Consider the following 57,671-nt stretch of genomic DNA (forward strand, 5'->3'; position numbering starts at 1 on the left):
CATGTCCTTCCCTCCCAACCAAGGGAGGCAAGAACCTTGGCGCGGGGTGGAGCAGCCCGGTAGCTCGTCAGGCTCATAACCTGAAGGTCACAGGTTCAAATCCTGTCCCCGCAACCAACGTCAAACCTATCTCGCCTGAACGGCGCCAGAACCCTCACATCACCAACCAACCACAACCCGCAAAGCAACAGCTTCGCGGGCCGCAACGCGTTCGCACAACACACCCGCACCCCACGCAAAATGTCAGCGAACCGCATGACATTTTGCGCCACAGCGCTCGATCCAAAAACACCAACACCTACGGCTAGAACATCCTCACTCGGGCGTCCGCTCCTGAGGCGACAGCAGCACGATGGCAGGCCGCAGAAAATCTACCTCGCGCGCACCGCCGAAAGCGGCAAATCTGAGCCAGCTATGAAGCGGCCGTACAGCCGCGCTCGGGGGGCGCCCAGCAGGGCGGCCTGCTGGTCGGAGAGAGCGTCGATGATGGTCGAAATCAATCCGCTCTATTCGGTCGCGGGTGTCGCGGTTGGATTTCTGGTCGGCCTCACTGGCGTCGGTGGCGGGTCGCTGATGACACCGCTGCTGGTCCTCGCCTTCGGCTTCCATCCGGTCACTGCGGTCGGCACCGATCTGCTCTACGCCTCCGCCACCAAGACCGTCGGGACCGCCGTCCACGGGTTCAGCGGAACGGTCGATTGGAAGGTGGTCCGCAGGCTCGCCCTGGGCAGCGTGCCAGCAACGCTCCTGACGCTGCTGGCACTCGCTTATGCCGGCACGAAGTTCGAGGGGACCGAACACGTCATCACGGTGATGCTGGGGGTTGCCCTCATCGCAACCGCCATCGCGATGGCGTTCCGTCGGCAGATTCTCGCTCATTATGCGGGCGCGCTGGAAACGACCTCCGATCGACAGATTGTGCGCCTGACCGTCATGCTCGGTGTCGCGCTCGGGGTCCTGGTATCGCTGTCGTCGGTTGGCGCGGGCGCGCTCGGCATGACCGCGCTTTTGATCCTTTACCCAAAGCTGCCGACCAATCGCCTGGTCGGGTCCGATATCGCACACGCCGTGCCGCTGACCCTGATCGCCGGTATGGGGCATTGGGCGATGGGATCAGTCGACTTTTCGCTGCTCGTATCCCTGCTGATAGGGTCGGTACCGGGCATCATCGCCGGCAGCCTGATTTCCGCCCGCATTCCCGATGGAGTGACGCGCGTGATTCTGGCCGGCACGCTGGCGATCGTCGGCGGCAAGCTGATCTTCTAGGGTCCAGACCGATCCGGTGTGGACGAGACGTCGCAGATCCGGGCGCCAGCTCAGAATGTCAGTGAACTGCATGACATTTTGCGCTCGCTCGATTCAAAACATCAACAACCGCGACTAGGGCCGACACTTCGACGATCACAATCGCGGGCGCTCTTTCTCAACGGTAAATCATCTCCGGTTGCTTGTGCGAGGCTATCGGTGCGACAGTTTTACGATCCGCACCACCGGTCCGGTGCGCAAACCGGGTTGGGGCCGGATGATCGCCAGCTGGCTGCCGCCGCGCAGCAATTGCGCATAGCGGGCCAGCTCGTCGGGGAAATGCGCGGGATCGGCGCGATAGCCGTCATAATGGGAAAGGATCGCGAAATCCGCATGGCAACCGGGCATCATCGCCTTGTCGACATGGGCGAGATCGACCACGGCACGCCCCGATCGCAGCTTCTCCACGCGGGAATAGCGGATCTGGCCGGTGAGGATGCCGCGCGCGTCGAGGCAGCCCGCCGAGCCCAACGGGAACAGGAAACGCCAGGGGCCGCGCAGCAGGTCGAAACCGGCATGCTCCATCACGATGCTGCTGCCGGGTGGGATATGGGCGCTTACCCAGGCGGTCGCGACCTGGCGCGTATCGAGCGCGCGTTCGGCCGCACCGGCCCGCGCTGCTTGCAGCATCGGAAGCGCCAGCAACAGCACCGCCACCGCTTCGATGAAGGGGAGGGGGCGGTGCAGGCGTTCGCGCAGGCGATCGGCCAGCCAGCAGATGGAAGCTGCCGCCGCGAGCGCCGCGAAGGGCAATAGCGGCACGATCCAGCGCTCCCACAGCAGCGCCTGCGCGCCGATGACGACCAGGAAGGCCAAGGCTCCAGGCAGGATCGCGACTGCGATGCGGGGGCGGGACAGCGCGCCCAGGGTGCTGGCCACGACCAGGGCTAGGCCAGCCGCGCCGAACGATGCCAGCAGCGGGTGCCCGGCATACCAGCCGAGATTGGCGAGAAAGCCGCCGCCGGTAGCGCCAGGATGGGCCGTACGCGCCTCTCCGGCCAGGTTCCGCATCACCGCGGGATAATCGAGCAGCAGATAGGGGGAAGCGATCAGCAGCACAGCGAGCGCGACCGCGGGCAGCAACGCCAGGCGGCGCCATTCGCTGCGGTCGATCGAGACCCGGTACAGGCCTGCGCAAAGCGGGTTGAGCACGATGATCGCCGCCGGCCATTTGGTTGCGCAGGCAAGGCCCGCCCAGATGCCAGCCATCACATAGTCACGCGGTCGGCCCTTGCGGGCGATCGCCACCGCCGACTGAGTGCAGAGCAGCATGAAGATCGTGGCGTGCACGTCCGTGCGGATGATCTGCGAATACTGGATATGGACGGCATTCACCGCGAGGAACGCCGCGGCGATCAGGCCGAGGCGCGGTCCGCCCAGCTTCCTGCCGAGCGACCAGATGAGCCACACACAGGCGATACCGCACGCCACGATGAACAGCCGCCCCGGCAGGAACAGGATTCCGGGATCGGCATAAGCCGCCGCCGTCAGCGCCGGGCCGTCGGCGAACCGGCCCGTGGCGATACCGATGCCGCCCACCGCCAGGCTGATCAAGGCGAGGCAATACAGCGTGGTCGTGCCGGGATGGCCGAACCAGCCCGGATTGAGGCTGTGGTTCCGCAGCATCTCGAGCGCGGTCATGATGAACAGCGGCTCGTCCGGGTCGTTGAGCGAGGGCAGGCCGAAGCCGACGCCGTGGATCCGCAAGCCCGTCGCCACCGCGAGAATCAGCAGCAGGCTACTCCATTCGGCCCATCCATGGGGTCGCCCGTTACGGGCCGGGGCGATCGGTTTCGTCATGCTATCGAAGACATGACGTGGAGCGACGATGCGAACCGTAATCCTGGCTGGCGGATTGGGCACCCGGCTCGGCGAAGAAACCAATGTGCGGCCGAAACCGATGGTCGAGATCGGCGGCATGCCGATCCTCTGGCACATCATGAAGATCTATTCTGCAGCCGGATTCAATGACTTCGTCATTTGTCTCGGGTACAAGGGCTATCTGATCAAGGAATATTTCGCGAATTATTTCCTGCACACGTCGGACGTCACGATCGATCTGCGCGGCGGCAACGGCATGGAGGTGCATTTCGCCCGCAGCGAGCCGTGGCGCATCACCCTGGTCGATACCGGCGCGGATACCATGACCGGCGGCCGGCTCGCGGCGATCCGCCATCATCTCGATCCCGACGAGCCTTTCTGCCTGACCTATGGCGACGGCGTGGCCGATATCGATGTCGGCGAACTGGTGCGCTTCCACAACGCACATGGCCACCGCGCGACGATCACCTCGGTCACGCCGCCGGGCCGGTTCGGCGCGCTCGAGTTCGACGGCGACCTGGTCACCGATTTCCGCGAAAAGCCGGCCGGCGACGGCGGCCGGATCAATGGCGGTTTCTTCGTCGCCGACCCCTCGGTGCTCGATCTGGTCGACGGGCCGGAGACGGTGTGGGAATCCGGGCCGCTCGAGCAGCTGGCGCGGCGCGGGGAGCTGATGAGCTATCGGCATGACGGCTTCTGGCAGCCCATGGATACGCTGCGCGACAAGATGCATCTCGACGAATTGTGGAGAGCCGGTAACGCGCCTTGGAAGCGCTGGTGAGCAGCGTCTGGACCGGCCGCCGGGTGCTCGTCACGGGGCATACCGGCTTCAAGGGCAGCTGGCTCAGCCTGTGGCTGAACGCGATGGGTGCCGACGTCACCGGCTTCGCGCTGGCGCCGCCGACCGAGCCGAGCCTGTTCGAGGCAGCGCGGATCGCGGGGCTGGTGCGGCATGTCGAAGGCGATGTGCGCGATCTCGCCGCCGTCCGCGCGGTGGTCGAGGCGACCCGGCCCGAGGTCATCTTCCACCTCGCCGCGCAGCCGCTGGTCCGGCTGTCCTATGCCGAGCCGGTCGAGACCTATGCGACCAATGTGATGGGCAGTGTCCACCTGCTCGAAGCGGCGCGGCGCGCGACGGGCGTGAAGGCGATCGTCTGCGTCACCAGCGACAAATGCTATGAGAACCGCGAATGGATCTGGCCCTATCGCGAGAGCGACCCGATGGGCGGGCACGATCCCTATAGCAGCAGCAAGGGCGCGGCCGAGCTGGTCGTGTCGGCCTGGCGCCGGTCCTTCTTCGAAGCTGGCGGGCCGCTGCTCGCCTCGGTGCGCGCGGGCAATGTCATCGGCGGCGGCGACTGGGCGGTCGATCGCCTGCTGCCCGATCTGGTCCGCGCCTTCGAAGCGGGCGTCGCGCCAATGATCCGCGCGCCGGATGCGGTGCGGCCATGGCAGCATGTGCTCGAAGCGCTGGGCGGCTATCTGATGATCGCCGAGCGGCTGCTCGCCGGCGAACGGCACTTCGCCGATGCCTGGAATTTCGGCCCGTCGGACGAGGATGCGCGGCCCGTGTCCTGGATCGTCGAGCGGATGCGCGCGGCCTGGGGCGGCGGCGCAGCGGATGCGCTGCCCGATACCGGCCCGCGCCCGCATGAGGCTGGGCTGCTGCGGCTCGATTGCTCGAAGGCACGCGCGGCGCTCGGCTGGCGCCCGGCCCTTGCGCTGGACGAGGCGCTCGACTGGATCGTGACCTGGCACAAGGCCGTCGCGGGCGGTGCCGATGCGCGCGCCGTCACCCGCGCGCAGATCGCCGACTATCAAGCCGCCACCGGCCGTCTCGACACGCGCTCGGCTGCCTGAACCGGCGCAGCGGCGAGCGTCAGCATATTGCCCAGCCGTAGTTCGATCGAGACCGAGGGCAGCGGCACGCGGTTCAGCTTCACGCCGACCGCCCACGCCACCTGGCGCGCGAGGAAGTCGATCGGGAAATGGTTGCGGCTGCGCTCGACCACGACCGCGCCATAACCGGCGCGGGTGAGCAGGTTCCACATCGTCGTGGGGTTGTAGAGTTCGGGATGCTGCAGGCAGAAGGGCGGCCAGCGTACGCCCATCACCCGGCGGAGCAGCGACCGCTCGTCATGAGTCACGATCATCAGCGTGCCGCCCGGCCGCAGCTTGGTCCGGATCTGCGCGAGCGTGGCGAGCGGGTCGAGCAGATGGTCGAGCACATGAACCATCACCGCGAGACCCACCGAGCCGTCCGGCACGGCCGACAGGTCGTCCATGTCGGGCAGCAGCGTCGCGGGAGCCTTGCCGGCGGCATCGCGCAGCCGGTCGTGGATCGCGCGATTGGGCTCGAACAGCCAGAAATGATCGAAGCTGCCCCGGCGCGCGGCTTCAGCGACGATGTAGCCGATGTCGGGGCCGATCTCGAGATAGCCGCCATCGAGGGGCGCACAAGCCGCGACGGTGTCGAAATAGCCGCGTTGGGTGGCAGCGATCGCGTCGCTCGCGACGAGATCCATGTTGGGCGCCATGCTCGAATAGAGCTCGGCGAGTTGCGGGCCGTCGAAGAAGGTCGGCGTGTAGAGCAGCCCGCACGCGGCGCAGCGATGATAGGAGAAGAACCTCTTTTCCTTGAACAGCCCCGACCAGAAGGGGCGGAGTCCTTCGAGCGTCATGTCCTCGGCGCGCTGCCGGCTATGGACCTCGGCATGGGCGTCGTCGCTGCCGCAAAGTGGACAGGGGCGTTGCAGGAAGGCCTGTCCGGTCATGTCTGATCTCTCGTGCGGCGGAAGGTGATGTGATTGTGCCAGAACCAGCTGCCGACGATCAGCACCGCGGTGAAGCCGAGCTGCGCCAGCACCGGCGGCAGGCCGGCGAGCTCGACCAGCAGCGGCAAAGCTGCCCAGTTGGCGGCATAGTTGAACAGGTAGAAGCTGGAAAAGCTGCCGAATTCGCGCGCGATGTTGCCCCGCGTCTTGAAGACGCCGAGCTTGTAGGTCGCAAAGGCGAAGCACAGGCTGATTGCCTGGGCGATACCAAGTGCAAGCAGATAGTGGCGGTGGAGCGCGTCGGAACTCCATAGCAGCAGGGGATAGATGGCGAGACCGAACGCCGTGTTCGCGGCGCCCGCCACCAGGAAGCGCAGCGGGCGCCGCGCACTGGCGGCGATCATGATTCCTCCCATAGCGGAATCCGCATATTCTCGCGCAGCACCTCGCGCGGCAGGAAGGGTGAGAGATCCTCCAACGCGGGAGAGGTGATCCGCCCGTCGGGATGCGCCTTGGCGCCAAGCTTGGGCGCGAAGGAGACATGCTCGTCGACGAACAGCTCGCACAGCACCGGTCCCTCAGTGGCCAGCGCCGCGGCGATCGCGCCGGGCAGTGCGTTGTGGGTATCGGCGCGGAAATAGGTGAAGCCGAAGGCGCCGGCGACCTTGGAGAAATCGGGGAAGGTCACGTTGCTCTTGGGCCCGCCCCCCACTTCGACGCCGTTGAAGAAATTGCGGTGAGTCTGGAAGATCGAGACATAGCCGCTGTTGTTGATCAGGAAGATCTTCACCGGCAGGCCGTAGCCGGCGATGGTCTGCAGCTCCTGCAGGTTCATCATGATGCTGCCGTCGCCGGCAATGGCGATCACGCGCTGCTTGCCGCCGGTCGCCGCGCACACGCCGATCGCGGCAGGCAGCTCATAGCCCATCGTCGCGCAGCCCGAATTGGTCCAGAGCCGCTGGCCGCGCTTGATCTCGGCCGCCTGGAAGCTGATCACGCAGGCGCTGCCATTGCCGGTGACGACCATGTCGTCCTCGCCGAGCTGCCGGAACAGCGCGTCCATCGCGACATAGGGATGCATCAGCGGCCCATGGTCGTGATATTCGGGCAGCACGACCGGGAAGCGTCTGACCCGCTCGCGCGCCCAGTCCATCCATTCGAGATGATCGTCATTGGGCCCGGCATAGGGATGGTCGAGCAGCGCCGGGATCAGCTCGGCAAGGTCGGCCACCACCGGCATGTCAGGCACGACATTGGGCTTGCGCAGCTCGACCGGATCGATGTCGACCCAGATCTTGAACGCTTCGCGCGCGAAGCTCTGCCAGTTGTAGCTGACCTGGCGGATGTTGAGCCGGCTACCGAGCACCAGCAGCAGATCGGCGCTCTGCGTGACCATATTGCCTGCGCGGTCGCCGACGGTGCCGGGGCGCCCGGCGTAGAGCGGATGATCGTTCCACAGCACGTCATGCGCATTCCAGCCAGTGACGACGGGAACGCCGAGTTTGTCGATCAGCTTCAGGAAATCGTCATAGGCGCCGGACAGGCGCACGCCGCCGCCGGCGAACACCACCGGCCGTTCCGCGCCGCGGATCAGGTCGAGGATCGTGCCGGCGGTGGCCGCAAGGTCGGTCACGGTCCAGGGCTCGTCCAGCTCCGCGGGGTCGAACCCGGGCAGCGTCTCGGGATCGATCTTCGATGCCTGGACATCGAGCGGGATGTCGAGCCAGACCGGCCCGGGACGCCCGCTGGTCGCGAGATAAATGGCCTTTTCGAGATGGTAGCGGATCGTCTGCGGATCGTTGACCATCGTCGCATATTTGGTGATCGGGCGGATCAGCTCCTCGATGTCGAGCTCCTGGTCGCCATATTGGCGCAAGGGCAGGCCAGTCGCACGCACGGTGGTCTCGCGCTTCACCTGGCCCGACAGCACCAGCATGCCGATCGAATCGACATAAGCGCCATAGACGCCGGTGATGGCGTTGGTGCCGCCCGGTCCGGACGTCACGTTCACCACGGCAAGCTTGTTGGTCAGCCGGTAATAGGCCTCCGCCGCCATCGACAGCGCCTGCTCGTGATGCGTGAAGGTCGTGCCGAGGCGCGGATGCGTGCCGAGCGAGTGGTTGAGGTGCATTGCCCCGCCGCCGGTGAGCATGAAGACATGCTCGATGCCGTGCCGGACGAGCCGTTCGGCCACCCAGTCGGAGAGTTTCATCAGGGTCATGCTGTCCATCCGTTCGAAAGCGCGGTGCGCCTGATCGCCTCGTCGAGGCCGATCGTTGGGGAGAGGCCGAGCGTCCAGCGGATCGCCTCGGTCGAGGGCACGTAGCGGCCGGGGTTCCAGCCCGGATCGGGCCGGCCCAGAATCTCGACGCAGGGCCCGCCGAGCAGAGCGGCGGTGCGGTGCGCCAGATCGGCGATCGAAACCGCTTCCTCCGACCCGACATTGAACACTGCGCCGTTGTCGGCGCGGATCAGCAATGTCCAGAGCCAGACGGTCAGATCGGCGGCATAGAGGTAGGAACGCACCGCCGTTCCGGCGCCGTCCACCCGGATGGTCCGCCCGGCAATGGCGTCGCGGATGAAGTTGCCCGCGGCGAAATGCACATCGAGCGAGAGGAGCGGTCCGAGCAACGCAAAGATGCGCGCATTGACCACATCCAGCCCGAACTGTTTGCCGTAGATGGCGCAGAGCATCTCGGCGGCGCGCTTGCCCTCGCCATAGGCCGAGCGCGGATCGCGCGGGTCGGGGCCGCCCATCCAGTCCTCGGTCACATGGCCGACCTCCCAGGGCTGGGCGCCATAGACCGCGCCCGAGCTGAGAAAGAAGAAGCGTTCGGCGCCGCGATCGACCGCGAAGTCGAGCGCGCGGCGGGTGCCGGTGACGATCGTGTCGAACATGCGGCGCGGATCATTGGCGTTGAGCGCCGCGCTGGCGTCGGTCGCGGCGTGGATCACATGCGTGAAACCGCCGCCGGGCGGGGCGAAGCCGGTGACGTCGCCTTCGATCAGCTGGAAGCGCCGGGCGAGATGCGGGACCTTCGCGGCGAAGGCGGCCGGATCGCGGCTCAGGATCGTGACCTCGATATCGATATCGGCGCGGGCCAGTGCCTCGAGCATCCAGCGCCCGATGAAACCGGTGCCGCCGGTCATGAACAAGCGCGCGCCCGATAGCCGCCACCAGAGCGGCGCGAGCGCGGCCTGTACCGCATAGAGGTCCTGTTCCAGGATCATGCCGGCATCAGCCCGAGCGATGGGCGATGGGCCGCATGGGCGCGCACCACCCGCGCGACGCTGTCGAGCGCAAGTGACCACAGGATCAGCGCGACCAGGCCCGGCCGGACGAAATGCCCGATGGCGAGGCCGAAGCTCGGGCTGACCGGTCGGCCGCCGAGCCAGCTTTCGAGCGACAGGTCGAGCACAGTCGAGAGTGGCCAGTCGGCGACCAGACACAGCAGATAAGCGCAGACGATCGCGGTGATCGGCCCGACGCCGCGCCACGGCTCGAGCAACACGAGGAACAGCAGGAAGGCCTGGGTATAGCCCCCCGGCGACTGGGTCACGAGGAACACGCCGAGCAGGATCGTTGCGATGCGGTGCGGCGGCAGCGCGCGCGGTTGCAACCAGGCAGCGACCAGCGCCAGCACGGCAACGCCCTGGCTGGCGCGGATCAGCAGCGGCACGATCCACTCGATCGTCTCGACGGTGCGCGACGGTACGAAGTCGAGCACCGGGATCTGCGCATTGCGTACCTGAAGCAGCGGCGCGTAGCTGGTCGCATAATGAATCTCGTTCCACACCTGCCCGCCCTGGAAGGTGACCCAGTTCGCGGTGTTCGCCGCGATCTCGCCCGGCGTACCGCTGCCGATGAGCGCCAGGGTGACGAGATAGAGCGCGATGGTGGCGAGCCCGGCCAGTTCGAGTCCGCGCCAGTCGCGCTTCACGGCCTGGGCCAGCACCGGGAGCAGCAGATAGGGCTTGAAGTTGATCGTCGCCGCGGCGGCCAGCGCGCGCCACGCGCTGGACCGGACGAGTGGCCCGTGCGCGATGATGAAGCAGGGCAGGGCGACGAGGATCAGATTGCCGCGCTCGAGCGTGAAGAGCAACGGCAGGCCGAGCCCGAAGGCGATCGCGCGCATCGACGCGGTGCGCGGGTCGTTGCGGTGGAAGCTCCACCAGACCAGCACGACGTCGAGCAGATAGAAGCCAATGATCGTCGAGCGGGCGAACCAGTCGCAGTCGCGCGCATAGAAGGGCGACTGGAGATAACAGCCCGGCAGGCTGAACAGGTCGAGAAACGCGAAGGACAGAGGCGGATAGACCGTCCGCCAGACCGAAAAGGCGCCTGGATGGTTCGCCCAATAGGCGGTGTTGAACCAGTCCATGAAGGTGTCGTTGGTGTCGAACACGAAGGGTTGGGGCAGAAACCCCGTCTCGTGGAAACGCATTGCCGTCCACGCGACGCTTGCCACCACGGCGAACGCGAGCACGATCTCGGGCAGCAGAGCAAGCCGCGTGCGCGTGCTCACGGCTGGCGGACCATGGTCCGGGCAGCGGGCCGAGCACGACCGGCCGGGAAGTTCAGCCGCTCCTGCTCGATCACGAGCGGCACGTTGCGGCTGCGCTCGGCGAGCATGCGTATCTGCTCGCCGATCAGGCCGAGGAACAGCAATATGACCGCGAACATCGCGGTGGCGATCGTCAGGCCGAACAATGGCCAGGCGCTGCCGCCCGTGATCGCCGCCGCCGCCGTTCCCGCCGCCAGCGGCACGACCGCTGCAGCTGCCAGAAAGGCGAGCGGGATCGGCAAACGCAGCAGCGACTTGGCCGATCCGGCAAGGCCGGACAGTGCGAAAGAATAAAGTGCGGCGAGATTGTTCTTGGTCTCGCCCGCCGCGCGCTCCGGCCGGTCGAACGGCAGGATCGCCATGCGGTAGCCGCTCTCGACCAGCATGCCGCGGAAGAAAGGCTCGGGTTCGTTCCACGTCGCAAGCGTGTCGACCACTTCGCGCGCATACAGGCCGAAACCGGTCGCGCCGGGGATCACCGGATAGTCGCCATACCGGTTGAGCAGGCCATAGCCCAGCCACCGGGCGGCCGTAAGCAGCGGCGCCGTCCGTTCGGATCGCCGCTGCGCCAGCACGATCTGCGCGCCGGCGCGCCATTGCTTGACGAAGGCGCCGATCATCTCGGGCGGATCCTGGAAATCGGCGCACATGCCGATCACCGCCGCGCCTTCGGCCTGGTAGATGCCATAGGTCGGCGAGCGCATCTGGCCGTAATTGCGGTTGTTGAAGATCGCCCGGATGCGTGGATCCTCGGCGCAAAGATGCCGCATCAGCAGGCGCGTGCGGTCAGTCGAATCATTGTCGATCAGGATGATCTCGTGCGATCGTACATGGCGTTCGGCCTCCGCCGTGACAGCAGCGCAGATCGCCCGGACATTCTCCTCCTCATTGTAGCAGGGGATGACGATCGACAGCTCGATCGCCCTTTCGGCACCCGCACTGCCGGCTGAGGTCATCGCGCACCGTCCTCGCGGCGCTTCAGGCCCAGGTCGATGCCGGTCGCCGGCGCATAGATCTCGGTGAACAACGCCGCCAGCACCGTCAGGATGAGCAGCGCGACCGCGGAGATATTGTATTTGCGATCGGCATCGAGCCGCGGCGCCTCGATCACCTGCACGTCCGACGCGGTTTCCGAGGCGAGCGTCTCGACCGCCACTTCCTCGGACGACCGGGCATAGACTTCGTACAGTGCCTGGGCGAAACGATAGTCGCGATAGAGGTTGAGATATTCGCCCGAGACCTGCGACAGGCCGGCGACGTTCGGCCCGGTGACGCCGACCTTCGCTTCGGCGGTGCGCGCGATCTGCGCGCGGATCGAGGCGACTTCCGACTGGACTGACTGGAGCTGCGGATTGTCCGGCCCCTGGAAGCGCTGCAGCGTCTCCAGCTCGACCAGCTTGGCCTGAAGCTGCGCTTCCAGACCCGCGCGCAACGACAGCGCCGACCCGAGCTGCGCTTCGGGCTCGGCCAGGTTGTTGCGCCGGCGGAAGCTGTTGAGCGCCGCTTCGGCGGTGGTCACGCGGGTGGCGGCTTCCTTGAAGCGGTCCTGCACCACATCGCGCTTGCGGCGGACCCGGTCGCGGCCCAGCGCGATGATCCGGTCGCTGATCGCCTGGACGTAAGCGCTGGTTAGTGCCTGCGCCTTGGCCGGGTCGTGCATGCGGACTTCGACCTCGACAATGCCGCCGGTCAGCGAATGCACGTCGACCTTGTGCGCGAGTGCGAGCCGCGCCGCATCGGCGCTGGCATAGCCCTGCGGCCCGACCAGCTTGAGCCGCCGGATCACGTCGTCGGTCACTTCGGTGCCGCGCGAGATCGCCAGATACATGTCGATCGGCTGCTTGGCGCCGCCGAGCAGCGCGGCGAAGCCCTGGAGCTGCCCGCCCAGCGCATTCATCATCGATCCCAGCCCGACACTGTTGCTGTCCTGCGGGACCATCTTCGCCCGGGCGACATAGGGACGCGGAAAGACGCACAGCGCGGCCAGCAGCAAGGCCAGCACGGCATAGGCAAAGCGACGCACGCGCGGTTCGCGCACCGCGTCGGTCAGGCGCGTGACGATGGTCAATCTGCCAGTCCCTTGATCGATGCAGCGCCGACCAGGCCGCCGAACAGGCTGCCAGTGATGTCGCGCAGCCGCGCCCAGAACTCGCCGCGATTGGCGTCGATCGGCACATAGACCAGGTCGCCCGGCAATGCCGGCGCCCGCAATATCTTCTTGCCGTTCGCCAGCACGGTGCCGTTGGCGCGCACGACGAAGATCTCGCTCTTGTCGCCGAGCTGCTGCACGCCGCCCGCCGACCGGATGAAGTCGCCGACCGAGCTGCCTTCGCGATAGGCGAAGGATGCCGGGCTCGGCACCGCGCCGAACACGCCCACGGTCACCGGACGCGGCGGCACATAGATGGTGTCGTTATTCTCGACGATCACGTCGCTCGGCAGCGCTGGCGCCGTGACCGGCAGGTCGAACACCAGCCGTCCGCTCGGCTCGCGCGTGCGGAGCTGTTCGACGATCGAATGGACCAGCGCGAGATTGCCCGGCTGGGCGAGCTGCGCGCGATTGGCCGAGACCACCGGCTGGGCGGTCAGCTGGAACTCCATGTCCTTGATCGCGCGGTCGAAGCTCAGCTTCTGCTGTGCCTTGACGCTCTCGCGCGTGATCACGCTGGCATAGGGAAAGGCCTGGGGAGTGAGGCCCCCCGCCTGAGTCACCACATCCTCGAGCTTCGTGCCCGGGCGGAAATAATAACGGCCCGGCCGCGCCACCTCGCCGCTGATCGTCACCAGCACGGATTGCTGGTCGATCGGGCGCGCAATGCCGACATCGGAAAGCACCCGCACGATGTCGCCGCGCCGCGCCTTGCGGGTCCGCGCCTCGGCGGCGGTGACTTGTTGCCAGCCCGACGCCGACTTGCCGAGGGAATCGAGCACCATCAGCCGGCTGTCATCGGCCACCGTGTTGACGCCGCCGGCATAGACGACCGCGTCGTTGAGCGTCTCATTGGGGGCGATCTCGAAGATGGCCTCGCGATTGACGCTGCCGATCACGGCGACCTGCTCGCCAGCGGGCGCGACATAGATGACATCGCCATTCTGCAGCGCCGCGTCGCCAGTCTTGTCGCCCTTGAGCAGCAGGTCGTAGAGATCGAAATCCGAGACCAGCTTGCCGTCCCGGCGCAGCTGGATCGAACGGAAGCTGCCGCCCGAGGAGGGCCCGCCCGCCGCCAGCACTGCGTTGACCAGGGTCGACAGGCTGCTGACGGTGTAGGACCCCGGCGTCGCCGCGAAGCCGGTCACATAAACGGTGATGCCGTGCAGCCGCCCGGCCGATACCTGCAGGTCGAAGCCGCGATATTGGCGCGAGACCTGGCGGGCGATCACGTCACGCACATCGCCATAGCGCATGCCACCGACCGTGATCGCGCCGACACGTGGCACGAAGATCCGGCCTTCCTGGTCGATCGTCAGCCGCAGATCGGCGGCCTGCACCGATCCGGTCAGGCCGAGCAGCAACTCGTCCCCTGGGTTGAGGCGGTAATCCGGCGGCACGGTGGTGGTGGGCGCGACCGTGAAGTCGCGTGCGCCGGGCACGAGCAGCTCGGCGCCGAAACGGCGCAGCGGCTTGCCCGCGGCTTCGGAGACGAACGTCTCGAACTCGTTCGCCGCCGGCGGGCCCGGCTGCTTCTTTGTCACGGCATCGGCGGCGCTATCGGCCTGCGGCGCATTGGGCCGGCTGTCGATCACGGTGGGTTGGTACGGCCGGACCTCCGCCTGCGGCACCGCAACCTGCCCCGCGGCCGCGCCGCGCGAGATCGCATCGGCGCCGCCCTGCTGCCCGGTCGGCGACACCGGTGGGGAAAGCTGCGCCCCGGCCGGCACCGGAATCAGCGGCAGCGCGAATACGCAGCCGAGGAGCAGTCGCTTCCAGGACATCATCATGTGGTGCAATCTTCTCGTTCGATCAGGCCGGCCGCCGGCCCGAGCAGTATTTCGGCGCCGGCCGCCCAGAGCCGCTCGTCCGCGGCGGCGAGGATCCCGCGCCCGCCACCGACCCGGTACGGCAAGCCGTTCCAGTCAGTGACGAAGCCGCCCGCCTCGGTCAGGAACAGGGCGCCTGCGGCATGGTCCCAGGGCAAGGTGCGCTGGAACAGGACCAGGTCGTTCTGGCCGAGCGCCAGCCGCGGATAGCTTTCGGCCGCGCAGCGCGGGACCGGCACCAGCGCAAATCGTTCGCTCGCAAGGTCATGGATGCGCGCGCGACGCTCAGGCGTCATGAAATGCGTGCCCAGCGCCGCGATCGGCATGGCGTCCCGGGTCGGCCGGCTGCGCACGGGGACGCCGTCACAGGTGGCGCCGTCCCCCTTTTCGGCATGGCACATCCGCCCGCTGACCGGATCGAGGATCCAGCCGGCGAGCGGCACGCCGTCCTCGACCAGCGCCACCATCATGCCGAAGGGCGCACGGCCCGCGGCGAAATTGGCGGTGCCGTCGAGCGGGTCGATCAGCCAGACCAGACCCTCGCCGATACCGTCGAGCAGCTCGGGCTGGTGCTCCGCCGCTTCCTCGCCGACGATGCGCGCGGGGATACCGATCAGCTCCAGCCCTTCGTGCAGCAGACGCTCGGCCTCGCGGTCGACACTGGTGACGATCTCGCCCGGGCTTTTCTCCGCGATCTCGCTGGCGGCAAGCGTGCGGAAACGCGGCGTCACCGCTGTCGCGGCGACGCCTCGCATCAATGCCGTGACTTCGTCCTTCAGCGACATTTTCGGATCAGGCAGCGACGCTGGCCAGCCGTCCGCGGGCATTGGCGGCCATGCGATCCTGGATCATCCGGATGCGCGACAGGTCCTCGTCGGCGATGGTGCGGTAATAATCGCGCTTGTTCTCCAGCCAGGCGAGTTCGAACGCGACCGCGTTGCTGATCGCCGCCTCGAAGCCCGGCATGTCGGCCGCGCTGCCGTCGAAGATCACCTTGCGCGTCTCGAACCGGTCGAGGCGGATGCGGCGCATCTCGCGCAGCGCCGGCCCGGATTCGACCGCGACCGACCCACCGACTACCAGCTCCAGACCATGCTCGGCGCAGGATTTGGCGGCGGCGAGCACCGCGTCAGTGATCCCGCGATCGTTGATCGCGCCGCGCGGCAGCCCGCGCGACAAGGTGAAATCGACCCGGCCGAAGACAATGCCGTCGAGCGACGCCTTGGCGAGCGGCAGCATCGCATCGAGGTTGCGCAGCGTCGTCTCGGTCTCGAGGTTGAACAGGAACTGCGTGTCGCTGTCGTCGCCATACACCTTGGCCTTGGCCTCGACGAACTTCGACAGCGCGTAAGGCGTCTCGACCATCGGCGCGATGATGTAATTGGCGCCGTAAAGCTTCGAGGCGAGCAGGTCCGACACCGCTTCGCAGCCGCCGATCTTGAGCGCGACCTTCAGGTCGGCACGATAGGCGAGCTCGAGCAGGCGCAGCAGCTCGTCGGGACGCGTGCCTTCCGCTTCGAATTCCGCCTTCACCGCGACGACGCCGAAGCGGTCGCGGCCTTTCTTGAGCATGTCGAGCATGCGGCGTTCGGTCGAATTCACCCTTCGTCTCCTGAGTGCAGCCGTTGTTGGTGAACTGAAGGACGGAGCGCGGAAGGCATTCCCGCAGCCGAAACGGGCCTGCAAAAAATAATTGAATCGGGCTTACGGGACTGGCTGCATGTCTCCGTCCTTCAGACATAATGCCACTGCTTCCCGCCCTTCCGTTGACCGGCGCCATGTGGCTTCTGGGCAGCTTCGGGGTAGCGGCGGCCGACAACGACAGGCTACCCGGCGGCCATGATGCCGTCTTGCGCGAGCCTGTGACTGAATCCGCGGCATTGCCAAAAATGCCGGTCGCGGTGCCAAAGACATCGGCGCCGATCGACCTGCCGCGCCTTTCCTCCGGCTTTGGCTGGCGTGTCGATCCGATCCTGGGCAGACCCGCCCTGCACAGCGGCATCGACATACCGGGGCCGCTCCGTTCCCCGGTGCTGGCCGCCGCGGGCGGCGTGGTGCATTTCGCCGGCAGGGCCGGGGGCTATGGCAACATGATCGAGGTCGATCATGGCGGCGGTCTCGTGACGCGCTATGCGCATCTCTCCCGATTCCTGGTGCGCTCCGGCGCGCGGGTCGAACGCGGCGAGGAGATCGCGATGATGGGCTCGACCGGCCGCTCGACCGGCAGCCATCTCCATTTCGAGGTACGTCTGAACGGCCAGGCGACCGGCCCGCTTCCCTGGCTCACGGGTGGACCTTTGGCGGTGCGGGTTTCGCCAGGGCCGACCGAACCCCATATCTCTGCTTTTGCCCGCGCCCGCGCGGAGACGGAGTCGGTGGTTGGAGCAGGTCTCTGATGGTTGTGGGGGATCCGGTCGCGCAGCAGCGGCAGGTTACCCCTGCCGCGCGGCGACCCGGCTTGGCAAGCCGGTCGCCGGATGCTTTGCGTCGCGCCATGGAGGGTGAGTCGATCGACGGCCTGCAGCGCGTCATCCTGAACGAGCGTGCGCGGCTGCTCCGTTTCCTCGCCGCGCGCGGCGCGGGCGACGAAGCGGAGGACGTGCTGCACGATCTGTGGCAGCGCGTTTCCGTCGCGCCCGCGCAGCCCGTGGCCGATCCGGTCGCGTATCTGTTCCGCGCCGCGGAGAATCTGATGCGCGATCGCCGCCGGTCGACGGTCAGCCGCGAGCGCCGCCAGATGGATTGGCACGAGGCCGGCCCAACCCCGGAGGAAGCGCCGCTGGGTGAGCGCGTGCTGATCGCGCGTGAACGTGTGCGTCAGGCCGAGGTGATGCTCGCGGGGCTTGGCCCGCGCGTCGACCAGGTGTTCCGCCGCTATCGCCTCGACGGCGTGGGGCAGGCGGCGATTGCCCGCGATCTTGGCGTCAGCCTCAGCTCGGTCGAGAAGGATCTCCAAAAGGCCTATCGCGCCCTCGCCGAACTCAAGGTGCAGTTCGATGCGGAATAGCGAGAGCGGCTCCGTCATGTCAGTGAGATGGGCATGATGGAACAAGGGTCCGGTATGATTGGAGAGGCAGCGCGGCTCTGGGCGATCCGTGCCCATGACGCGTCCTTCGCCGATTGGGACGGGCTGACCGCATGGCTGGAGAGCGATCCCCGGCACCTGACCGCTTATGAAGCGGCCCTGGAAAACGATTCCTGGGCGGCCCAACTCTTCGCCGCGCACCCTCCTGTTGCGGCGTCGACAGCGCCCGCGCACTCCCCCCTGCGCGGGCGCTGGTTTGCCGCGGGCGGTGCGATGGCGGCGGCATTGGTGGCGGTCGTCGGCTCGACGGTGCTGCTGCGCGATGCGCCCGTGCGCGAGGTCGCGACGGCGCGGGGCGAGCACCGCACGGTCGATCTCGCCGATGGCTCGCGCGTCATGCTGAACGGCGACACGCGCGTGTCGTTCGATCCCGATGCGCCGCGCCAGGTCACCCTGGCTCAGGGCGAGGCGCTGTTCGATGTGAAGCATGATGCGAAGGAACCGTTCGTCGTGGTCGCCGATGGCACGCGGCTCGTTGATATCGGTACCGTCTTCAACGTGGTGCGCAGCGGCGGCGCCCTCGACGTGGCTGTCGCCGAAGGCGCCGTCGATTATGAGGCAGGCAAGCAGCGCATCCGGCTCAACCAGGGCGATGCACTGTCCCGGGCCGACCGCGATGCCGCGCCCGCGCTGCGCAGGGCCAGCCCGGAGGGCATCGGCAGCTGGCAATCGGGCCAGCTTCACTATGACGATGCAACGCTTGATCAGGTCGCGCGCGATCTGTCCCGCAACACCGGGCGCTCGATTCGGGTCGCAAACGGGGCAGCGCGCCTTCGCTTCACCGGTACCCTGGTGTTGCGAGGGCCTCCGCGCGAGGTGTTAGCGCGCGCCGGACCCCTGCTCGGCGTGACCTTCGCCGAGCAGGGCGATAGCTGGACGATGACCCCAGCCAATGTCCGGCGGCGCTAACACCGCTCTCTCCCTCCCCCTGATCGCCGCAGTCCTGCTGATCGGCGCGCCTGCTCATGCCCAGGAGCAGTCGGCGGATATCGACGTCCCCGCCGCCCGGCTCGACCAATCGATCCGGCTGCTCAGCAGCCAGAGCGGCACCAGCATCGGTTTTCGCGATTCCCGTCTGGCGACTCAGCGGGTCAAGGCCGTGCGCGGGAAATTCACCGCCGCCCAGGCGCTCGAGCGGATATTGCTCGGCACGCGCCTCGCCGCCCGGCGAGTCGCGCCCAACACCTTCCTCATCGAATATGTGCCGGTCGCGCCGCCGCCCGTACGTGCCGCGCGCGCCGCGCCGCGGCAATCGTCCGCCGTACCGGACGAGACCGCGACGGCGGAAATCGTGGTGACGGGCACCAAGCGTAGCGTACCACTCAGCGTCTATCCCGGCGGCGTGCAGATCATCGACGGCGACGACGTGTCGAAAGCCGATGGCGCGCACGGCACCGATGCGATCGGTGCGCGCGTGGCCAGCGTGGTTTCCACGCATCTTGGCCCGGGCCGCAACAAGCTGTTCATCCGCGGCATCGCGGATTCGAGTTTTGTCGGCCCGACTCAGGCGACCGTCGGGCAATATTGGGGCAATAGCCGGATCACCTACAGCGCGCCCGACCCCAGCCTGCGGCTTTACGATATTCGCAGCATCGAGGTACTCGAGGGGCCGCAAGGCACGCTGTATGGCGCCGGTTCGCTGGGCGGCGTCGTCCGCGTGGTGCCGCGTGCGCCCGATCTGACGACGACCGGCGGGACGATCTGGAGCGGTGCGCAACTCGTGCAGCATGGCCAGGCCGGCGTCGACGGCGGCGTCATCTTCAACGTGCCGATCGTCGATGACCGGCTCGCCTTCCGCGCGCTTGCGTTCGGCTCGATCGACGGCGGCTATATCGACGACACCGGGCGCGGCCTGAAGGACGTCAACGACGTCCGCACCATCGGCGGCCGCGCCGCCCTGCGGTTCGTGCCGGGCGATGACTGGACGGTCGATCTCAGCGGCGTCGGTCAGCGCATCAGCGGCGCGGATAGCCAATATGCCGAACGCGGCGGTGACGGCCTCACCCGCAGTAGCAGCATCGCCCAGCCCTATCGCAACGATTATTGGCTCGGCGACCTGGTCGTGCGCAAGCAATGGGGCAATCTCGAGCTGACCTCGTCGCTCGGCTATGCCCATCAATATGTCTTCGAGCAGTTCGAAGGCGCGGCGCTTGCCGACCCGCTCGACCCGGTGGTGAAGCCGGTCGCGAGCGCCGCTGCTGCCGCCTATATCCAGACCGACCGCATCTCGATGATTACCGCCGAAACCCGGCTCGCGCGCCGGGGCCCGGACGGGACGGGGTGGGTGATCGGTCTCAGCGTGCTCCACAATGAGGCACGGGTGAACCGCCTGATGGATGTCGGGCCGCTCACCGCGATGCTGACCGGCGTGCGCAACCAGGTGGATGAACAGACGCTCTATGGCGAGACCTCGGTCGAGCCGGTCGACCGGCTGACGCTGACATTCGGCGGGCGGCTCACCCATTCCCGTCTGACGGGCGATTCCGAGGATGCGCTCCGTGCCGTCGCCTTCAGGATCGATCCGGGCGCGAACAGCGGCCGATCGGAAACCCGGTTCCTGCCCTCCGCCGCGCTCGCCTGGCGTGCGACCGATCGGCTGACCCTGTTCGCCCGCTACCAGCAGGGCTTTCGCCCCGGCGGAATCGCGGTGCGGCAGGATTTCGTCCAGCGCTTCAAGGGTGACCGGGTCGCCACCACCGAAGGCGGCGCACGTTATAGCGGCCATAATTTCAGCCTGTCGCTGAATGCCTCTTGGTCGCGCTGGAACGACATCCAGGCCGATCTGATCGATGGCTTCGGCTTCCCCACCACGGCCAATGTGGGAGATGGACGTGTCCTGTCGGTCGGGCTGTCGTCACGCTGGCAACCGCTTCACGGCCTGTCGTTCGATGCGTCGATCTACCTCAACGACAGCAAGGTGACCACGCGCGATCTGAGCAGCTTCGTGATCGTCGGCGGGACGACCACCTTGCCGATCGACCTCGCCCAAACGACTTTCGACCGCCTTCCCAATGTCGCCGATGCTACCGGCCGGCTCGGCTTTGCTTATACCACGCCGCTGTCGGACAAGCTCGATTTCGAGGTGAACGGCTATGGCCGCTATGTCGGAAAATCGACGCTCGGGATCGGCGCGATCCTCGGGCAGCTCCAGGGCGATTATCTCGATACCGGCCTCGAATTCAGGGTCGGCACCGCAAAGCGCGCCGTGACGCTGTCGCTGACCAATCTGCTCGACGCCCGCGGCAACCGCTTCGCGCTCGGATCGCCGTTCCTGGTGCGGGACCGCAACCAGATAACCCCGCTTCAGCCACGCAGCGTGAGGATCGGCTTCGACGCCGCATTCTAGTCAGAGCTTGCGCCCGCTCGCGGGACGGGCGCGGAAATCCTCCACTTTGATGCCAAGCCGCGCGACCTTGTCGTAAAAGGTCTTGCGCGGAATGCCGAGCAGCGGGAGTGCCGCGGCCACGCTGCCGCCGGTCGCGCGGAGCGCTTCCTCGATCGCGTCGGCCTCGAACTGATTGACTCGCGCCGGCAGGCTCGGCCGCTCGCCCGTCGGCACTGCGGACGGCGGCTCGGCGAGGCCGAGCACCGCACCGAACGCGAAGTTGCGCAGCTCGCGGACATTGCCCGGCCAGTCGTGCGTGCGCAGGTGCCGGCGCATGCTGTCGGTCAGCAGGAAATCGGCAACGCCTGCCTGTTGTTTCGCCTCCTCGACGAAGCCCGCGAACAGCGGCGCGATGTCCTCCGCCCGCTCGCGCAGTGGCGGCACGCGCAATCGCACCAGGTTCAGCCGATAATAAAGGTCTGGGCGGAAACGGCCGCCGGCTGCGGCGCTCGCAAGGTCGGTCTTGGTCGTGGCGATCACGCGGAGGTCCACGCTGCGCGGACGGATGTCGCCGATGGGATGGACCTCGCGCTCCTCCAACACGCGGAGCAATCGCGCCTGGACGGCGGGCGCCATGCTGTCGATCTCATCGAGCAACAGGGTGCCGCCGCTCGACGCCTCGATCTGGCCGATCCGCGCGAGGCGGGTATGCGGCACGCTGTCGGCGGCATGGCCGAACAGCTCGACCTCGGCGATCGCCTCGGGCAGGGCGCCGCAATTGACCGCGATGAACGGCCGCCCGCGCCGCGCACCGAGTCGGTGCAGCAACAGCGCCGCAAGCTCTTTGCCGGTGCCGGTCTCGCCTTCCACCAGTACATCGATATCGGCGAGCGCGAGTTGGCGGATCGTGCCGCGCAACTGCACCATTGCCCCGCTGTCGCCGATCAGCGGCCCCGCCTCGTCGACCGCAGCTGCCGCGGCACGAAGCCGGCGATTGTCGAGCACCAGCAGCCTCTTCTCCAGCGCCTTGTTGGCGGCGGCGACGAGGTGATCGGTGGCGAAGGGCTTGGTTAGAAAATCGAACGCGCCATCGCGTAGCGCCCCCACCGCCATCGCGACATCGGCATGGCCGGTGATCAGGATGACCGGGATATCGGGGTCGATCGCCCGCACACGCTCGAGCAATTGCAGTCCGTCGATCCCGGGCATGCGAATGTCGGAGATGATCGCGCCGGCAAAGTCCGGCCGAATCTCGGGCAGCGCTTCCGTCGCGCTGGCAAAGGGGCGCACGTGCAACCCGGCCAGTTCGAGCGTCTGGATCGTCGCCTGGCGGAGGTGCGCATCGTCCTCGACGAAGAAGATGCCCTGCTCGGTCGGGAACAGCATCAGGCGCGCTTCAGCCTGAGCGTGAACGCCGCGCCGTCGAGCGCCGAGCTGCCGATCTCGAGCTCGCCGCCGAACTCGCGGGCGATGTCGCGCGCGATGGCGAGGCCGAGACCCAGCCCTTCCGGTTTGGCCGAGACAAAGGGGGCAAAGAGCTGATCGGCGATGGTCGGGTCGACGCCTCGGCCGTTGTCGCCCACCGTCACGGTGACATCGCCACCGGAGGCGGTAGCTGCGATCAGGATGCGCGGAGTCGCTACGCCGTCGACCGCGTCGAGTGCGTTCTGCAGCAGATTGACCAGGATCTGCTCGAGCCTGACCCGGTCGCCCGCGACCTGCGCATCGCGCATCGCGGATGGCAGGTCGACCGTCACGATCTCGCGCGCGCGCTCGCCGAGGATCAGCAGCGCCCCGTCGATCACCGATCCCAGCGCAATCGCGCCCCTTGCGGGCGTACGGCGCCGGGCGAAGTTGCGCAGCTCGGCGGTGATCGATCCGATCCGCGCGGTCAGGTCGATGATCTGCGCCAGATTGCCACGCACAGGATCGATCTGGTCGCGGTCGAGAAAGGTCCCGGCATTTTCGGCAAAGGTGCGGATGGCGGCAACCGGCTGGTTGATCTCGTGCGCCACGCCCGCAGTGATCTGGCCGAGCGAACCGAGCCGGTTGGCCTGGGCCAGCTCCTCGCGCGCGGCGCGGAAGCGCCGCTCGGCCTCGACACGCTCGCGGGATTCGATGGTGAGCTGGCGGTTGGTTTCGCTCAGCTCGGCGGTGCGCCGCACGACTTCCTGTTCGAGTGCGGCTTGTGCCTCGCGCTGGAGATGACGTTTCTCGCGCGCCCGCCATGCCAGCCCGGCGACCACGCCGAGGATGATCAGGATGCCGAGGCCCCAGAGCCGCACGCGCGTCGTCGCGGCGGCGAGCGGTGCGGCAAGCGGTTCGAGATGGACCAGCTGCGAGTCCGCAAGCGGCACCGGCAGAGATCCGACACGATATCGCGCCTCGGTGCCGCCAAGCGTGGCGGTCGCCGCCGCGCCCGACAGGGTGATCGGCGCGGCACGGGGCGGTCCGCTGCCGAACTGCAAGGTCGAGCGCGCCTGCGCCAGGGTCGCCGCATCGAGCGGATGCGTGGCGCGGAATCGCCAGGCGGGCACGCTGGTGATCAGGATCACGCCGTGCGCATCGGTGACGAAGCTCGGCCCCGGCGTGCGCGCCCAGATCGCCTCGAGCCGGTCGAACTCCACCTTCACCACCACGACACCCACTGCGCGCCCACCGACTTCGAGCCGCCGGGCGAGGAACAGGCCCGGCCGGCCACTGATCGTGCCGAGCGCGAACAGCTCGGAGGCGCCGCGCGCCATGGCACCCCGGAAATAGGGGCGGAAACTGTAATTCTGCCCGACAAAGCTGGTTGGTAACTGCCAGTTGCTCGCCGCGACGGTCAGGCCGTTGGCGTCGATGGCGTAGATCGCAGCGGCATCGGTGCGGTCGGCGAGCAGTTCGAGCGTGCGATTGAGCCGCGCGACCGCGGCCGGCGCATGAGTCTCCAGCGCGGTCGCGACATCGGGATATTCGACCAGCACCAGCGGCAGCAGCCGAAATTTCTGCAGTTCGCTGGCGAGCAGTCCGGCATGGCTCCGCGCGGTCTGGGCCGCGGCGGCATCGGCCGCCATGTCGGCCTGTGCGCGTGCCCAGCGGCTACCTGCCCAGAACAACAATGCCAGCGCCATCAGCACTGTCAGCGCCGCGACGATCAGCCGGATTCCGGACCGGTTGACGGGCCACCGCCCGCCGACGATCGCCGATCCTGTCACTGGCAAAACATTGTACAAGTTGTTGTACGACGTTCCGCCGAAATGTCAGTGACCCTACTGACATTTTCGACATGCGCGACAGTGCTCGTCCCATCTCCCGTGCGCCGGCTCGATTCAACTTGCTCATTGGCGCGGCTATCCCGCTTGATGCCATCCGCATGTCCAACCGTTTTCAGCCGAGCCATTGGAAGGCGCAGCCGGGAAGGGCCGGTGCCCGGTCGCGCCGATCTGCCAAGGCTATGTCCTTCCGTCATATGCGCGGCATATCACACAAACTGCATATGTCATGTGCGGAAATGCGCACAAAGCGGCGCGGGCCATATAGCAGGAATTCTCATGTAACTCTTATTTTCCAATATCTTGCTTCAAAGCCTCGAAACTCTCCCAAACGACGTTCTGGCGCCGTATTTTTACATCCAGCCGCTCACCAGAAAGCGGCCGACAGCGCGTGCTCGCGCGCCGAGAGGGCCTGAATGACGATCACCGTCGCCACTGCAACCGATCAACCCCGCAAGCGCGCGCCGCTGTGGCAGCATCTCTATGTGCAGGTGCTGGTCGCGATCCTGCTGGGCGTGACGCTCGGCCATTTCTGGCCGAGCTGGGGCGCGGCGATGAAACCCGTCGGCGACGGTTTCATCAATCTGGTGAAGATGGTCATCGCACCGGTGATTTTCCTTTCGGTCGTCAGCGGGATCGCCAGCGTCCGGCAATTGTCGTCGGTCGGTCGGGTAGCGGCCAAGGCCTTCGGCTATTTCCTCGCCTTTTCGACGCTGGCGCTGATCCTTGGCCTGATCGTCGCCAATGTCGTGCAGCCGGGCGTCGGCATGAATGTCGATCTCACGACGCTCGATCAGGGCGCCGTCGCCAGCTACTCGCACAAGGCGCACGAGACGACGATCACCGGGTTCCTGTTGTCGATCATCCCGACGACGATGGTCTCCGCGCTGACGGACGGTTCGATTCTGCAGACCCTGTTCGTTGCGATTCTGTTCGGGATTTCCATGTCGCTGGTCGGCAAGCCCGCCGAGCCGGTACTGGAACTGATCGAACGGCTGGCGCTGATCGTGTTCAAGCTGGTCGGTATCCTGATGCGGGCGGCGCCGATCGGCGCGTTCGGCGCAATGGCCTTCACCATCGGCAAATATGGCGTCGGTTCGTTGGTCAATCTCGGCGCGCTGGTCGCGACCTTCTATCTGACCTCTTTGTTCTTCGTGCTGGTGATCCTCGGCGCGGTCGCGCGAGCGCATGGCTTCTCGATCGTCCGGCTGATCGTCTATCTGCGCGCCGAGCTGCTGCTCGTGCTCGGCACCTCCTCGTCCGAGGCAGCTTTGCCCAGCCTGATCGGCAAGATGGAAGCGGCCGGCTGCGACAAGACCGTGGTCGGGCTGGTCGTGCCGACCGGCTATTCGTTCAACCTCGACGGCACCAATATCTACATGACGCTCGCGGCGTTGTTCATTGCCCAGGCCTGCAATGTCGACCTGTCGCTGTGGCAGCAGGTCAGCCTGTTGCTGGTTGCGATGCTGAGCTCGAAGGGCGCTGCGGGCGTCACGGGGGCTGGCTTCATCACCCTGGCATCGACCCTGTCGATCGTGCCCGATGTGCCGGTCGCCGGCATGGCGCTGATCCTGGGCGTCGACCGCTTCATGTCGGAATGCCGCAGCCTGACCAACTTCATGGGCAACGCCGTCGCGACCGTGGTGGTCGCGCGCTGGGAAGGCGCGCTCGATCGCACCCGCCTCGATGCGGCGATGGCCGGCAATCCACTGCCACTGGAACAGGTGATCGCGCCAGACATCGAGACGGCGCCCGCCGAATGACAAGACAAAAAAATGGGGAGAGAAGAAATGACTTTTGCAATCCGATCGGCGGCCCTGCTCGCCGGAACTGCCTTTGCCGCGCTCGCGACCGCCGGCGCCTGGGCGCAGGAAACGCCGGCCGCAGCCACGGTCGCGCCGCAGGATAATGGCGCGGATGCTGACGCAGCGGAACCGACCAAGGACATCGTCGTCGTCGGCTCGCAGATCAAAGGGTCGAGCGTCAGCGCCGCGCTCCCTGTCACCGTGCTCGATTCGAAGCAGATCGACGCGACCGGCGCCCTGACCGGCGACGACCTGATCCGCGCCATCCCGCAAATGGGCGACGTCACCTTCAATCCGTCGAACAACCCGCAGACCAGCAACGCGGCGCGCGGCGACGTCAATTCGATCAACCTGCGCAACCTTGGCGTCGGCAACACGCTGGTACTGCTCAACGGCCGTCGCCTCGTCTCGCATCCGGTGAGCCAGGCCGGCGAGGGCAACGTCCCCGTGCTCGGCTTCAACTCCAACTCGCTGCCGGTCGCCGGCATCGAGCGGCTCGAAGTGCTGCGCGACGGGGCGGCCGCCATCTACGGCGCCGATGCCGTGGCCGGCGTGGTCAACACCGTGACCAAGAGCGACTACAACGGCGTTTCGATCGACGGCCGCTTCGGTTTCGCCGAGGGCACGCACCGCAAGGAATATCAGATCACCGGCTTCGCCGGCACCGACTTTGCCGGGGGCCGCGGCAATGTGTCGCTCTATCTCGATTATACCAAGCGCACCGCGCAGCTTTCGGGCGACGAGGCCTATACCGCGACCAATAATCTGCGCTCTTTCTTCGAAGGCACTCCTTTCGCCTTTGCCGTCAACGCCAATTCCGACAGCCGCGCCACTCAGTCGCCCTGGGCGAACCTGGCGGTCGTCGGCGGCCCGGGCACGATCCGCCGCGGCACGACCGCCGTTACCAACTCGACGGGCGCCTTCCACACGCAGTCGGCGCTCAATCCGGGCTGCGTCATCACGATCGGTGCGGATACCTGTCTCGGCACCGGCACCCGCGCGACCGGCACCACGCTGCGCGAGGAACGCTTCGACAATGCCGCCGACACCACCGTCTCGCCGCGCATCAGCCGCTTCAACAGCTTCCTGAGCGCGCATTACGACGTCTCGGATTCCTTCACTTTCTATACCGAGATCGGTTATTATCAGGCGAAGAGCCACGCAATCCAGCCACCGACGATCAACCTGAACGCGATCGTGGTGCCGGCCACCAATTACTGGAACCCGTTCGGCCCGACCGTGTTCGCCAACGGCACGGCCAACCCCAATCGCATTCCAGGCCTCACCAACGTGCCCGCCGCCGGCCTGCCGGTGCGCCTGACGACCTACCGCTTTGTCGACACCGGGCCGCAATATGTCGACGTGACCAACTCGCAGTCGCGTTTCCTCGGCGGGGCGAGGGGCAAGATCGGCAGCTTCGATTTCGACACTGCTTTCCTCTATTCCGAAGCGATCGCGACCGACCTGTCCGACGCAGTCAACATGACCAAGCTTCAGCAGAGCCTCGCGCTCTCGACGCCCGACGCGTACAACCCGTTCAGCGGCGGCTGCTCGGCCAATCCGAGCATCGGCGATTGCTCGCCCTCCTCGCAGGCGGCGATCGACGCGATCCGCTTCAAGCTGCGCCGGCATGACAAGACCACCCTGGCGCTGGGCGATTTCAAGGTGTCCAACGGCCATCTCTTCGCGCTTCCCGGCGGCGATGTCGGCATCGCGGCGGGCATCGAGGGCCGCCGCGAGACTCAGCGCGACGATCGCGATCCGAACCTCGACGGGAGCATCCCGTTTGTCGATGCGGTGACCGGCGACATTTCGCTCAGCAATGTCGCGGCGGTCAGCCCGACCCCATCGACCAAGGGCGACCGCTTCGTGGCTTCGGCGTTCGGCGAGCTTGCGGTGCCGCTGGTCTCGCCGGACATGAACATCCCGCTGATCCACCGCCTCGATCTTCAGCTGGCCGGCCGCTACGAGCATTACAGCGATTTCGGGTCGGTCGCGAAGCCGAAGGTTGCGGCTGCCTGGGACATCGTCGACGGCCTGCGTTTGCGCGGTTCCTGGTCGCAGGGCTTCCGCGCCCCGAACCTCGAACAGACCAAGACGGTGCAATATTCGCGGCTAAGTTCAAGCAGCGTGATCAACCAGGATTTCTATCGCTGCGAAGCTGACGTGAACAAGGCGGTCATCGCCAATTTCAACACCTGCACGCGCAACGTCAGCTACACCATCCTGATCAGCGGCAACCCGGACCTGAAGCCGGAGGACAGCACCAACTGGACGGTCGGCGCGGTGATCGAGCCCAAGTTCATCCCGCGCCGTTTCGGCCGGCTGACCCTGACCGCCGATTTCTGGTCGATCCACCAGGTCGGCATCGTCGGCCAGTTCGGCGCGCAGAACGCGCTCGTCCTTGATTACCTCCTGCGCCTGCAGGGCTCGAGCAACCCCAATGTCATCCGCGCGGCGGTGACGCCGGACGATACCGCGGTGTTCGCCGGATCGGGCCTCGCGCCGGCCGGGGCGATCCTCCAGATCAAGGACCAGTTCACCAACCTGCTGCCCCAGACGGTGCAGGGCGTGGATCTCGCCTTGCTGTACCGCATCAACAATACCGGGATCGGCGATTTCGATCTCAACATCAACGCGGCGCGGCTGACCAAATATGCCCGCGAGAATCCGCCTCAGGTGCAGACCCTGTTCGATGCGCGCGCAGCCGGCACGATCGACGTGGCGACCCCGCTCATCGACGGCAGCGACCTGATCGAGGTCCGCGGCAAACCGAAATGGCGCGTCACCGGATCGCTGACCTGGACGCTCGGCCAGGTGCAGGTCGGCGGGTTCGCCAACTTCATCAGCGACGTCAACGACACCACGTTCCTCGATGCGAAGGGCAACCCCTATGTCATCCAGGGCCAGACGACCTTCAATCTCTATGCCCAATATCGCTTCAAGGGCGGTGCGCTGAACGACACGCGGATCCGGGTCGGCGCGCGCAACCTGTTCGACAAGCAGCCGCCGATCACGTCTGACGGCTATTTCGGCTCGCTCTATAATCCCTACGGCCGCTACTGGTACGTATCGATCGGCAAGAAGTTTTGAGGAAGACGCGGATGAAGATGGGCAAGGTCGGGTTCCTGTTGGCGGCGTCGCTCGTGGCGCTGTCCCCTGTAGCGGCAGTCGCGCAGGTGCAGGCGCCCGTCCCCCCGCCGGTGATCGCCACGGTGGTGCCGCCGGCCAGGACGATCCTGTTCGTCGGCAACAGCTTCACCCAGGGCGCGCATTCGGCAGTGCGTCGCTATCGCCCCGATACGGTGACCGATCTCACCAATGACGGCACCGGCGGCGTGCCCGCGATCTTCAAGCTGATGACTGAGGAGGCCGGGCTCAACTACGCCGTCAGCCTGGAGACCCAGGGCGGGAAGGGCCTGGATTTCCACTATAACACCAGGCGCGCGCTGCTCGATCGCAAATGGGACGTGGTGGTGCTGCAGGAATTCAGCACGCTCGACCGGGCGAAACCGGGCGATCCGGGATTGCTGCTGACCTATTCCAGGCTGTTCGCGGCGATGTTCCGCCAGCGCAATCCAGCAGTGCGGATCGAGTTCAGTTCGACCTGGTCGCGCGCCGACGAAACCTATGAGCCCGACGGCCATTGGTTCGGCAAGCCGATCGCCACCATGGCGCTTGATCTGCGCGCCGGGGCCAATCTTGCTTTGGCCAATCGCTCGATCGACGGGATCATCGCGGTCGGCGAGGCGTGGAACCGCGCCTTTGCCGAAGGCGTGGCAGATCCCAATCCCTATGACGGGACCGATTTCGGCAAGACCGATCTGTGGACCTATGATCAGTATCACGCGAGCACGGCCGGCTATTATCTCGAGGCGCTGATGGTCTTCGGCAAGGTGACGGGACTCGACCCGCGCTCGCTCGGCGCGAATGAAAAGGCGGCGGACGATCTGGGACTGTCGCCAAGACTGGCGGCGGCGCTGCGCGATATCGCTTTCAGGCAGCTTGAGGCCGAGAAAGCACCGCGCTGACCAGATCGGCGGGGTGGTTGAGGTTCCCGATCGGAAAGGGCTCGTCGACCGCCCGCGCGCCGGCCTCGGCGATCCAGCTTCGCACGGCGCGGTTACCCCGGGTGAGATGCTCGCTGAGCAGAGAGCGGTAGCCGATCGGCCACCAGCCGATCAGACGTTGGTGCCGCAGCACGGCGGGCGTCCGACCTTGCAGCCGCGTCACCAGGTCGCCCGGCAGGGGCAAGGCGTCCACGGGCACTGACAGAACGGCGTCGAAACCATGGGTTGCCGCATGATGCAGCGCCGCCTCCAATCCCGCCAACGGCCCGATCCGGCCTTCGCGCAGATCGGGTAGCGCGAGGAGGCCGGGCCATTCCCGGCCACAGATCGCCACCCTCTCCACCTGGGGGCGTACCGTCTCGATCACATGGGCGATCATCGGTCGGCCATCGATCATCGCCAGCGCCTTGTCGCTGCCGAAGCGGCGCGATTGCCCGCCTGCGATAATCGCGCCCAGCACCCGCATCAGAAATCCAGGATCATGGCGGTAGCGCCGGCCGGCTCGGCCGGGGCATCGCGACCGCGCCGGATCAGCACATTGGTCGACGCGAGACTGGCCTGGGACGACGCCGCCTGCCGGTCGAGCGCCCTGACGGTGATCCCATCCCAATCGCCGCATAGGAAGCTTTCGCGATTGCCCGCTTCGCCCACCGGTGCGCCAAGCGCCGCCGGCCGCCAGCCCAGCGCCGCACCGGCCTGCCTGCCGCTGAGCAGGCACAGCAACGGCGCGAGGAACAGCCGCGCCGTCACCAGCGCGGCGGTTGGATTGCCGGGCAAACCCAGCACCTGCATTCCGCCCGCCTGACCATACCAGACTGGCTTGCCCGGTTTGATCGCCACGCCCGCAAAGACCCGGTCGAGCCCGAGCGCACCCAGCGCATCCCGCGAAAAATCCCGGTCGCCGACCGAGGCGCCGCCGGTGACGATCAGTATATCGGCCTCCGCCATCGCGGCCTTGGCCCGGGCTTCAATCATATCGCTATCGTCAGGCACCAGGGCCATGCCCGTGATCGTCGCGCCCCATTCAGTCGCGAGCGCGGCGATAGCGAGCGAGGTGCTGTCAGGGATCGACAGCGCGCCGCCGCTGGCGAGGCCCGGCCGGGACAGCTCGTCGCCGGTCGCCAGGATGAAGACGCGCGGCTGGCGCCAGAGGGTCAGGGTTGCGGCATCCGCTGCCGCCGCGACCAGCATCGCCCGGGCATCGAGCCGGCGGCCGGCGGACAGCAGGGGCGCGCCTGCCGCGAAATCGGATGCGCGCGGCCGGACATGGCGGCCGCCTTTGGCGGCAGGGATGGCAACTTCGTCACCGTGCCGCATTGCCAGTTCCTGTGCGATTACCCGGTCAGCACCGTCCGGCATCGGCGCGCCAGTGAAGATCCGTACTGCCTCGCCCGGTCCGATCGCCCCCCGGAACGGGCGCGCAGGGAAGGAGGCGCCGACGATTTTCAGGCGCGCGCCCTGTGCACCACAGACGGCATAGCCATCCATTGCCGCCAGATCGGCACGCGGGGAATCAAGACGGGCCAACACCGGCCTTGCCAGGATGCGCCCCGCGGCATCGGCCAGCGCCCCCCGTTCCTGCCCGAGCGGCGCGGTCACTGTCGCCATGCGCGCGATCGCGGTGTTGAAATCGAGTGTCGCGTGGCAGGGCGCAGCGGGGCGGATGGCGAAGGCAAGGTCAGACATGCCGGCGTGCCGCATCGAGGATCGCGTTGAGGTCGGCCGGGCGGCGCGCGCGCATCGCCTCGCCGATCAGGATCAGCGCCGGCCCGCCGGTCGCGCTGCCGATCGCGATCGGCAACAGGTCGAGCCGCGTATGGACCAGCCGCTCCTCGGCGAGGCTCACATCCTTGGCGATCAGCACCGGCGTCGCGGCGGACAGGCCATGCGCGATCAGCTTGCGGTAGATCTCGGCCGCGGCGCCCCGGCCCATATAGAAAACCAGCGTGGAGTCCGGATCGGCCAGCGCCGCCCAGTCGAGATCGATCGCCTCGCCCGCCCGCGTCTGGGCCGTAACGAAGCGCACCTGCCGCGCCGATCCGCGCAGCGACAGCGACACCCCAGCGCTCGCGGCGGCAGCGCTGGCCGCGGTGATGCCGGGGCAGATGCGCGCCCGCACCCCCGCCTGCGCCAGCGCGTCCATCTCTTCCGCCGACCGGCCGAAGACCGACGGATCGCCACCCTTCAGCCGTACGACACGCTCGCCATCGAGCGCTGCCTGCACCAGCAGAGCGTTGATCGCTTCCTGAGTGCGCGAATGCCGCCCGGCGCGCTTGCCCACTGGCACGCGGCGTACATGGTCAGGGATCAGGTCGAGCACGCCCGGCCCGACCAGTGCGTCGTGAAATATCACTGAGGCAGCGGCGATCAGCCGCTCGGCCTTGCGCGTCAGCAGATCGGGGTCGCCGGGGCCGGCCCCGACCAGCCAGACTTCGCCGGGGGCGATGAGCTCAACCATAAGCGGCTTCCTTTTGACCTGGGAGCAAGGCGGCGATGGCGGGGCGGCACGATCCGCAATTGGTGCCGGCGTTGATCGCGGCGCCGACGGCCTCGACACTCACGAGGCGCTGCGCGGCAATCGCGTCGAGAACGGTGTTGAGCCCGACATCGAAGCAGACGCAGATGATCCTGCCGCGATCGGGCATCGGCGTCGCCGGGCGCCCCGCGAGCAACTCGAACGGCGCGGCATCCGCCTGGCCGAGCTGCGCGATCAGCCAGTCGCGCGGCGGCAGTCCGCCACTGCGCGAGACGAACAACGCTGCCCGCAGCATGCCGTCGGCCATCACCGCGGAGCGGATCACGCCGCGCTTGGGGTCGATCATCTCGGCCCGCTCGCCCTCGGGCAGCAGCGCGGTCAGCGGCGCGATATCGCCGTCGCCCGCCAGTTCGGTCAGCCAGCCGCTCGCGGTGCGGATCCGCGTCCAGTACGCGCAATCGGGTTTGGCCTGCAGGTCGCGCGACAGCAGGAAACCGCTCCAGCCGGGCTTGTACGGGGTGGCAGTCGCCGGCGTGTTCTTGAAGCCGGGCTGTCCCGATACCGGGTCGCGGTCCCGCGCCGGCAACAACCCGGCTCGGCCCGCGCCGCTTGTCTGGTCGGTCCAGTGGATCGGCACGAACAGCTCGCGCCGCCTTTGGTCGGGCGTGCTGGCCACCCGGAAGATGCTCGATCCTTGCGCCGTCTGCACCCGCGCCAGCCCACCATCGGTCAGGCCGAGGCGTTGGACCGTATCGGGATGTACCTCGACCAAAGGCTCGCGGCGATGCTGGGACAGCTTCGGCGACAGGCCGGTGCGCGTCATGCTGTGCCACTGGTCGCGATAGCGCCCCGTGTTGAGGCGCAGCGGAAAGGCGCGATTGCCATCGTCGCGTGGCACATGACGAACCGGCACCAGCCGCGCCTTGCCGTCGGGCGTGGCATAACCCCGCGTCGCAAAGGGCGAGGCGCCGCCCCATTGGAACGGCGCCATCGCGTCATACTCCTCGTTCGAAATATCCGTCTTGTCCGAGATGTCGAGCACCCGCGCGCCGTCATTCTCGAAGCCGGTCTGCGCGGCGAATTCGCGGAAGATGCTCGCCGCATCGGGATAGTCGAACCCGGCAAAGCCCATTCGCTTTGCCACTTCGGCGATCGCCCACCAATCCGGCTTCGCCTCGCCGGGTGGCGTCATGAAGCCACGCTGGCGCGAGACGCGGCGTTCGGAATTGGTGACCGTGCCGTCCTTCTCGCCCCAGCCGGAGGCGGGCAGCTTCACTTGGGCGTAGAAGCTGGTGTCGGTGGCCGCGATGCAATCGGAGACCACGACGAACGGGCAATTGGCCAGCGCTACCCGCGCCATCCGCGCATCGGGCAACGAGACGGCGGGGTTGGTCGCCATGATCCACACCGCCTTGATCCTGCCCTTCGCCATCGCGTCGAACATGTCGACCGCCTTCAGGCCGGGGCCGGGGCAGATCGTCGGGGACTGCCAGAAGCGCTGCGCCCGGTCGCGCTCCGCGTCGCTGAAACCCATATGCGCCGCCAGCATGGAGGCGAGCCCGCCGACCTCGCGCCCGCCCATCGCGTTGGGCTGGCCAGTGATGCTGAACGGCCCAGCGCCCGGCTTGCCGATCCGCCCGGTCGCAAGGTGCACGTTGATGATGGCATTCGCCTTGTCGGTTCCGCTGATCGACTGGTTCACCCCTTGGCTGAACAGCGTCACAGTGCGTGGATGCTCGGCGAACAGGTTGTAGAATGCCTGGAGATCGGCGGGTGCGATATCGCAGGCCTTCGCGACGTCGCTGGCAGCCAGGCCTTTCCAGAACCCCTCGGGCACCGCGACATGCTCGGCGAGATAGCGCCCGTCGAGCCGCCATACCGATCGCATCTCGGCGAGCAGCCCGGCGAACAGCGCGACGTCGCTGTCGGGCGCGATGGCGAGGTGGAGGTCGGCCCGCTCGGCGGTCTCGGTGCGGCGAGGGTCGATCACCACCAGCTTCGTCCCGCGGCTGCTGCGTGCCGCTTCGATACGTTGCCAGACGATCGGGTGGCACCAGGCAGTGTTCGATCCGACCAGGACGATCAGGTCGGCCGCGTCGAGATCGTCATAGCTGCACGGCACCACATCCTCGCCGAACGCCCGGACGTGCGCCGCCACCGCGCTTGCCATGCACAGCCGCGAATTGGTGTCGATATTGGCGGTGCCGATGAATCCCTTCATCAGCTTGTTGGCGACATAATAATCCTCGGTCAGCATCTGGCCCGAGGCGTAGAAGGCGACGCTGTCTGGGCCGTATTCGGCGATCGTCGCGGCGAAACGGCTGGCAACGAGGTCTAGCGCCTCGTGCCAGCCGGCCCTCTCCGACCCGATCATGGGGTGTAACAGGCGGCCTTCCAGCCCGATCGTCTCGCCAAGATGCGTGCCCTTGGAGCAGAGCTTGCCGCGATTGGCGGGGTGGTCGGGGTCGCCGGCGATGGTGGCGGTGCGGGCGGAGGTGAGGGTCGCGACGACGCCACAGCCCACACCGCAGTAAGGACAGGTGGTTTTGACCATCATTCCCCTCCCTGCAAGGGAGGGGCCAGGGGTGGGTCAGCTTCGAGGGGGCTCGATGCCCCCTCGAAGCTTTGTACCCTGTCGCGACGAGTCTTGATGGGCGCGCAGACGCGCGCACCCACCCCCAGCCCCTCCCTTGCAGGGAGGGGAGGGCTCACGCCGCCACCCCCTCGAGCGCAGCAGCGCGCCCGATCAGGATCCGCCCCCCATCCACCTTCACCGGAATCACTGGCACGCACCCCTTGTCCGCGCCCAGCGCCTCGCCCGTCACCAGCGAGATGCGCCAATTGTGCAGCGGGCAGGTCACCGTCGTGTCGTGGACGATGCCCTGGCTGAGCGGCCCGGCCTTGTGCGGGCATTGATTGGCCAGCGCATAGACCTGGCCATTGGCGGTATGGAAAATCGCGATCTCGCGCCCGCCCCGCACCGGCAGGGTCCGTGCGCCGAGCGCCGGAAGCTGATCGACCGGGCCGATATCGAGCCATTCGGGTTCCATCACGCGACCTCCAGCTTGCGGGCGGGAACAGGCGCGGGCGCCGGGCGGATCTCGGCAAGATGTTGGTGGAGTTTCCAGTCTTCGCCCGCCGCGCGTTTCGCCCAGGGATCGTCCTGCATGAAGCTTTGCGAATGGAGGAACCGCGCCTGCAACGCCTCGCGCCCGGCGTGGTCGTCGACGATGCGCTGCCGGATATAATCCAGCCCGACCCGCTCCACCCAGGGCGCGGTGCGGTCGAGATAGCGTGCTTCCTCGCGGTAGAGCTGGATGAAGGCAGCGCAATAATCCATCGCTTCCTGCTCGGTCGCGACCTTGCACAGGAAATCGGTGCCGCGCAGCTTGATGCCGCCATTGCCGCCGATCGACAGCTCATACCCGCTGTCGACGCAGATCACGCCGATATCCTTGATCGTTGCCTCGGCGCAGTTGCGCGGGCAGCCCGACACCGCGATCTTGAACTTGTGCGGCATGAAGCTGCCCCAGGTCATCTGCTCGATCCTGATGCCCAGCCCGGTCGAATCCTGCGTGCCGAAGCGGCACCATTCGGACCCGACACAGGTCTTCACCGTGCGCAGCGCCTTGGCATAGGCATGGCCGCTGACCATGCCCGCGGCATTGAGATCGGCCCATACCGCGGGCAGATCCTCCTTGCGGATGCCGAAGATGTCGAGCCGCTGCCCGCCCGTCACCTTCACCATGCGCGCCTGATATTTCTCGGCGACATCGGCGATCGCGCGCAGTTCCTTCGGGTTGGTCACCCCGCCCCACATGCGCGGCACGACCGAATAGGTGCCGTCCTTCTGGATGTTCGCGTGCATCCGCTCGTTGACGAATCGCGACTGGTTGTCGTCGACGAATTCGCCCGGCCAGGCGCAGAGCAGGTAATAATTGAGGGCAGGGCGGCAGGACGAACAGCCATCGGGCGTGGTCCAGTGCAGCTCCTGCATCACCTGCGGGATCGCCTTCAGCGACTTCTCGATGATCAGCCGGCGGACATCCTCATGCGTGAAGCTGGTGCATTTGCACACGGTCGGCGCCGCGCGCTCGCCGGCATAATCGTCGCCCATAGTGATCGCGAGCAGCCCTTCGACCAGCCCGGTGCACGACCCACACGACGCCGATGCCTTGGTGCAGGCGCGCACGGCGTCGAGCGTGCACGCGCCGCCCTGGATCGCCGCGACCACCTTGCCCTTGGATACGCCGTTGCAGCCGCAGATCTCGCCGTCGTCGGCCATCGCCGCGACGGCGGCATTAGGGTTTGACGATGCCCCTCCTCCCGAGGCGAAGGCCTGGCCGAAGATCAGGGCGTCGCGGATAGAGGCAACGTCTTCCTGCTTCTTCAGCAGGTCGAAATACCAGTTGCCGTCCTGCGTATCGCCATAGAGCACCGCGCCGATCAGCCGGTCGTCCTTGACCACCACCCGCTTGTAGATGCCGCGCGAGGCGTCGCGCATGACGATGTCCTCGCAGCCTTCGCCGCCCGAGAAATCGCCGGCGGAGAAGACGTCGATGCCGGAGACCTTGAGTTTGGTCGACGTGACCGATCCGCCATAGCCATTGGGCGTCGCGACCAGCCCGTCCGCGAGGCTGCGGCACATGTCCCACAGCGGCGCGACCAGGCCATAGACCTGACCCTGATGCTCGACGCATTCGCCGACTGCGAGAATGTCCGCATCCGAAGTGACGAGATGGTCGTCGACATGGATACCGCGGCCGATCGCCAGCCCCGCATCGCGCGCCAGCTTCACATTGGGGCGGATGCCGACTGCCATCACCACCAGGCTCGCCGGTATCTCGCGCCCGTCCTTCAGCAGCACGCCCTCGACCTTGCCTTGACCGATGATCTGGGCGGTGTCGGCCCCCGTCAGGATCGTCTGGCCGCGCCGTTCAAGCTCTTCCTTGAGCAGCCAGCCGGCCGCTTCGTCGAGTTGCCGCTCCATCAGGGTCGGCATCAGGTGAAGTACCGTTACCTTCATGCCGCGCAGGCACAGGCCATGTGCGGCCTCGAGCCCGAGCAGCCCGCCGCCGATCACTACCGCATCGCCCCCCGTCGACGCCGCGCGCAGCATCGCGCCGACATCGTCCATGTCGCGGAAAGTGACGACGCCCTGCAGGTCGTGCCCAGGCACCGGGATGATGAAGGGATCGGAACCCGTCGCGAGCAGCAGCTTGTCGTACCTCTCGATCCGGCCCGACCGCGCGGTGACGGTGCGCCCCACCCGGTCGATCGCCACGATCGGATCGCCAGCGACCAGGTCGATCGCATTGTCGGCGTACCAGGCGTGATCGTTGATCACGATGTCCTCGAACGACTTGTCGCCTGCCAGCAGTGGCGAGAGCATGATGCGATTATAGTTCACCCGCGGCTCGGCGCCGAAGATGGTGATGCGGTATGTCGCGGCGTCGCGCGCGAGGATTTCCTCGACCGCGCGGCACCCGGCCATGCCGTTGCCGATGACGATGAGATGCGGTTGGTCGGTCATATCGCCCACTCCAGGGACAGCCAGAATTTATGCGTGTCAGTCGCGAAGCGATCGGCGTCGTAGGACGCGTATTTGGCGAGCGCGGTGTACCGCCCGCGCTTGACGCTCGCCTGCAGGTCGATCTCGTCGCCATAATGCTGGGCGACCCGGTCGCTGTCGAAACGGTGGTAGGCGGCGGTCAGGTCGATCGAGGCGAAGGGCCCGACCTTCTTCCAGCCATAGCCCGCCGAGGCATAGGCATCGCGCAGGCCATCGGGCGGGGTGACCAGGAACTTGTCCGCCCAGCCGTTGAACTTGTGCAAGGTCGCGAGCGGCGTCTGGAAGCTGGTCAGCGCCACGCCCTGATCGGCGCCGAGCACCTCGTAACCACCGCCGACTTTGAACGCGGCCAGCTCCAGCCCCAGCTCGCCGGCATAATAGCTGGCGGCATAATGGTTCGGGTTGCGGCCGTAATCGCTCTGCCGCGCATAGCTGGCCAGATAAGTGATCTTCGCCTTCGGCCCGATCGCCCGGCCCCCGGCGAAACGCACGCCATAAGTCTGGCTGCTGTTGCGCAGCACCAGAGCCCGGTCCTGGTCTGCCAGATAGGCAAAGCCGGTCAGCGTGCCGAGCGGGGTCGTGAGGGAGAGGTTGGCAAAGACATTGTCGCCGCTCACCGACTGGTACCGCGCCGGGCCGTAGCGATTGCCGCCGTCGATCCCCCAGATGGTCCGGTCGGCCCAGGCATAGGTCACATCCGCCTTGAGGTTCTTCACGCCCGACCATTCGATCCGCGCGGCATCGAAGGTCTGCTCGTTGTCGCGCCAGCCGACCGATCCCACGAAGCGCTGGTCGTCGAGATTGATTCGCTGCCTTCCGACCGTAACGACCGTTTTGGGCAAGCCGCGATACTGGAGCTGCAACCGGTTCAGCTCGATATTCTGCGCATCGGGCACCAGCGGAAAGCCGGTCTTGCCGTTGAGCCCGCTATTATACTGCTCCGAAAGCGCCAGCACTGCCTCGCTCTCGGCGAGCAGCGCGAAGTCGCCGGCTTTGGCCTCCACGCCGCTGCGGATACGCATCGTCACGGCATCGGCATCGGGGGCCAGCGGCGCCTGGTCGACATGCTCGTAGCGCAGCCGGGCATCGATCAGCGGTTTCAGGGTGACGGGCCCGGCAAGGGCTGGTGTCGACACCAGCCCCACCAGCAGGAAGGGAAGGGCGCGCATCAGATCCGCACGCCATCGGTGGCCGCGCCCCAGGTGCTGCGCCAGCGTGCCTTGACCATGGTCAGTCCGGCCAGCGCGACCAGCGCCAGTCCGGCAAAGATCAGGAAGCCCGTCGCCGTGCTGCCGGTCAGCTGCTTGGCGAAGCCGAGCGAGGAAGCGAGGTAGAAGCCGCCGACACCGCCGCCGAACCCGACCAGCCCGGTCATCACGCCGATCTCATGGCGAAAACGCTGCGGCACGAGCTGGAACACCGCGCCATTGCCGAAGCCAAGGGTCGCCATCACCAGCAGGAACAGCGCCATGGTGCCGACCAGCGAGGCCGGCGCGGTACTGATCGCAACCAGCGTCGCCGCGGCCAGGCCATAGACGACCGTCAGCGTCTTCACGCCGCCGACCCTGTCGGCCGTCGCGCCGCCGAACGGGCGGACCAGCGATCCAATGAACACACAGGCCGCGGTGCAGTATCCCGCCATGACCGGGCTGAGCGCGAACTGGTCGGTGAAATAGATCGACAGGCTGGCGGCAAGGCCGACGAACCCGCCGAACGTCACGCCGTAGAACAGCATGAACCACCAGGCATCGGCCTGCTTGAGCACGGCCAGATAGGCGCCAAGCGTCTTCGGCGCGGGCCGGTCGGGCGCGTCCTTGGCCATCGCCATGTAGAGCACGAACACCATAGCGAGCGGGATCGCTGCCAGCCCGAACACCGCATTCCAGCCGAACGCCTTGGCGAGCAGAGGCGCGAACAGCGAGGCGAGCACGGTGCCCGAATTGCCCATGCCGGCAATGCCCATCGCCTTGCCCTGATGCTCGGCCGGGTACCAGCGCGAGGCAAGCGGCAGGGCGACCGCGAAGCTCGCCCCGGCAAAGCCGAGCACTAAGCCGACCGCAAGTGTTCCGGCGAAGCTGTGTATCCCGAATGCCCATGCCGTCAGCAGCCCGGCAATGACGATGATCTGGCCGATCGCCCCGGTGCGCTTCGGGCCGATCCGGTCGACCAGCACGCCGTTAACCAGCCGCAGCACGGCGCCGGCAAGCGTCGGCACCGCGACCATCAGCCCCTTTTGCGCGGGCGTCAGCGCCAGATCGGCGGCGATGATCGGCGCGAGCGGGCCGAGCAGCACCCACACCATGAACGCGAGATCGAAATAGAGAAAGGCGGCGATCAGCGTGGGGCGATGTCCCACCTGCCAGAAACCTTCTCCCTTGCCGGCGCCCTTGCCCGCGGTGCCGATCGTCGTGATGGGCGGCTGTGGCTGAGCGATCGGCCGGTCTTGCAGCGCCTGAGCTTGCGTCATCTGCTTCCCCTTCGAGCAAACGCAAAAAAGCCGCCGCGACGACCGTTGCGAAACGGTGCCGGACGGCGACTTTGCCAGAATTTTCGGTGGTGCCGGGTGCTACGTCGTTGCAGCGATCCAGCGGTCGGATGAAAGCTGACGCGGATCGCGATTCGATGCAAGCCCTTTTTGCATCGCAGCGTAAATCAGGGCCGATTCGACCCTAACAAATAGGCCTCAAGCGCATCGGGATCGAAACTGCGCGCATCGAAGAACCGGTCGGCGCCCAGGATCAGCCGCCCCTGCGTCGTTCCCACGCCTAAGGAATCGGCAATACCGCCTTCCAGCTTCGAACTTGCACCCGGCAACGGCACGCCGAGCGGGCGAAGCGCGGCCCGGTAGATATCGGGCCGGAAAACATGCTGCGCTGCACGGTAATCCGCGTCGTTCGCGTCGGTATGCCCCGCCAGGCACATCTGCGCGTAAAGCCACGCCGCCTGGCTGACCCAGGGGAAGTTGGCGGCTTCGCGGTGCTGGAACATGAAATCGGGCACGTGAATCGCAGGATGGCCATGCGCGAACAATATCTGGTCGGAAATGGCGCGACGGATCAGCGCCGCCGACCCGTCGAGATATTCGGGCCGCGCGAGGATGTCGGCGATCTCGTCGAGCCGCGTCGGATCGACGAACGCAATGCCTGCCCGGTACAGCGCCCGGATCAGGCGATGGGTGAGATCCGCATCCTCGTCCATGCGAGCGGTGCGCATCGCGAGCACCTTCTCGACGCCGCGCAGCCAGATTTGCGAGGTGACCGCGACGATCACCCCCACGCCGCGATCCACCGCCACACTGTTCCACGGCTCGCCGACGCAGATGCCGTCGACCTCGCCGCTCGCCAGCGCATCGGCGGCGAAAGGGGGCGCGACGGTAACGATCTCGACATCGCAGTCGGGATCGATACCGCAGCCGACCAGCCAATAGCGCAGCATGTAATCATGGCTCGAATAACGGTGCACCACGCCGAAGCGCAGGCGTTTGCCACCACTGCGCACGACCGCGGCCAGCTTCGCCCCGATCCCGGCGACATCGCCCGGCTGGCCGACGATCGTAACCTGTTCGGCCAGATCGGGCCGCAGGGTGATCGCATTGCCGTTCAGCCCAAGCACGAACGGCACCGAGATCGGCGTCGCAGGCCGGCCGAGCCCAAGCGTCGTCGCGATGGCCAGCGGCGCCAGCAGATGCGCGGCATCGCTGTGGCCGTAGAGTAGCCGGTCGTTGACCGTCGCCCAGCTCATGTCGCGGACCAGCGTCAGGTCGATCCGCTCCTCCTCGGCAAAACCGAGTTCGCGCGCCAGGATCGGCAGGGCCGCGTCGACCAGGGGCAGGAAGCCGATGCGGAACGGCGTGTTGCTCATAGGTCCCCCATCAGCCGGTCGGCGGTGACGATTGCGTCGGCGACGTCGCCGATCCGCCGGCCGCTATCCATCGCTGCCTTCCGCAGCGCGGCATAGGCGGCAGGCTCGTCGATGCCGCGCTTCTTCATCAGCAGCGCCTTGGCCTGGTCGATCGCCTTGCGTTCGGCCAGTGCGCCGCGCGCCTCGTCGAGCTCGGCACGCAGCCGCGAATAGGCACGGAAGCGCCGGATCGCGAGCTCGAGCACTGGCTTGATTCGCTCCTTCTTGAGGCCATCCACCACATAGGCGGAGACCCCGGCATCGATCGCCGCCTCGATCCCGGCGGTGTCGCTCTGGTCGACGAACATCGCAACCGGGCGCGCCATCGCGCGCGACAGCGCGAACAATTCTTCCAGCTCGTCGCGGTGTGGGTTGGCGAGGTTGATCAGCACCACATCGGGCGCGAACGCCTCGAGTCGCGCGGCGATGCCCAGGCGTTCGTTGAAGATCGCGACATCGGTCAGGCCCGCGTCCCGCAGGCCTTCCTCGATCACCGCGGCGCGCGCGGCGCTTTCGTCGACGATCGCAATCCGCACCAGGACAGCCTTTCTTGCTGCAACGCGGCATAGACGTCCCGGGGCAGGTAGTTCAACCGCCCATCGTCGTCAGCCGGCGGCGCGGGCCGCCAGCTTGCGCTGCATGGTGCGGGCAGTGCCGACCAGCCGCGACATGATCAGATCGTCGATCCCGGCATAGCCGAGCCCGAGATGATCGGGCCGTACCGCGACGGCATCGCCCAGATCGAGCTGGCCGGTGCGCAAACCAGCCCGGCCGATCCGCGCCCAGCGCCGCGCCGTCTCCCAGCGGATCAGGCTGCGGCTGTTCGAATCCGGGGTATGTGTTTCGAGGAAATCGTCCTGCAGCGCGACCAGCGCATCGCCGACCCGCTGGAAGATCGCGCGATTGGGCACCGGTCGCTGGCCCATGACATATCGGACCATCAGCTCGGCGGTCTCGCGTGCCGCCTCGCCGAACAGATCGGCATAGGCGCCGGCCAGTACGTCGGTGGCGCGATCGGTCATCGCATCGACATGGCGCTGCGAGGCGCCGCCGCTGTGCCGGCGATAGATCAGCAATTCCTCGTCGAGCCGGGCGATTGCGCCGAACCGGCCGATCCGGTGATAGAGATCATAATCCTCGGCGAAGAGCATCTCGGGCCGCTGGAACGGGTCGAGCTGCCGCGCGGCGTCGGCGCGCATCATCACCGACGACCAGACCAGGGGATTCTCGATCCTGAGCAGCCACTGGATCAGCGCGGGCGTGGTGACCGGCGCGAGCGTCCCGGGCAGCACCATGCCGTCTTCCAGGATCGAGGCAGCGGTCCCAACCAGCACGGTTCCGGGATTGGCGTCGAGATAGGCGACCTGTTTCGCGAAGCGCTCGGGATGGCAGAGATCGTCATGGTCGAGCGCGGCGATATAGCGGCCGCGCGCCTCGGCGACGCCGCGGTTGCGCGACGCGACCACGCCCTGGTTCTTCTCCGCCGCGATCAGCCGGATACGTGGATCATCGAACGCGCGCACCACCGCGATCGTGTCGTCGGTCGAGCAATCGTCGACCACGATCACCTCGAAATCGCCGAAGCTCTGCGCCTTCAGGCTCTGGAGCGTCTCCACGATCAGGCCAGCGCCGTTATAGGCGCCGATGACGACACTGATCGTTGGGCTGATCGCGGAATCGCTCATGCGACGGCCCTTTCGCTGGTGTCGAGCACCTGGTTGACGATCATCAGGCCGACATCGTTCTGCCATTGCCACAGGCCATTGGCCTGGCCGCGGAAACTCGGCTCGCCGCCAAGCGCGCCCCAGGGCACGAAGCCCGCGGCGAGCCCAATGCCGTAAAGACCGGCGATCGGCACGCCATCGGCGTCGCACACGCGGCAATGCCGGTCGACCATTGGTCCATCGCCGTGTCCGGCAAGCGCGATCGGCGCGCCGTTCGCATCGCTGACCGGCAGGGCGCGCGGGCGATAGCCCATCGCCGCGATCACCAGATCGGCCGTGGCGAGATGCTCGCGCGCCACTGCATCCTCGTCGCCCGCCACCTGGTGGATCGTGACGCGCGGATCGGGCACACGCCTGTCGACCCCGAGCATACGCAGCACCAGTTCGCGCGCTTCCAGCCGGAAGCCGCCGAGGCGATAGACGAAGCCGCTGACCGGGCAGATATCGTCAGGGCCGAAATCGGTGAAGCCTTCCGCATGCGCCGCTTCGACCGAATGATAGAAGGGCCGCAAGGGGCGACGGTGCAGCAGGGTGACGGCGCCGGCGCCGAACGGGAAGGCTGGCCGGCTCTTCAGCAGCAGCACCATCGTCGCGATCGCGCTGGTCGATCCGCCGATCACCACGATGCGCGGATCGCGCTTGCCGGAGAGCAGATCGGCGACCTTCGCCATGCCACCTTCGACCAGCACTTCGTCCGACTGGACCAGCCGGTCGCCGGCCTGCTGCACCAGCGACAGGCCCGCTACCTTCTGGGCAGCGAGCCGGTCGAGCGGCTGATAGCCGCCGGTCGCGATCACCACGGACCGGGAAAGCCGGTCAAATTCGTTGCCGTCGATCAGGCGGCGGAGGCGTGTGCGCCATAGCCCCTCGCGCGTCCGCGTGGTGCCGAGCACTTCATGCCCCGTCAGCACTGATCCGCCATTGTCGGTGACGATCCCCGCGAGCCGGTCGCCCGTCGTGCGGACCAGCCGGCCGGCCTCGACCAGCGGCACGCCCTCGGCCCCGTCGTGGCGGGCAACGGCGCGCCCGACCGGACCATCGGCGATCGCCGCGATCTCGGGGTGCACATTGTCCTTCACCGCACTCAGGAAGGTCGTGGCGGTGCTGTCCGAATTGATCGCGTAGCGCCCGAGCCAGCCGCCGCCGATCGCATGCTCGCGCTCGACCACGACCAGGCCCGATTGCGCCAGCCTTGGCAGCAATCCCTGCTTGGTCGCTGCGGTAAGCAAGGCCGTGCCCGCAGGCCCGCCGCCGACCAGGAGCATGTCGGCGATTGGCAGGTTGCGCGCCTCGGCCGGGGGTCGCGCCGTGGTGCGTACGGCGGAAAGGCGATTGAACACCTCCGCCACCGTCTTAGCATCGGCCGGCGTCATCGCGTCGGTCACCGGCAGCGACAACAGGCGGGCGGAAATCGAATCGGCGACCGGTGTCGGCTCGATCGCGGCGATCGACCGGAACAGCGGTTGCTCGCCCAGATGCGGGCTGAAATAGCGGCCGCAGCCGACCCCGGCTTCGGCCAGCCCCGCGGTGATCGTGTCGCGGCGCGCCACCATCGCTTCGGGCAGCACCACCGGCATGAACTGGCTCGCGCGGCGGCGCCCATAGACTTTCTGGAAGGTCATGCCGTCCAGCGACTCGCGATAGCTATCCTCGATCGCCGCGCGATTGTCGCAGACCGCTTCGATCTCGGCGAGCTTGGTGCGGGCCATCAGGCCCAGGATTTCGGGCAGCTTGGCGTTGATACCGGGAACGGTCGCGCTGCGCCCGCTCTCGAACCCGAAATTGATCATCGGGCGGATCGCTTCGATCAGGCGGCTGTCGCCGGAATGGATCAGGCCCCCTTCGGCGACCGAGAAGGTCTTGGTCGCATGCATCGAATAAACCACGGCGAACGGCGCGTCGGCGCCGAAGCCCAGCCCGCAATCGTCGATCGTGCCGAGCGAGGCGGCGGCATCCACCACCACGCCAACGCCGTGCTCGCGCTGCAGCCAGGCGTAGCGGTCAAGATCGATCGCATTGCCGAAGGTTGCGTAGGGAACGACCACCGCGATCCTGTCGCCATAGCGGCGCAGCAACCGTTCCTCGGCGGCAGGGCAGGCGCCCCAGTCCTCCGGGTCCACATCGCAGATCAGCGGGGTCAGCCCCGCCCAGATCGCAGCCTGCGCGGTCGCGGCGAAGGTCAGCGCGGGCATCAGCGCGAAGCGGCCCGTCGGCGCGGCCGGTCCCGCGGCCTCGCGGATCGCGACGATCAGGCCGAGCGTCGCATTGGCGACGGCCAGGCTCGCGCCGTGCCCGCCGAACAGCCGGTCGTTCGCCTCGGCTTCGAACGCGCGGACCTCGGGCCCGTTGTTGCTGAAGATGCCTGAGTCCTCGACTCGCTTCAGCGCGTCGAGATGCTCGCTGAGGCGCGGCGGGTTGGGGGCGATGAGCGGAAAGCGATGCATGGAAATGGGGCCGACCTGCGCAACTTGGGGTTCCAACCCGGCAGCTATGGCCCCGCACCGCCTAAAAAGCCGTTACACCCGCGACGCTTTCGATTGCGCCTCACGCCTCGTCGCGGCTATCTGTACCGAGCGGGCTAAAAAGGGAGACGCTGCGTGGCGACCGAATTCCTCCTCAATGGGGTCAAGACCTCGTTCGATGGCGATCCCGATACGCCGCTCCTGTGGGTGCTGCGCGATCATCTGAGACTTACCGGCACCAAATATGGCTGCGGCATCGCGCAATGCGGGGCCTGCACCGTCCATCTCGACGGCAAGAACCGCCGTTCCTGCGTCACCCCGATCGGCACCATCGCCGGGCGCAAGGTGGTCACGATCGAGGGCGCGACCGATGCGCGGTCGGAGGCAGTGAAGGCTGCCTGGGTCAAGATCGACGTGCCTCAATGCGGCTTCTGCCAGTCGGGCCAGATCATGTCGGCGATCGGCCTGCTCGCCGCCAAGCCCAGGCCGACCGATCAGGACATCGACCAGGGCATGGCGGGCAATATCTGCCGCTGCGCCACCTATGTCCGTATCCGCCAGGCGATCAAGGATGCCGCGAAGACGGTGGAGGTACCGGCATGACCGCGCTTCCCCCCGCCAGCCGCCGCGAGTTCCTCGCCTCCTCAGGCCTCGTGATCGGCCTCGCTTTGCCGATGGGCCGCGCCGCTTCCGCCGCCGCGCCCGGCGCGCCGTTCGCTCCCAACGCGTTCGTCCGCATCGCCGCCGACGACAGCGTGACGGTGGTGATCAAGCATATCGAATTCGGTCAGGGCCCCGCCACTGGCCTCAGCACGATCGTCGCCGATGAGCTCGACGCGGATTGGGGCCAGATGAGCATCGAATTCGCGCCGGCCAACGACCCGCTCTACAAGAACCTGATGTTCGGCACGATGGGCACCGGCGGCTCGACGGCGATCGCGAACAGCTGGATGCAGATGCGGAACGCCGGTGCTGCGGCCCGCGCGATGCTGGTGCAGGCCGCGGCGAAGCGCTGGAAGGTGCCTGCTGCCGAGGTGAAGGTCTCTAAGGGCGTGGTCAGCCACGGCAAGAACCAGGCGCGCTTCGGCGAGCTGGCGGCAGACGCCGCGCTGCTGCCGGTGCCGGAAAAGCCGGTGCTGAAGACGCCCGACCAGTTCACCCTGATCGGCACCGACGTGCCGAAGATCGACAGCCTCGCCAAGTCGAACGGCACCGCGATGTTCACCATGGACATCGCACGGCCCGGCATGGTCAACGCCGCAATCCTCCACCCGCCCGCATTCGGCGGCACGGTGAAGTCGGTCGACAAGGCCGCAGCGCTGGCCGTGTCCGGCGTGGTCGCGGTCGAGACGATTCCGCAGGGCGTGGTGGTCTACGCAAAGGATACGTTCGCCGCGATGAAGGGGCGTAACGCGCTTAAAGTGGAATGGGATCTGAGCAAGGCCGAGAAGCGCTCCACGGAGGATCTGGTCAAGACCTACAAGGCCGCCGCCGCGACGCCGGGCAAGCAGGTCGAGGTCAAGGGTGACGTCGCCGGCGCGCTCGCGGGCGCAGCGAAGACGATCGAGGCGACCTATGTCTTCCCCTTCCTCGCCCACGGCCCGATGGAGCCGATGGATGCAGTGATCGAACTGGGCAAGGGCCCCGATAAGAACAGGGCCGATGTCTGGATGGGCAGCCAGTTCCAGGTCGGCGACATGACCGCCATGGCCAAGGCGCTGGGCATCCCGTTCGAGGGCATGACGCTGCATGAGCAGTTCGCCGGCGGCTCGTTCGGCCGGCGCGCGACGCCCGACCAGGATTTCGCGGTGGAAGCGGCGCTCGCCGCCAAGGCCCATCCCCAGGCGCCGGTCAAATATGTCTGGAGCCGCGAGAACGATATCCGCGGGGGGCGCTACCGCCCGCTCGTCGTCCACACGGTGAAGGGCGGGATCGATGCCAAGGGCGATCTGGTCGGCTGGGATCATGTCGTCGCGTCGCAATCCTTCTTCGCCAACACGCCGATGGCGGCGATGGGGATCAAGGACGGGATCGACGGCTCGATCGTCGAAGGCGTGGCGGAAAGCAGCTATGCCTGGCCCCATTACCGGGTCGGCCTTCACATCATGGAAAATGGCGTGCCGACGCTCTGGTGGCGCTCGGTCGGCAACACGCACACCGCCTATGCGGTCGAGACCTTCCTCGACGAGCTGCTCGCGCTTGGCGGCAAGGATGCCGTGGAAGGCCGCATCGCGCTGATGAAGGAAGACCGCGCCAAGGGCGTGCTGAAGCGCGTCGCCGAGATGGCCGACTGGGGCCGCAAGCCCGCCGACGGCCATGCCTTCGGCCTCGCCATGCACAAGAGCTTCGGCAGCTATGTCGCACAGGTCGCCGAGGTGTCGAAAGGCGCTGATGGCCTGCCCAAGGTCCACAAGATCTGGGCCGCGGTGGATTGCGGTATCGCGGTCAACCCGAACGTGATCCGCGCGCAGCTCGAGGGCGGGATCGGCTACGGCCTCGGCCATGCGCTCTACAGCGAGCTGACCCTCGGTGAGGGCGGCCGTGTCGCGCAGGGCAATTTCGACACCTATCGCTCGCTGCGCATCGGCGAGATGCCCGATGTCGAGGTCGCGATCATCAAGTCGGGCGAGAACCCGACCGGGGTGGGCGAACCCGGCCTGCCGCCGCTCGCCCCCGCCGTCGCCAATGCCTGGCGCAAGCTTACCGGCAAGGCCGTCCGCCGGCTTCCCTTCGCGCATGGAGAGAATGCATGAACCCGCGCCTTCTCGCCCTTGGCGTGGCGATTATCGCCCTGCCGGTCGCCCTTGTCGCCCGCGACGCGCCGCCGGCGCTCAAGACTCCGGCCGCCTTTGCCGGCATCGCGAACAAGGATGCCCGCTCGGTCGCCCTGTTCCGCGAAATGGGCAAGGTCATCCAGAGCCCGCGCTGCATCAACTGCCACCCGCGCACGGATCGGCCGCTGCAGGATGACGACATGCACCCGCACAGCCCGCCGGTCGCGCGCGGGCCGTATAATTTCGGGGCGTCGGGCATGGAATGCACCACCTGCCATGGTCGCGAGAACGTCACCTTCGCCAATGGCGAGGGCAGCATTCCCGGCAATCGCAAATGGCGCCTCGCGCCAATCGAAATGGCGTGGGAAGGCAAGTCGCTCGGCGAGATCTGCACCCAGATCAAGGACCCGGCGCGCAATGGCGGCAAGACGCTCGACCAGCTGATCGAGCACAACACGACCGACGTCCTGGTCGGCTGGGGCTGGAACCCGGGCAAGGGCCGCACCCCGGCGCCCGGCACCCAGGCCGAATTCGGCGCGTTGACCAGGGCGTGGGTCGAAAGCGGGGCAAAGTGCCCGGCATGAGCCGGTCGTTCGAGACGATCCTGCTCGATACCGACGCGGACGGGATCGCCACGATCACGCTCGACAGGCCAGACAAGCTCAACGCCTTCAACAAGGCGATGCTCGACGATCTGCTCGCGGCATTCGACGCGACCGATGCCGACGATGCCGTCCGCGCGGTGATCGTCACCGGCAGCGGCCGGGCCTTTTGCGCGGGCGCCGACCTGTCCGAAGGCGGCGCGACCTTCGACTATGAGAAACGCGGCGGCCGCTGGGCCGATGGCGACTCGCCGGTGGACCAGGATGGCAATGTCGACTGGTCGAACCCGGCGGTGCGCGACGGTGGCGGCATGCTGTCCCTGCGCATCTTCGAATCACGCAAACCCGTGATCGGCGCGATCAACGGCCCGGCGGTCGGCGTCGGCGCGACCATGACGCTGCCGATGGATTTCCGCCTCGCGAGCGACACCGCACGATTCGGTTTCGTCTTCGCCCGACGCGGCATCGTGCCCGAAGCGACCTCTACCTGGTTCCTGCCGCGCCTCGTCGGCATCGGCCAGGCGCTCGAATGGTGCTATTCGGCGCGTCTGTTCGATGCCGCCGAAGCGCTCCGCGGCGGCCTGGTTCGGAGCGTCCACGCGCCCGACGACCTGCTCCTCGCCGCCCGGGCCCTTGCCCGTGAGCTGACGGCAGAGAGCGCCCCGGTCTCCATCTCGCTGATGCGCCGGATGCTCTGGGCCGGCCTCGGCGCGCAGCATCCGATGGACGCGCACCGCCTCGAAAGCCGCGTCATGTGGCTGCGCGGCGCCAGTGCCGATGCGCGCGAGGGCGTGGGCGCGTTCCTCGAAAAACGCCCCGCTGCCTTTCCCGATTCCGTGTCCGCGGCGTGGGGCGATTTCGCCGACTGGTTCGACCGCCCACGTTACCGGTGACCTTGGCGCCGGTTTTGCGCACCACTCTTCGTGTTTCGATGTTATTCCAGACCTTGACAGGGCTTCGACAGCGCTCAATGGTAGCGCTATCAAGAACGTGGTTGAGCGGAGCGGGATGTCTGACGGGGGCTTTGCGGTGGCGGATGCGCTGCCAGCGGATTGGCGTGAGGGTCTGTTTGTCGGCCGGATCGCCAGCGCGGAGGGACCGAGCCCGGTCCTGATCGCTGGTGGTGTGGTCCACGACATGGCGACGGTAGCACCGACGGTTTCGGCCCTGATCGAGGACAAGGCATTCGACGCAAGCGCTGGCGTGGCGCTCGGCGACCTGGCATCGCTGGGTCTCGGCGCTGGCCCGGATGCGGCGCTGCGCCTGCTCAGCCCGATCGACCTGCAATGCGTGAAAGCGGCCGGCGTGACCTTCGCGGTCTCGGCGCTCGAGCGCGTGATCGAGGAACGCGCCCGCGGCGATGCCGGTGCTGCGGCCGATGTCCGCGCCCGGCTCGAGGACATCATCGGCGGCAGCCTGCGCGCTGTCGTACCCGGCTCGCCCGAAGCCGCCGCGATGAAGACCGCGCTGATCGAAGACGGCATGTGGTCGCAATATCTCGAAGTCGCGATCGGCCCGGATGCCGAGGTCTTCACCAAATCCCCCGTGCTCTCGACCATCGGCTATGGCGGCGAGATCGGCGTGCGCTCCGATTCGACCTGGAACAATCCCGAGCCCGAGATCGTGATGCTCGCCGATTCGACCGGCGCCGCGGTCGGTGCGACGCTCGGCAACGACGTCAATCTGCGCGACTTCGAAGGCCGCTCGGCGCTGCTGCTCGGCAAGGCGAAGGACAATAACGCCTCCTGCGCGCTAGGTCCGTTCGTGCGGCTGTTCGACGACAGCTTCACCCTCGACCATGTCCGCCAGGCCGAAGTCGAGCTGCTGATCGAGGGCCCCGAGGGCTATCGCCTCACCGGCATCAGCTCGATGAACCAGATCAGCCGCGATCCCGAGGCCCTGCTCAAGCACACGATGAGCGAGCATCAATATCCTGACGGCTTCGTGCTGTTCCTCGGCACCCTGTTCGCACCGACTCAGGACCGCGACGTGCCGAAACACGGCTTCACCCACAAGGTGGGCGATGTCGTCACCATCTCGACCCCGCGCATCGGCCGCCTCGTCAACCGCGTGACGACGTCCAAGGCGGCGCCCCCCTGGCAATTCGGCATCGGCGACCTGATGCGCAATCTCGCGCGTCGGGGCCTCTTGGCCGCATCATGACGCATATTCTGGAGACTGAATCCGTGCTGCAGGCAAAAGCCGCTGGGGCAACCGGCGCAATCTATCCCAGCCTGGTCGACAAGCGCGTCATCGTTACCGGCGGCGGCAGCGGCATCGGCGAGGGGCTGGTCGAGGCGTTCGTCGCGCAGGGGTCGCGCGTCGCCTTCATCGATATCGCCGACGATGCCAGCCGCGCGGTGGTCGATCGCCTGACGCCGGACGCAGCGCATACGCCGGTGTTCCGCCACTGCGACATCACCGATATCGATTCGCTGAAGCGCGCCATGGCGGAGATGGAGCATGAGCTTGGCGGCGTCGACATCCTGATCAACAACGCGGCGAATGACGACCGCCACTCGATCGAGGAAGTCACTCCGGCCTATTGGGACGAGCGCATGGCGGTGAACCTGCGCCATCAGTTCTTCGCGGCGCAGGCCGTCGTGCCGGCGATGAAGCGCGCGGGCGGCGGCGTGATCCTGAACTTCGGCTCGATCAGCTGGCATCTCGGCCTGAACGACCTGGTCCTCTACCAGACGGCCAAGGCAGCGATCGAAGGCCTGACGCGCAGCCTGGCGCGCGACCTCGGCCGCGCCGATATCCGCGTCAACACCATCGTGCCCGGCAATGTCCAGACGCCGCGGCAGGAGAAATGGTACACACCCGAAGGCGAGGCGGAGATCGTGTCCGCCCAGTGCCTCGACGGCCGCATCCAGCCCGCCGATGTCGCGGCGCTGGTGCTGTTCCTCGCATCCGACGATGCGAAGATGTGCACCGGCCATGATTATTTCGTTGATGCCGGCTGGCGCTGAGATGGTCGCCGGCTCGCCGCGCCGCGTCTGCAGCGTCGGGGCGACGCTGGGCGAAGGCCCCGTCTGGGTCGCGCGCGAGAATGCTTTGTGGTTCGTCGACATCAAGGAGCAGCGGATCTACCGCTTCGACCCCGTCAGCGGCGACCTGAAGCATTGGGATGCCCCGTCGCAGATCGGCTGGGTCCTGCCCGAGCAAGACAGCGGTTTCATCGCCGGCATGCAGCGCGGCGTCGAACGCTTCGACCCGGCGACTGGCGGCTTCACCCCGCTGCACACGCCCGAAGCGCATCTCCCCGGCAACCGCCTCAACGACGCGACCACCGACGCCCGCGGCCGCATCCTGTTCGGCTCGATGGACGACAGCGAGACCGACCTGACCGGCCGCCTCTACGCACTCGACGCGAACGGCGTGGTCGATACCGGGCTGCCGCCGGTGTCGATCACCAACGGCCCGACCGTCTCGCCCGACGGCAAAACGCTTTATCACACTGACACGCTCGGCAAGATCATCCATGCCGTCGACGTCCTTGACGACGGCTCGCTCGGCGCAATGCGCGTGTTCGCGACGATCGAGGAAGGCGCGGGCTATCCCGACGGCCCGGTGGTCGACAGCGAGGGCTGTGTCTGGACCGGCCTGTTCTTCGGCTGGGGCGTGCGCCGCTACGCGCCCGACGGCACGCTGCTCGAAACGGTCAAGCTGCCGGTCTCGAACGTCACCAAGATCGCGTTCGGCGGGCCCGACCTGAAGACCGCTTATGTCACCACCGCCCGCAAGGGGCTCGACGCCGAGGCGCTCGCGGCGCAACCTGAGGCGGGCGATCTGTTCGCGTTCGATGTCGCGGTGCCGGGCCTGCCCGTTACCGAGGCCGTGGTTTCCAACTGAGCGCCAACTACCTAAGACGAAAAGAAAAGAGAGAGGGGATCAGAGAATGGCAAGTAGAGGCACGGAGCAAGCGAACAACGGGTTCATCGCCCTGATCGTCGCGGTCGCGACGATCGGCGGATTCATGTTCGGCTATGACAGCGGCGTCATCAACGGCACGCAGGACGGGTTGCGTGCCGCCTTCAACCTCAGCGACCTGTCGCTGGGCGTCGCGGTTGCCGCGCTCCTGCCCGGCTGCGCCGTCGGCGCTTTCCTTGCCGGTCGTCTCGCCGATCTGTTCGGCCGCCGCGCGGTGATGATGACCTCGGCACTGATCTTCGTCGCCAGCGCGATCCTCGCCGGTGCGGCAAGCTCCGAAGTGTTGTTCATCGCGGCCCGCTTCGTCGCCGGCCTCGCGGTCGGTGCCGCCAGCGTGATCTCGCCGGTCTATATCAGCGAGGTGACCCCCGCGGCGATCCGCGGCCGTCTGTCGAGCGTGCAGCAGGTCATGATCATCGCCGGCCTCACCGGCGCCTTCCTCTCCAACTATTGGCTGGCCGCCACGGCCGGCGCGTCGACCGAGCCCTTCTGGCTCGGCTATCCGGCCTGGCGCTGGATGTTCTGGATGCAGGTGATTCCCGCCGGCATCTATTTCCTCGCGCTGCTGCTCATCCCGGAGAGCCCGCGCTACCTGATGCTCAAGGGCCGCGATGCCGAGGCCGGCACCGTGCTGACCAAGCTGTTCGGCAATGCCTATGCCACCGAGAAGGTCCGCGAGATTCGCGAAAGCTTCGCGGCCGATCATCACCGCCCGAAGTTCAGCGACCTGCTCGATTCGAGCGGGCGCGTCCGCAAGATCGTCTGGGCCGGCATCGGCCTGGCCGTGTTCCAGCAGCTCGTCGGCATCAACATCGTCTTCTATTACGGGTCGGTGTTGTGGCAGTCGGTCGGCTTCAGCGAGAATGATGCGCTGCTGATCAACATCCTGTCCGGATCGCTGTCGATCGCCGCCTGCCTCTTCACCATCGTCACGATCGACAGGATCGGCCGCAAGCCGCTGCTGCTGGTCGGCTCGGCCGGCATGGCGGTGACCCTGGCGGTGATGGCCTGGTGCTTCGCCACCGCGACCTTCGTCGACGGCAAGCTGCACATGGCGGACGGTGTCGGCACGGTCGCGCTGGTCGCGGCCAATCTCTACGTCATCTTCTTCAACGTCAGCTGGGGCCCGGTGATGTGGGTGATGCTCGGCGAGATGTTCCCGAACCAGATCCGCGGCTCCGGCCTGGCGGTCTCGGGCTTCGCGCAGTGGATCGCCAACTTCGCCATTTCGGTCAGCTTCCCGGCGCTCGCCAGCGGGGTCGGCCTGCCGATCACCTATGGCTTCTATGCCGCAAGCGCGCTGATCTCCTTCTTCTTCGTGAAGGCGATGATCAACGAAACCAAGGGGCGCGAGCTAGAGGCAATGGAAGGCTGAGATGACGGAACTTTCGGGCGCGGGGTGGACGCTGACTCTCCTCCCCGCGCTCGGGGGCGCCATTGGTACCCTGCGCTACGAAGGCGTAGATATCCTCCGCCCGACCACGGACGGCACGACTGACCCGCTGCACAGCGCCTGCTTCCCGCTCGTCCCCTATGCCAATCGCATCGCGGGCGGGCGCTTCGGTTTCAGCGGGCGGAACATCGCGCTGCCGCTCAATTTCGGCGATCATCCCAACTCGCTGCACGGCTTTGGCTGGCAGCGCCCATGGGACGTGATCGAAGCCGGCCCGGATCGGGCACGGCTGACGCATGTCCATGACGGCGGCGATGGCTGGCCGTGGCGCTACCGCGCCGAGCAGCTGTTCGAGCTCGGCGAAGACGGACTGCGCGTCACGCTGACTCTGGCCAATGCCTCGCGCGAGCCCATGCCCGCCGGCATCGGCCTGCACCCCTATTTCGCGATCCCGCCCGGCACCCGGCTGCGCCTGAACGCGGCGCGCGTGTGGCTGACCGACGACATCCAGATCCCGAGCGAGCCGGCCGCCGCCGACCATTTCGGCGACTGGGCGGCGGGCGCCTCGATCTCCGACGCGGGCTTTGTCGACCATAGCTATGAACAATGGGACGGGCGCGCCACGCTCGAGCGCGGCGACCATATCGTCCGCCTGACCGCCGAGGGCGCGCGCGACCTGCACCTCTTCCATCCGGAAGGCGAAAGCTTCTGCTGCCTCGAGCCGGTTACGCATCTGCCTGACGCGTTCAACCGGCCGGGCGCGGTGTTCGACCTTCTGCCGCCCGGCGGATCGCTGGTGTTGACGATGCGGATCGGGGTGGAGCGGGGTTGAGGCGCGTAGGCTGTTGGAGCGCGCATCGGAGATCACGACGCGCTATTCGATGTATAGTCTCTTCCTGGCGCTCAATTTCGGCCGTTGGCCAACTCTACTGAAAATCGAATAGCGGGCATCCGAAAATGAGTAGCGGGCTAGCCGTTGTCGGAAAACTCTAGGTGACGCGATAATCGCTTCAATTTGGAGCAACATGTTTTCAATATTCGAGTTTAGCCAATTGACGTGAATGCTTCCGACGGCGAACCTGCTTCGCAAAGCAGGGGAGGCTATGGCACAATCGGATCCGCTCGAAGACCGAAAGTTGCGGGAAGAAGCTCTCAAGGCATTTGTGAAGGCGCTACATACCGATCGGATGGTAGCCATCACCGGCGCCATGTCGACTCGCGCTTACGGTTACCCGTCCTGGGGCGAGTTCATAACAGCATCCGCGCGCGTTGCGCGGCGGCTCGCGGTCGATATCATCGCGCGGCGGCGCGTTCCGTTCAAGCATGATTTAGGGGAACCCAGCCTGTCGTGGCGACCCGCAGGCAGGCTGCTGCTTGAAATCTGCACGCGCGCGCGCAAGCTTGAACGCGGGCGGCACCATGGGGACGCCCGTGTCGCACTGTGGACGCTCCATGATTGTTTCCGCAGGCTGGACCAGCAGATGCGGCTGCTGCGGTCCGGGCTGGTCATCAACAACGAGTATCAGAAGCCAGCGCTGGACGAGTTCGAACGGAGGGTCGCGCGCATATTCGCCTCGCGCACCTATGGCGTCGCGCCGCTCGCAGCGGAGCCCGCCGCGGCCGCCATCCGGCCGCTGATCGCAAGCCTCGGGATCAAGCGGATTGCGACCTTCAACTACGACCTTGAGCTCGAACGCGCGTTCATGTTGCGGCAGGACGAGCGCGATACATTGGGTGTCAACGAGAAGCTCAGATTAGGCCGGCTGGCCGCAATTGCCCCCCAGGGGTCGAGCCCCGCCGAACTCTTTGCCATCAAGGCCGGCATCGCGCGCAAGGATTTCGGCGCGGGAGAGAAGATCGCCAGCACTAAGGATTTTATCGGGCCACCGAACAGCGGCAAGCCGATCGTGCGGATCAACCGCACGCGGCTTACCCGGACGCTGGGGAATGGCATCACCGTCGAGAGCGACGTCGTTGATCGCGAACGCTCCGATCGGCTCTTTGAGTTCGCGGTCGGGTCAGCGGAGATCGACCGGCACATCCTGCACCTGCACGGGCGCGCCGATGTGCCGATGTCGATGGTTGCGAATATTCGGCAATATGACCGGCTCTATCGCCTCGACGATCTTCACCGCGATCCGTTCGACCATGGACTTCGCGTCCTGTTCGGCGGCAATCCACTGCTCTTCGTCGGATTGGGCATGGAAGAGCCCGAGCTTAAGCAGTTTCTCCAATATTCCGTCAGCAACATGCCGATTCGGCGGCCCGCGCCAATGTTTCTACTCTGGAATACCGTAAAATGGTCCGGAGATGCGGTCGCGCGCGACGCGCGCATGCGCGACTTGAGGCTTGAGTTTCTGACCATGTACGGCGTCCACATCCTCTTCGACGAGGATCTGCGGAGCCCAGGCGAAGACGATTGGGTAGCGCCGCTACGACGCTATGTTCCAAGCACGGAGGAGAGGCTGCGCAATCGGGCGCGCCGCATGGACAGCGCCACATCGCAACTGCTCTCGACCCTCGACGCGATTATGGGAAATGAGGAAGCCCCGGACCCGAGGCTTTGGCCGCGCATGCGCGAGCTCGTGCGCGCGGATGCGCAACGGGTCGCGCTCGAAAAGGCGAACGACGGCGGCCACGATATCGCGGCGATCAACCTGGAAGCCGACCGGAACCTGCTCCGGGCGCTGGTCGACACGATGGAGAGGCTGCCTGCCCTTGTCGAGCGCGTCGACCGGCGGCTGCACCGCCCCGGCAACTGGCGGACGATCGATCCACGCCTGCTTCAGACCGAAGGCCAAGCGAAGCCGGTTCGGCTCTACGGATCACGCAGTACGCGTACGACCGCAAGAA

45 protein-coding genes and 1 tRNA gene (1 of these 46 running past the window's edge) are annotated in these 57,671 nt (G+C 66.9%); 21 read left to right on the forward strand and 25 right to left on the reverse strand.

From position 1 onward, the window contains the following. Positions 1-40 precede the first annotated feature (40 nt). Together WC729_RS27455 and WC729_RS27460 are read left to right on the forward strand one after the other, a co-directional pair. Positions 41-117, forward strand: a tRNA-Met gene (locus WC729_RS27455). Between the two features lie 369 nt (positions 118-486). Continuing rightward, a complete protein-coding gene (locus tag WC729_RS27460; RefSeq protein ID WP_372858121.1) occupies positions 487-1,266 on the forward strand; it encodes a sulfite exporter TauE/SafE family protein in 780 nt (259 codons plus the stop codon). 192 nt (positions 1,267-1,458) lie between these two features. Here WC729_RS27460 and WC729_RS27465 read toward each other — a convergent pair whose 3' ends face one another. After that, positions 1,459-3,105, reverse strand: coding sequence for an ArnT family glycosyltransferase (locus WC729_RS27465; protein WP_372857844.1), 1,647 nt, complete (start codon positions 3,103-3,105; stop codon positions 1,459-1,461). 28 nt (positions 3,106-3,133) lie between these two features. Here WC729_RS27465 and rfbF point away from each other — a divergent pair, with 28 nt between their 5' ends. Both rfbF and rfbG read left to right on the forward strand, forming a co-directional pair. Continuing rightward, on the forward strand, positions 3,134-3,907 hold the full coding sequence (gene rfbF / locus WC729_RS27470) for a glucose-1-phosphate cytidylyltransferase (RefSeq protein ID WP_372857847.1): 774 nt from the start codon (positions 3,134-3,136) through the stop codon (positions 3,905-3,907). Beyond that, on the forward strand, positions 3,904-4,986 hold the full coding sequence (gene rfbG / locus WC729_RS27475) for a CDP-glucose 4,6-dehydratase (protein ID WP_372857848.1): 1,083 nt from the start codon (positions 3,904-3,906) through the stop codon (positions 4,984-4,986). The genes rfbF and rfbG overlap by 4 nt, the downstream gene beginning before the upstream one ends. Here rfbG and WC729_RS27480 read toward each other — a convergent pair. The 10 genes from WC729_RS27480 to WC729_RS27525 are packed head-to-tail and all read right to left on the reverse strand — an operon-like array spanning position 4,944 to position 16,045. Beyond that, positions 4,944-5,900 (reverse strand): class I SAM-dependent methyltransferase, encoded by a 957-nt coding sequence (locus tag WC729_RS27480; RefSeq protein WP_372857850.1) that lies wholly within the window; start codon positions 5,898-5,900, stop codon positions 4,944-4,946. The genes rfbG and WC729_RS27480 overlap by 43 nt on opposite strands. After that, positions 5,897-6,304 (reverse strand): GtrA family protein, encoded by a 408-nt coding sequence (locus tag WC729_RS27485; RefSeq protein WP_372857851.1) that lies wholly within the window; start codon positions 6,302-6,304, stop codon positions 5,897-5,899. The genes WC729_RS27480 and WC729_RS27485 overlap by 4 nt, the downstream gene beginning before the upstream one ends. Next, the gene (locus WC729_RS27490; protein WP_372857852.1) at positions 6,301-8,121 is read right to left on the reverse strand and encodes a thiamine pyrophosphate-binding protein; all 1,821 of its coding nucleotides are present in this window, start codon (positions 8,119-8,121) and stop codon (positions 6,301-6,303) included. The genes WC729_RS27485 and WC729_RS27490 overlap by 4 nt, the downstream gene beginning before the upstream one ends. Next, positions 8,118-9,131, reverse strand: a complete 1,014-nt coding sequence (locus WC729_RS27495) for an NAD-dependent epimerase/dehydratase family protein (RefSeq protein ID WP_372857853.1) — start codon at positions 9,129-9,131, stop codon at positions 8,118-8,120. Before WC729_RS27495 ends, WC729_RS27490 begins: the two co-directional genes overlap by 4 nt. After that, positions 9,128-10,426 (reverse strand): hypothetical protein, encoded by a 1,299-nt coding sequence (locus WC729_RS27500; protein ID WP_372857855.1) that lies wholly within the window; start codon positions 10,424-10,426, stop codon positions 9,128-9,130. The genes WC729_RS27495 and WC729_RS27500 overlap by 4 nt, the downstream gene beginning before the upstream one ends. Continuing rightward, positions 10,423-11,421: a glycosyltransferase family 2 protein gene (locus tag WC729_RS27505; protein ID WP_372857856.1), complete on the reverse strand. Its 999-nt coding sequence runs from the start codon at positions 11,419-11,421 to the stop codon at positions 10,423-10,425. Before WC729_RS27505 ends, WC729_RS27500 begins: the two co-directional genes overlap by 4 nt. Beyond that, positions 11,418-12,533, reverse strand: coding sequence for a capsule biosynthesis protein (locus WC729_RS27510; protein ID WP_372857858.1), 1,116 nt, complete (start codon positions 12,531-12,533; stop codon positions 11,418-11,420). Before WC729_RS27510 ends, WC729_RS27505 begins: the two co-directional genes overlap by 4 nt. Then, positions 12,530-14,404 carry an SLBB domain-containing protein gene (locus WC729_RS27515; RefSeq protein ID WP_372857859.1) on the reverse strand — a complete coding sequence of 625 codons (1,875 nt, stop codon included), beginning with the start codon at positions 14,402-14,404 and terminating at the stop codon, positions 12,530-12,532. The genes WC729_RS27510 and WC729_RS27515 overlap by 4 nt, the downstream gene beginning before the upstream one ends. Beyond that, positions 14,401-15,270: an inositol monophosphatase gene (locus WC729_RS27520; RefSeq protein ID WP_372857861.1), complete on the reverse strand. Its 870-nt coding sequence runs from the start codon at positions 15,268-15,270 to the stop codon at positions 14,401-14,403. The genes WC729_RS27515 and WC729_RS27520 overlap by 4 nt, the downstream gene beginning before the upstream one ends. Then, entirely contained in the window at positions 15,236-16,045 is an 810-nt protein-coding gene (locus WC729_RS27525; protein WP_372857864.1) for an aldolase/citrate lyase family protein, read from the reverse strand. The genes WC729_RS27520 and WC729_RS27525 overlap by 35 nt, the downstream gene beginning before the upstream one ends. A 176-nt stretch (positions 16,046-16,221) precedes the next feature. On the opposite strand from WC729_RS27525, the gene WC729_RS27530 reads away from it, so the two are divergent. The 4 genes from WC729_RS27530 to WC729_RS27545 all read left to right on the forward strand — a co-directional run bounded on the left by WC729_RS27530 (position 16,222) and on the right by WC729_RS27545 (position 20,874). After that, positions 16,222-16,839, forward strand: a complete 618-nt coding sequence (locus WC729_RS27530) for a M23 family metallopeptidase (protein ID WP_372857865.1) — start codon at positions 16,222-16,224, stop codon at positions 16,837-16,839. A 98-nt stretch (positions 16,840-16,937) separates the two neighbouring features. After that, the gene (locus tag WC729_RS27535) at positions 16,938-17,450 is read left to right on the forward strand and encodes an RNA polymerase sigma factor (protein WP_372857867.1); all 513 of its coding nucleotides are present in this window, start codon (positions 16,938-16,940) and stop codon (positions 17,448-17,450) included. 36 nt (positions 17,451-17,486) lie between these two features. Then, the gene (locus tag WC729_RS27540) at positions 17,487-18,437 is read left to right on the forward strand and encodes a FecR family protein (protein ID WP_372857869.1); all 951 of its coding nucleotides are present in this window, start codon (positions 17,487-17,489) and stop codon (positions 18,435-18,437) included. Continuing rightward, positions 18,421-20,874 carry a TonB-dependent receptor domain-containing protein gene (locus tag WC729_RS27545; protein WP_372857870.1) on the forward strand — a complete coding sequence of 818 codons (2,454 nt, stop codon included), beginning with the start codon at positions 18,421-18,423 and terminating at the stop codon, positions 20,872-20,874. Before WC729_RS27540 ends, WC729_RS27545 begins: the two co-directional genes overlap by 17 nt. On the opposite strand, the gene WC729_RS27550 is transcribed toward WC729_RS27545, so the two are convergent. Continuing rightward, positions 20,875-22,239, reverse strand: coding sequence for a sigma-54-dependent transcriptional regulator (locus WC729_RS27550; RefSeq protein WP_372857872.1), 1,365 nt, complete (start codon positions 22,237-22,239; stop codon positions 20,875-20,877). After that, positions 22,239-24,050, reverse strand: coding sequence for a sensor histidine kinase (locus WC729_RS27555; protein ID WP_372857873.1), 1,812 nt, complete (start codon positions 24,048-24,050; stop codon positions 22,239-22,241). The genes WC729_RS27550 and WC729_RS27555 overlap by 1 nt, the downstream gene beginning before the upstream one ends. A 473-nt stretch (positions 24,051-24,523) precedes the next feature. Between WC729_RS27555 and WC729_RS27560 the strand changes: the two genes are divergently transcribed. Genes WC729_RS27560 through WC729_RS27570 form a run of 3 tightly spaced genes read left to right on the forward strand, consistent with a single transcriptional unit; the run spans position 24,524 to position 29,943 of the window. Further along, positions 24,524-25,870 (forward strand): dicarboxylate/amino acid:cation symporter, encoded by a 1,347-nt coding sequence (locus WC729_RS27560; RefSeq protein WP_372857874.1) that lies wholly within the window; start codon positions 24,524-24,526, stop codon positions 25,868-25,870. 27 nt (positions 25,871-25,897) lie between these two features. After that, positions 25,898-29,005 carry a TonB-dependent receptor domain-containing protein gene (locus tag WC729_RS27565; RefSeq protein ID WP_372857875.1) on the forward strand — a complete coding sequence of 1,036 codons (3,108 nt, stop codon included), beginning with the start codon at positions 25,898-25,900 and terminating at the stop codon, positions 29,003-29,005. 11 nt (positions 29,006-29,016) lie between these two features. Then, positions 29,017-29,943, forward strand: a complete 927-nt coding sequence (locus WC729_RS27570; RefSeq protein WP_372857876.1) for a DUF4886 domain-containing protein — start codon at positions 29,017-29,019, stop codon at positions 29,941-29,943. On the opposite strand, the gene WC729_RS27575 is transcribed toward WC729_RS27570, so the two are convergent. The 12 genes from WC729_RS27575 to WC729_RS27630 form a co-directional block, all read right to left on the reverse strand. Beyond that, entirely contained in the window at positions 29,909-30,448 is a 540-nt protein-coding gene (locus WC729_RS27575) for a molybdenum cofactor guanylyltransferase (RefSeq protein ID WP_372857877.1), read from the reverse strand. The two genes, WC729_RS27570 and WC729_RS27575, sit on opposite strands and share 35 nt — an antisense overlap. Next, positions 30,448-31,668: a molybdopterin molybdotransferase MoeA gene (locus tag WC729_RS27580; RefSeq protein ID WP_372857878.1), complete on the reverse strand. Its 1,221-nt coding sequence runs from the start codon at positions 31,666-31,668 to the stop codon at positions 30,448-30,450. The genes WC729_RS27575 and WC729_RS27580 overlap by 1 nt, the downstream gene beginning before the upstream one ends. Continuing rightward, entirely contained in the window at positions 31,661-32,440 is a 780-nt protein-coding gene (gene cobA, locus WC729_RS27585; RefSeq protein ID WP_372857879.1) for a uroporphyrinogen-III C-methyltransferase, read from the reverse strand. Before cobA ends, WC729_RS27580 begins: the two co-directional genes overlap by 8 nt. After that, positions 32,433-35,015, reverse strand: a complete 2,583-nt coding sequence (locus WC729_RS27590; RefSeq protein ID WP_372857880.1) for a molybdopterin-dependent oxidoreductase — start codon at positions 35,013-35,015, stop codon at positions 32,433-32,435. Before WC729_RS27590 ends, cobA begins: the two co-directional genes overlap by 8 nt. A gap of 151 nt (positions 35,016-35,166) precedes the next feature. Further along, the gene (gene nirD / locus WC729_RS27595; RefSeq protein WP_372857881.1) at positions 35,167-35,508 is read right to left on the reverse strand and encodes a nitrite reductase small subunit NirD; all 342 of its coding nucleotides are present in this window, start codon (positions 35,506-35,508) and stop codon (positions 35,167-35,169) included. After that, positions 35,508-37,991, reverse strand: coding sequence for a nitrite reductase large subunit NirB (nirB, locus tag WC729_RS27600; protein ID WP_372857882.1), 2,484 nt, complete (start codon positions 37,989-37,991; stop codon positions 35,508-35,510). The genes nirD and nirB overlap by 1 nt, the downstream gene beginning before the upstream one ends. Further along, positions 37,988-39,199 (reverse strand): alginate export family protein, encoded by a 1,212-nt coding sequence (locus WC729_RS27605; protein WP_372857883.1) that lies wholly within the window; start codon positions 39,197-39,199, stop codon positions 37,988-37,990. The genes nirB and WC729_RS27605 overlap by 4 nt, the downstream gene beginning before the upstream one ends. Further along, positions 39,199-40,497 (reverse strand): nitrate/nitrite transporter, encoded by a 1,299-nt coding sequence (locus WC729_RS27610; RefSeq protein WP_372857884.1) that lies wholly within the window; start codon positions 40,495-40,497, stop codon positions 39,199-39,201. The genes WC729_RS27605 and WC729_RS27610 overlap by 1 nt, the downstream gene beginning before the upstream one ends. Positions 40,498-40,682: 185 nt before the next feature. Next, positions 40,683-41,891: an ABC transporter substrate-binding protein gene (locus tag WC729_RS27615; protein ID WP_372857886.1), complete on the reverse strand. Its 1,209-nt coding sequence runs from the start codon at positions 41,889-41,891 to the stop codon at positions 40,683-40,685. Further along, positions 41,888-42,466, reverse strand: coding sequence for an ANTAR domain-containing response regulator (locus WC729_RS27620; RefSeq protein ID WP_372857888.1), 579 nt, complete (start codon positions 42,464-42,466; stop codon positions 41,888-41,890). Before WC729_RS27620 ends, WC729_RS27615 begins: the two co-directional genes overlap by 4 nt. A 69-nt stretch (positions 42,467-42,535) precedes the next feature. Beyond that, positions 42,536-43,615 (reverse strand): glycosyltransferase family 2 protein, encoded by a 1,080-nt coding sequence (locus WC729_RS27625; RefSeq protein ID WP_372857889.1) that lies wholly within the window; start codon positions 43,613-43,615, stop codon positions 42,536-42,538. Beyond that, the gene (locus tag WC729_RS27630) at positions 43,612-46,098 is read right to left on the reverse strand and encodes a DegT/DnrJ/EryC1/StrS family aminotransferase (RefSeq protein WP_372857891.1); all 2,487 of its coding nucleotides are present in this window, start codon (positions 46,096-46,098) and stop codon (positions 43,612-43,614) included. The genes WC729_RS27625 and WC729_RS27630 overlap by 4 nt, the downstream gene beginning before the upstream one ends. A 153-nt stretch (positions 46,099-46,251) precedes the next feature. On the opposite strand from WC729_RS27630, the gene WC729_RS27635 reads away from it, so the two are divergent. The 10 genes from WC729_RS27635 to WC729_RS27680 form a co-directional block, all read left to right on the forward strand. Beyond that, a complete protein-coding gene (locus WC729_RS27635; RefSeq protein WP_372857892.1) occupies positions 46,252-46,719 on the forward strand; it encodes a (2Fe-2S)-binding protein in 468 nt (155 codons plus the stop codon). Next, positions 46,716-48,869, forward strand: a complete 2,154-nt coding sequence (locus tag WC729_RS27640; RefSeq protein ID WP_372857893.1) for a molybdopterin cofactor-binding domain-containing protein — start codon at positions 46,716-46,718, stop codon at positions 48,867-48,869. Before WC729_RS27635 ends, WC729_RS27640 begins: the two co-directional genes overlap by 4 nt. Continuing rightward, the gene (locus tag WC729_RS27645; RefSeq protein WP_372857894.1) at positions 48,866-49,474 is read left to right on the forward strand and encodes an Isoquinoline 1-oxidoreductase subunit; all 609 of its coding nucleotides are present in this window, start codon (positions 48,866-48,868) and stop codon (positions 49,472-49,474) included. Before WC729_RS27640 ends, WC729_RS27645 begins: the two co-directional genes overlap by 4 nt. After that, positions 49,471-50,385, forward strand: a complete 915-nt coding sequence (locus WC729_RS27650; protein ID WP_372857895.1) for a crotonase/enoyl-CoA hydratase family protein — start codon at positions 49,471-49,473, stop codon at positions 50,383-50,385. The genes WC729_RS27645 and WC729_RS27650 overlap by 4 nt, the downstream gene beginning before the upstream one ends. Before the next feature lie 115 nt (positions 50,386-50,500). Next, on the forward strand, positions 50,501-51,655 hold the full coding sequence (locus tag WC729_RS27655) for a fumarylacetoacetate hydrolase family protein (RefSeq protein WP_372857896.1): 1,155 nt from the start codon (positions 50,501-50,503) through the stop codon (positions 51,653-51,655). Then, positions 51,652-52,464 carry an SDR family NAD(P)-dependent oxidoreductase gene (locus tag WC729_RS27660; protein ID WP_372857897.1) on the forward strand — a complete coding sequence of 271 codons (813 nt, stop codon included), beginning with the start codon at positions 51,652-51,654 and terminating at the stop codon, positions 52,462-52,464. Before WC729_RS27655 ends, WC729_RS27660 begins: the two co-directional genes overlap by 4 nt. A 1-nt stretch (position 52,465) precedes the next feature. Continuing rightward, positions 52,466-53,347: an SMP-30/gluconolactonase/LRE family protein gene (locus WC729_RS27665; protein ID WP_372858123.1), complete on the forward strand. Its 882-nt coding sequence runs from the start codon at positions 52,466-52,468 to the stop codon at positions 53,345-53,347. A gap of 46 nt (positions 53,348-53,393) precedes the next feature. Beyond that, positions 53,394-54,800, forward strand: a complete 1,407-nt coding sequence (locus WC729_RS27670; protein WP_372857898.1) for a sugar porter family MFS transporter — start codon at positions 53,394-53,396, stop codon at positions 54,798-54,800. Position 54,801: 1 nt separating this feature from the next. Continuing rightward, positions 54,802-55,650, forward strand: coding sequence for an aldose 1-epimerase (locus WC729_RS27675; protein ID WP_372857899.1), 849 nt, complete (start codon positions 54,802-54,804; stop codon positions 55,648-55,650). 271 nt (positions 55,651-55,921) lie between these two features. Next, positions 55,922-57,671, forward strand: partial view of an SIR2 family protein gene (locus WC729_RS27680; protein WP_372857900.1) — the beginning only. It continues 2,945 nt past the right edge of the window; the window shows 1,750 of its 4,695 coding nt (coding positions 1-1,750); it begins with the start codon at positions 55,922-55,924; the stop codon falls past the right edge of the window.

Source organism: Sphingomonas sp. (genome assembly GCF_041661825.1).
Lineage (GTDB): Bacteria > Pseudomonadota > Alphaproteobacteria > Sphingomonadales > Sphingomonadaceae > Sphingomonas.

Excerpts from the sequence above, each read along its gene's own strand:
- WC729_RS27650 (WP_372857895.1), top strand. The coding sequence starts at position 49,471 with ATGAGCCGGTCGTTCGAGACGATCCTGCTCGATACCGACGCGGACGGG.
- WC729_RS27565 (WP_372857875.1), top strand. The coding sequence starts at position 25,898 with ATGACTTTTGCAATCCGATCGGCGGCCCTGCTCGCCGGAACTGCCTTT.
- WC729_RS27590 (WP_372857880.1), bottom strand. The coding sequence starts at position 35,015 with ATGATGGTCAAAACCACCTGTCCTTACTGCGGTGTGGGCTGTGGCGTC.
- cobA (WP_372857879.1), bottom strand. The coding sequence starts at position 32,440 with ATGGTTGAGCTCATCGCCCCCGGCGAAGTCTGGCTGGTCGGGGCCGGC.
- WC729_RS27630 (WP_372857891.1), bottom strand. The coding sequence starts at position 46,098 with ATGCATCGCTTTCCGCTCATCGCCCCCAACCCGCCGCGCCTCAGCGAG.
- WC729_RS27675 (WP_372857899.1), top strand. The coding sequence starts at position 54,802 with ATGACGGAACTTTCGGGCGCGGGGTGGACGCTGACTCTCCTCCCCGCG.
- WC729_RS27615 (WP_372857886.1), bottom strand. The coding sequence starts at position 41,891 with ATGAGCAACACGCCGTTCCGCATCGGCTTCCTGCCCCTGGTCGACGCG.
- WC729_RS27495 (WP_372857853.1), bottom strand. The coding sequence starts at position 9,131 with ATGATCCTGGAACAGGACCTCTATGCGGTACAGGCCGCGCTCGCGCCG.
- WC729_RS27490 (WP_372857852.1), bottom strand. The coding sequence starts at position 8,121 with ATGACCCTGATGAAACTCTCCGACTGGGTGGCCGAACGGCTCGTCCGG.
- WC729_RS27540 (WP_372857869.1), top strand. The coding sequence starts at position 17,487 with ATGGAACAAGGGTCCGGTATGATTGGAGAGGCAGCGCGGCTCTGGGCG.
- WC729_RS27625 (WP_372857889.1), bottom strand. The coding sequence starts at position 43,615 with ATGAGCGATTCCGCGATCAGCCCAACGATCAGTGTCGTCATCGGCGCC.
- WC729_RS27665 (WP_372858123.1), top strand. The coding sequence starts at position 52,466 with ATGGTCGCCGGCTCGCCGCGCCGCGTCTGCAGCGTCGGGGCGACGCTG.
- WC729_RS27610 (WP_372857884.1), bottom strand. The coding sequence starts at position 40,497 with ATGACGCAAGCTCAGGCGCTGCAAGACCGGCCGATCGCTCAGCCACAG.
- WC729_RS27670 (WP_372857898.1), top strand. The coding sequence starts at position 53,394 with ATGGCAAGTAGAGGCACGGAGCAAGCGAACAACGGGTTCATCGCCCTG.
- WC729_RS27530 (WP_372857865.1), top strand. The coding sequence starts at position 16,222 with ATGTGGCTTCTGGGCAGCTTCGGGGTAGCGGCGGCCGACAACGACAGG.
- WC729_RS27465 (WP_372857844.1), bottom strand. The coding sequence starts at position 3,105 with ATGACGAAACCGATCGCCCCGGCCCGTAACGGGCGACCCCATGGATGG.
- WC729_RS27660 (WP_372857897.1), top strand. The coding sequence starts at position 51,652 with ATGACGCATATTCTGGAGACTGAATCCGTGCTGCAGGCAAAAGCCGCT.
- WC729_RS27655 (WP_372857896.1), top strand. The coding sequence starts at position 50,501 with ATGTCTGACGGGGGCTTTGCGGTGGCGGATGCGCTGCCAGCGGATTGG.
- WC729_RS27520 (WP_372857861.1), bottom strand. The coding sequence starts at position 15,270 with ATGCCCGCGGACGGCTGGCCAGCGTCGCTGCCTGATCCGAAAATGTCG.
- WC729_RS27505 (WP_372857856.1), bottom strand. The coding sequence starts at position 11,421 with ATGACCTCAGCCGGCAGTGCGGGTGCCGAAAGGGCGATCGAGCTGTCG.
- WC729_RS27460 (WP_372858121.1), top strand. The coding sequence starts at position 487 with ATGGTCGAAATCAATCCGCTCTATTCGGTCGCGGGTGTCGCGGTTGGA.
- WC729_RS27485 (WP_372857851.1), bottom strand. The coding sequence starts at position 6,304 with ATGATCGCCGCCAGTGCGCGGCGCCCGCTGCGCTTCCTGGTGGCGGGC.
- WC729_RS27560 (WP_372857874.1), top strand. The coding sequence starts at position 24,524 with ATGACGATCACCGTCGCCACTGCAACCGATCAACCCCGCAAGCGCGCG.
- nirB (WP_372857882.1), bottom strand. The coding sequence starts at position 37,991 with ATGACCGACCAACCGCATCTCATCGTCATCGGCAACGGCATGGCCGGG.
- WC729_RS27570 (WP_372857876.1), top strand. The coding sequence starts at position 29,017 with ATGAAGATGGGCAAGGTCGGGTTCCTGTTGGCGGCGTCGCTCGTGGCG.
- rfbF (WP_372857847.1), top strand. The coding sequence starts at position 3,134 with ATGCGAACCGTAATCCTGGCTGGCGGATTGGGCACCCGGCTCGGCGAA.
- WC729_RS27575 (WP_372857877.1), bottom strand. The coding sequence starts at position 30,448 with ATGCGGGTGCTGGGCGCGATTATCGCAGGCGGGCAATCGCGCCGCTTC.
- WC729_RS27645 (WP_372857894.1), top strand. The coding sequence starts at position 48,866 with ATGAACCCGCGCCTTCTCGCCCTTGGCGTGGCGATTATCGCCCTGCCG.
- WC729_RS27605 (WP_372857883.1), bottom strand. The coding sequence starts at position 39,199 with ATGCGCGCCCTTCCCTTCCTGCTGGTGGGGCTGGTGTCGACACCAGCC.
- WC729_RS27515 (WP_372857859.1), bottom strand. The coding sequence starts at position 14,404 with ATGATGATGTCCTGGAAGCGACTGCTCCTCGGCTGCGTATTCGCGCTG.
- WC729_RS27545 (WP_372857870.1), top strand. The coding sequence starts at position 18,421 with ATGTCCGGCGGCGCTAACACCGCTCTCTCCCTCCCCCTGATCGCCGCA.
- WC729_RS27580 (WP_372857878.1), bottom strand. The coding sequence starts at position 31,668 with ATGTCTGACCTTGCCTTCGCCATCCGCCCCGCTGCGCCCTGCCACGCG.
- WC729_RS27550 (WP_372857872.1), bottom strand. The coding sequence starts at position 22,239 with ATGCTGTTCCCGACCGAGCAGGGCATCTTCTTCGTCGAGGACGATGCG.
- WC729_RS27480 (WP_372857850.1), bottom strand. The coding sequence starts at position 5,900 with ATGACCGGACAGGCCTTCCTGCAACGCCCCTGTCCACTTTGCGGCAGC.
- WC729_RS27640 (WP_372857893.1), top strand. The coding sequence starts at position 46,716 with ATGACCGCGCTTCCCCCCGCCAGCCGCCGCGAGTTCCTCGCCTCCTCA.
- WC729_RS27535 (WP_372857867.1), top strand. The coding sequence starts at position 16,938 with ATGGAGGGTGAGTCGATCGACGGCCTGCAGCGCGTCATCCTGAACGAG.
- nirD (WP_372857881.1), bottom strand. The coding sequence starts at position 35,508 with ATGGAACCCGAATGGCTCGATATCGGCCCGGTCGATCAGCTTCCGGCG.